The organism is Nisaea sp. (genome assembly GCF_039990255.1).
In the GTDB taxonomy this organism is placed as follows: Bacteria; Pseudomonadota; Alphaproteobacteria; order Thalassobaculales; family Thalassobaculaceae; genus Nisaea.
Map to the genome: position 1 here is coordinate 452,349 of NZ_JBDXGG010000004.1, position 57,671 is coordinate 510,019.

50 protein-coding genes and 1 tRNA gene (1 of these 51 only partly in view) are annotated in these 57,671 nt (G+C 59.2%); 15 read left to right on the plus strand and 36 right to left on the minus strand.

What is annotated here, in order from left to right; all coding sequences use genetic code 11:
* Nucleotides 1-30: 30 nt before the first annotated feature.
* The 13 genes from ABJ076_RS02875 to ABJ076_RS02935 all read right to left on the minus strand — a co-directional run bounded on the left by ABJ076_RS02875 (nt 31) and on the right by ABJ076_RS02935 (nt 14,369).
* Nucleotides 31-270: a hypothetical protein gene (locus tag ABJ076_RS02875; protein ID WP_348186523.1), complete on the minus strand. Its 240-nt coding sequence runs from the start codon at nt 268-270 to the stop codon at nt 31-33.
* A gap of 92 nt (nt 271-362) precedes the next feature.
* Nucleotides 363-1,565, minus strand: a complete 1,203-nt coding sequence (locus ABJ076_RS02880; RefSeq protein WP_348186521.1) for a phosphoglycerate kinase — start codon at nt 1,563-1,565, stop codon at nt 363-365.
* 79 nt (nt 1,566-1,644) lie between these two features.
* A complete protein-coding gene (locus tag ABJ076_RS02885; protein ID WP_348186519.1) occupies nt 1,645-2,817 on the minus strand; it encodes an ABC transporter permease in 1,173 nt (390 codons plus the stop codon).
* The gene (locus ABJ076_RS02890; RefSeq protein WP_348186517.1) at nt 2,814-3,812 is read right to left on the minus strand and encodes an ABC transporter permease; all 999 of its coding nucleotides are present in this window, start codon (nt 3,810-3,812) and stop codon (nt 2,814-2,816) included. The genes ABJ076_RS02885 and ABJ076_RS02890 overlap by 4 nt, the downstream gene beginning before the upstream one ends.
* A gap of 12 nt (nt 3,813-3,824) precedes the next feature.
* Nucleotides 3,825-5,744, minus strand: a complete 1,920-nt coding sequence (locus tag ABJ076_RS02895) for an ABC transporter substrate-binding protein (RefSeq protein ID WP_348186515.1) — start codon at nt 5,742-5,744, stop codon at nt 3,825-3,827.
* Nucleotides 5,741-7,639 carry an ABC transporter ATP-binding protein gene (locus ABJ076_RS02900; protein ID WP_348186513.1) on the minus strand — a complete coding sequence of 633 codons (1,899 nt, stop codon included), beginning with the start codon at nt 7,637-7,639 and terminating at the stop codon, nt 5,741-5,743. Before ABJ076_RS02900 ends, ABJ076_RS02895 begins: the two co-directional genes overlap by 4 nt.
* A gap of 29 nt (nt 7,640-7,668) precedes the next feature.
* Nucleotides 7,669-8,169, minus strand: coding sequence for a hypothetical protein (locus tag ABJ076_RS02905; RefSeq protein ID WP_348186511.1), 501 nt, complete (start codon nt 8,167-8,169; stop codon nt 7,669-7,671).
* A gap of 10 nt (nt 8,170-8,179) precedes the next feature.
* Nucleotides 8,180-8,950 carry a polysaccharide deacetylase family protein gene (locus tag ABJ076_RS02910; RefSeq protein WP_348186509.1) on the minus strand — a complete coding sequence of 257 codons (771 nt, stop codon included), beginning with the start codon at nt 8,948-8,950 and terminating at the stop codon, nt 8,180-8,182.
* The gene (locus ABJ076_RS02915) at nt 8,947-10,110 is read right to left on the minus strand and encodes a glycosyltransferase (protein WP_348186507.1); all 1,164 of its coding nucleotides are present in this window, start codon (nt 10,108-10,110) and stop codon (nt 8,947-8,949) included. The genes ABJ076_RS02910 and ABJ076_RS02915 overlap by 4 nt, the downstream gene beginning before the upstream one ends.
* On the minus strand, nt 10,107-10,700 hold the full coding sequence (locus ABJ076_RS02920) for a histidine phosphatase family protein (protein ID WP_348186505.1): 594 nt from the start codon (nt 10,698-10,700) through the stop codon (nt 10,107-10,109). The genes ABJ076_RS02915 and ABJ076_RS02920 overlap by 4 nt, the downstream gene beginning before the upstream one ends.
* Complete coding sequence (locus ABJ076_RS02925; protein ID WP_348186503.1) at nt 10,694-11,821, minus strand: glycosyltransferase family 4 protein; 1,128 nt, start codon at nt 11,819-11,821, stop codon at nt 10,694-10,696. The genes ABJ076_RS02920 and ABJ076_RS02925 overlap by 7 nt, the downstream gene beginning before the upstream one ends.
* Nucleotides 11,818-13,089 carry a glycosyltransferase family 4 protein gene (locus tag ABJ076_RS02930; RefSeq protein WP_348186502.1) on the minus strand — a complete coding sequence of 424 codons (1,272 nt, stop codon included), beginning with the start codon at nt 13,087-13,089 and terminating at the stop codon, nt 11,818-11,820. Before ABJ076_RS02930 ends, ABJ076_RS02925 begins: the two co-directional genes overlap by 4 nt.
* 47 nt (nt 13,090-13,136) lie before the next feature.
* Nucleotides 13,137-14,369 (minus strand): glycosyltransferase, encoded by a 1,233-nt coding sequence (locus ABJ076_RS02935; RefSeq protein WP_348186500.1) that lies wholly within the window; start codon nt 14,367-14,369, stop codon nt 13,137-13,139.
* 220 nt (nt 14,370-14,589) lie between these two features.
* Between ABJ076_RS02935 and ABJ076_RS02940 the strand changes: the two genes are divergently transcribed.
* The 4 genes from ABJ076_RS02940 to ABJ076_RS02955 all read left to right on the plus strand — a co-directional run bounded on the left by ABJ076_RS02940 (nt 14,590) and on the right by ABJ076_RS02955 (nt 19,370).
* A complete protein-coding gene (locus ABJ076_RS02940; RefSeq protein WP_348186498.1) occupies nt 14,590-17,226 on the plus strand; it encodes an ABC transporter transmembrane domain-containing protein in 2,637 nt (878 codons plus the stop codon).
* 30 nt (nt 17,227-17,256) lie between these two features.
* The gene (locus ABJ076_RS02945; protein WP_348186496.1) at nt 17,257-17,712 is read left to right on the plus strand and encodes a cyclic nucleotide-binding domain-containing protein; all 456 of its coding nucleotides are present in this window, start codon (nt 17,257-17,259) and stop codon (nt 17,710-17,712) included.
* Between the two features lie 9 nt (nt 17,713-17,721).
* A complete protein-coding gene (locus ABJ076_RS02950) occupies nt 17,722-18,210 on the plus strand; it encodes a class I SAM-dependent methyltransferase (RefSeq protein ID WP_348186494.1) in 489 nt (162 codons plus the stop codon).
* 83 nt (nt 18,211-18,293) lie between these two features.
* Nucleotides 18,294-19,370 carry a metal-dependent hydrolase gene (locus tag ABJ076_RS02955; protein WP_348186492.1) on the plus strand — a complete coding sequence of 359 codons (1,077 nt, stop codon included), beginning with the start codon at nt 18,294-18,296 and terminating at the stop codon, nt 19,368-19,370.
* 128 nt (nt 19,371-19,498) lie between these two features.
* Here ABJ076_RS02955 and xth read toward each other — a convergent pair whose 3' ends face one another.
* Both xth and ABJ076_RS02965 read right to left on the minus strand, forming a co-directional pair.
* Nucleotides 19,499-20,287, minus strand: a complete 789-nt coding sequence (xth, locus tag ABJ076_RS02960) for an exodeoxyribonuclease III (RefSeq protein ID WP_348186490.1) — start codon at nt 20,285-20,287, stop codon at nt 19,499-19,501.
* 31 nt (nt 20,288-20,318) lie between these two features.
* Nucleotides 20,319-21,107, minus strand: a complete 789-nt coding sequence (locus ABJ076_RS02965; protein WP_348186488.1) for a gamma-glutamyl-gamma-aminobutyrate hydrolase family protein — start codon at nt 21,105-21,107, stop codon at nt 20,319-20,321.
* A gap of 110 nt (nt 21,108-21,217) precedes the next feature.
* Between ABJ076_RS02965 and ABJ076_RS02970 the strand changes: the two genes are divergently transcribed.
* Nucleotides 21,218-21,976, plus strand: coding sequence for a sterol desaturase family protein (locus ABJ076_RS02970; protein ID WP_348186486.1), 759 nt, complete (start codon nt 21,218-21,220; stop codon nt 21,974-21,976).
* Nucleotides 21,977-21,987: 11 nt separating this feature from the next.
* Here the strand turns inward: ABJ076_RS02970 and ABJ076_RS02975 are convergent, their stop codons facing one another.
* The 5 genes from ABJ076_RS02975 to ABJ076_RS02995 all read right to left on the minus strand — a co-directional run bounded on the left by ABJ076_RS02975 (nt 21,988) and on the right by ABJ076_RS02995 (nt 28,399).
* Nucleotides 21,988-22,611: an outer membrane lipoprotein carrier protein LolA gene (locus tag ABJ076_RS02975; protein ID WP_348186484.1), complete on the minus strand. Its 624-nt coding sequence runs from the start codon at nt 22,609-22,611 to the stop codon at nt 21,988-21,990.
* A 216-nt stretch (nt 22,612-22,827) separates the two neighbouring features.
* Nucleotides 22,828-25,278: a DNA translocase FtsK 4TM domain-containing protein gene (locus ABJ076_RS02980; RefSeq protein ID WP_348186482.1), complete on the minus strand. Its 2,451-nt coding sequence runs from the start codon at nt 25,276-25,278 to the stop codon at nt 22,828-22,830.
* A 32-nt stretch (nt 25,279-25,310) separates the two neighbouring features.
* Nucleotides 25,311-26,501, minus strand: a complete 1,191-nt coding sequence (locus ABJ076_RS02985) for an aminotransferase class I/II-fold pyridoxal phosphate-dependent enzyme (RefSeq protein ID WP_348186480.1) — start codon at nt 26,499-26,501, stop codon at nt 25,311-25,313.
* A gap of 218 nt (nt 26,502-26,719) precedes the next feature.
* Entirely contained in the window at nt 26,720-28,048 is a 1,329-nt protein-coding gene (locus ABJ076_RS02990) for an ammonium transporter (protein ID WP_348186478.1), read from the minus strand.
* Nucleotides 28,049-28,060: 12 nt separating this feature from the next.
* Entirely contained in the window at nt 28,061-28,399 is a 339-nt protein-coding gene (locus tag ABJ076_RS02995) for a P-II family nitrogen regulator (protein ID WP_028466168.1), read from the minus strand.
* A gap of 354 nt (nt 28,400-28,753) precedes the next feature.
* Here ABJ076_RS02995 and ABJ076_RS03000 point away from each other — a divergent pair, with 354 nt between their 5' ends.
* Nucleotides 28,754-29,980 (plus strand): UbiH/UbiF/VisC/COQ6 family ubiquinone biosynthesis hydroxylase, encoded by a 1,227-nt coding sequence (locus ABJ076_RS03000; RefSeq protein WP_348186476.1) that lies wholly within the window; start codon nt 28,754-28,756, stop codon nt 29,978-29,980.
* 28 nt (nt 29,981-30,008) lie between these two features.
* Here the strand turns inward: ABJ076_RS03000 and ABJ076_RS03005 are convergent, their stop codons facing one another.
* The 6 genes from ABJ076_RS03005 to ABJ076_RS03030 all read right to left on the minus strand — a co-directional run bounded on the left by ABJ076_RS03005 (nt 30,009) and on the right by ABJ076_RS03030 (nt 33,719).
* Nucleotides 30,009-30,761: an endonuclease/exonuclease/phosphatase family protein gene (locus ABJ076_RS03005; protein WP_348186474.1), complete on the minus strand. Its 753-nt coding sequence runs from the start codon at nt 30,759-30,761 to the stop codon at nt 30,009-30,011.
* Between the two features lie 98 nt (nt 30,762-30,859).
* Complete coding sequence (locus ABJ076_RS03010) at nt 30,860-31,234, minus strand: DUF971 domain-containing protein (protein WP_348186472.1); 375 nt, start codon at nt 31,232-31,234, stop codon at nt 30,860-30,862.
* Nucleotides 31,231-31,503 (minus strand): Trm112 family protein, encoded by a 273-nt coding sequence (locus tag ABJ076_RS03015; protein WP_348186470.1) that lies wholly within the window; start codon nt 31,501-31,503, stop codon nt 31,231-31,233. The genes ABJ076_RS03010 and ABJ076_RS03015 overlap by 4 nt, the downstream gene beginning before the upstream one ends.
* Nucleotides 31,490-32,146, minus strand: coding sequence for an LON peptidase substrate-binding domain-containing protein (locus tag ABJ076_RS03020; RefSeq protein WP_348186468.1), 657 nt, complete (start codon nt 32,144-32,146; stop codon nt 31,490-31,492). The genes ABJ076_RS03015 and ABJ076_RS03020 overlap by 14 nt, the downstream gene beginning before the upstream one ends.
* Nucleotides 32,147-32,184: 38 nt before the next feature.
* Complete coding sequence (gene trxA / locus ABJ076_RS03025) at nt 32,185-33,090, minus strand: thioredoxin (RefSeq protein WP_348186466.1); 906 nt, start codon at nt 33,088-33,090, stop codon at nt 32,185-32,187.
* Nucleotides 33,091-33,179: 89 nt separating this feature from the next.
* Nucleotides 33,180-33,719 carry a prolyl-tRNA synthetase associated domain-containing protein gene (locus tag ABJ076_RS03030; protein WP_348186464.1) on the minus strand — a complete coding sequence of 180 codons (540 nt, stop codon included), beginning with the start codon at nt 33,717-33,719 and terminating at the stop codon, nt 33,180-33,182.
* A 212-nt stretch (nt 33,720-33,931) separates the two neighbouring features.
* Between ABJ076_RS03030 and ABJ076_RS03035 the strand changes: the two genes are divergently transcribed.
* Nucleotides 33,932-34,006: transfer RNA gene (locus ABJ076_RS03035), tRNA-Gly, on the plus strand.
* Nucleotides 34,007-34,048: 42 nt separating this feature from the next.
* Here the strand turns inward: ABJ076_RS03035 and ABJ076_RS03040 are convergent.
* Complete coding sequence (locus ABJ076_RS03040; protein ID WP_348199144.1) at nt 34,049-34,897, minus strand: DMT family transporter; 849 nt, start codon at nt 34,895-34,897, stop codon at nt 34,049-34,051.
* A 243-nt stretch (nt 34,898-35,140) separates the two neighbouring features.
* Between ABJ076_RS03040 and ABJ076_RS03045 the strand changes: the two genes are divergently transcribed.
* On the plus strand, nt 35,141-35,377 hold the full coding sequence (locus ABJ076_RS03045; protein WP_348186460.1) for a DUF465 domain-containing protein: 237 nt from the start codon (nt 35,141-35,143) through the stop codon (nt 35,375-35,377).
* Between the two features lie 5 nt (nt 35,378-35,382).
* Here ABJ076_RS03045 and ABJ076_RS03050 read toward each other — a convergent pair whose 3' ends face one another.
* On the minus strand, nt 35,383-38,637 hold the full coding sequence (locus ABJ076_RS03050) for a response regulator (RefSeq protein ID WP_348186458.1): 3,255 nt from the start codon (nt 38,635-38,637) through the stop codon (nt 35,383-35,385).
* Nucleotides 38,638-38,972: 335 nt separating this feature from the next.
* On the opposite strand from ABJ076_RS03050, the gene ABJ076_RS03055 reads away from it, so the two are divergent.
* Together ABJ076_RS03055 and ABJ076_RS03060 are read left to right on the plus strand one after the other, a co-directional pair.
* Nucleotides 38,973-43,832 (plus strand): NAD-glutamate dehydrogenase, encoded by a 4,860-nt coding sequence (locus tag ABJ076_RS03055; protein WP_348186456.1) that lies wholly within the window; start codon nt 38,973-38,975, stop codon nt 43,830-43,832.
* 19 nt (nt 43,833-43,851) lie between these two features.
* Nucleotides 43,852-45,150, plus strand: coding sequence for an MFS transporter (locus ABJ076_RS03060; protein ID WP_348186454.1), 1,299 nt, complete (start codon nt 43,852-43,854; stop codon nt 45,148-45,150).
* Here the strand turns inward: ABJ076_RS03060 and ABJ076_RS03065 are convergent.
* Both ABJ076_RS03065 and ABJ076_RS03070 read right to left on the minus strand, forming a co-directional pair.
* Nucleotides 45,116-46,204: a site-specific DNA-methyltransferase gene (locus tag ABJ076_RS03065; protein WP_348186452.1), complete on the minus strand. Its 1,089-nt coding sequence runs from the start codon at nt 46,202-46,204 to the stop codon at nt 45,116-45,118. The two genes, ABJ076_RS03060 and ABJ076_RS03065, sit on opposite strands and share 35 nt — an antisense overlap.
* A gap of 146 nt (nt 46,205-46,350) precedes the next feature.
* Entirely contained in the window at nt 46,351-46,980 is a 630-nt protein-coding gene (locus ABJ076_RS03070; RefSeq protein WP_348186982.1) for a ribonuclease HII, read from the minus strand.
* Between the two features lie 297 nt (nt 46,981-47,277).
* Here ABJ076_RS03070 and ABJ076_RS03075 point away from each other — a divergent pair, with 297 nt between their 5' ends.
* Complete coding sequence (locus ABJ076_RS03075) at nt 47,278-47,877, plus strand: LysE family translocator (protein WP_348186450.1); 600 nt, start codon at nt 47,278-47,280, stop codon at nt 47,875-47,877.
* Nucleotide 47,878: 1 nt separating this feature from the next.
* Here the strand turns inward: ABJ076_RS03075 and ABJ076_RS03080 are convergent, their stop codons facing one another.
* Genes ABJ076_RS03080 through ABJ076_RS03090 form a run of 3 tightly spaced genes read right to left on the minus strand, consistent with a single transcriptional unit; the run spans nt 47,879 to nt 50,369 of the window.
* A complete protein-coding gene (locus ABJ076_RS03080) occupies nt 47,879-49,024 on the minus strand; it encodes a PA0069 family radical SAM protein (RefSeq protein WP_348186448.1) in 1,146 nt (381 codons plus the stop codon).
* Nucleotides 49,025-49,065: 41 nt separating this feature from the next.
* Complete coding sequence (locus tag ABJ076_RS03085; RefSeq protein ID WP_348186446.1) at nt 49,066-49,275, minus strand: DUF4169 family protein; 210 nt, start codon at nt 49,273-49,275, stop codon at nt 49,066-49,068.
* A gap of 32 nt (nt 49,276-49,307) precedes the next feature.
* Nucleotides 49,308-50,369 (minus strand): aminoglycoside phosphotransferase family protein, encoded by a 1,062-nt coding sequence (locus tag ABJ076_RS03090; RefSeq protein WP_348186444.1) that lies wholly within the window; start codon nt 50,367-50,369, stop codon nt 49,308-49,310.
* Between the two features lie 111 nt (nt 50,370-50,480).
* Between ABJ076_RS03090 and ABJ076_RS03095 the strand changes: the two genes are divergently transcribed.
* Both ABJ076_RS03095 and ABJ076_RS03100 read left to right on the plus strand, forming a co-directional pair.
* A complete protein-coding gene (locus tag ABJ076_RS03095) occupies nt 50,481-51,275 on the plus strand; it encodes a TIGR04283 family arsenosugar biosynthesis glycosyltransferase (protein WP_348186442.1) in 795 nt (264 codons plus the stop codon).
* 3 nt (nt 51,276-51,278) lie between these two features.
* Nucleotides 51,279-51,908: a TIGR04282 family arsenosugar biosynthesis glycosyltransferase gene (locus ABJ076_RS03100; protein WP_348186440.1), complete on the plus strand. Its 630-nt coding sequence runs from the start codon at nt 51,279-51,281 to the stop codon at nt 51,906-51,908.
* Here ABJ076_RS03100 and moaB read toward each other — a convergent pair.
* The 3 genes from moaB to ABJ076_RS03115 all read right to left on the minus strand — a co-directional run bounded on the left by moaB (nt 51,862) and on the right by ABJ076_RS03115 (nt 55,354).
* On the minus strand, nt 51,862-52,413 hold the full coding sequence (gene moaB / locus ABJ076_RS03105) for a molybdenum cofactor biosynthesis protein B (RefSeq protein WP_348186438.1): 552 nt from the start codon (nt 52,411-52,413) through the stop codon (nt 51,862-51,864). The genes ABJ076_RS03100 and moaB overlap by 47 nt on opposite strands.
* On the minus strand, nt 52,400-54,271 hold the full coding sequence (locus ABJ076_RS03110; protein WP_348186436.1) for a lytic transglycosylase domain-containing protein: 1,872 nt from the start codon (nt 54,269-54,271) through the stop codon (nt 52,400-52,402). The genes moaB and ABJ076_RS03110 overlap by 14 nt, the downstream gene beginning before the upstream one ends.
* A 228-nt stretch (nt 54,272-54,499) precedes the next feature.
* On the minus strand, nt 54,500-55,354 hold the full coding sequence (locus ABJ076_RS03115) for a uracil-DNA glycosylase (protein WP_348186434.1): 855 nt from the start codon (nt 55,352-55,354) through the stop codon (nt 54,500-54,502).
* 110 nt (nt 55,355-55,464) lie between these two features.
* Between ABJ076_RS03115 and ABJ076_RS03120 the strand changes: the two genes are divergently transcribed.
* Together ABJ076_RS03120 and ABJ076_RS03125 are read left to right on the plus strand one after the other, a co-directional pair.
* A complete protein-coding gene (locus tag ABJ076_RS03120; RefSeq protein ID WP_348186432.1) occupies nt 55,465-57,099 on the plus strand; it encodes an electron transfer flavoprotein-ubiquinone oxidoreductase in 1,635 nt (544 codons plus the stop codon).
* 54 nt (nt 57,100-57,153) lie between these two features.
* Nucleotides 57,154-57,671 carry the 5' end (the start) of a tetratricopeptide repeat protein gene (locus tag ABJ076_RS03125; RefSeq protein ID WP_348186430.1) on the plus strand. It continues 1,219 nt past the right edge of the window, so only the first 518 of its 1,737 coding nucleotides appear in the window; the start codon lies at nt 57,154-57,156; its stop codon lies beyond the right edge, outside the window.

Below are 57,671 nucleotides of genomic sequence, written 5' to 3' on the forward strand. Positions count from 1 at the left end.
GCCGCGCACAAACTTTGGGAAGCAGTGACTTCAGACGAAGATGTCTATCTCATCACCGCGTTGGCGTTGACTCTCCCTGCGGGCAGCGTTTCGGATCGCGGTTGCGCGCTCGTTATCACCCTGGATATCACTGCCTTCGTCTGTACTGGAGATCGCCGCCGCCGTTAGAGGGCGGTTATTCCGGTCGCGCTCCTGTTCCACCGGTCGGGGGGCAACCAGTGTCGGAAGCGTCGCATTCAGCGGGACTGATACCGGAACTGCGGGAATCATTTTCCTTCTCCAACACCATCTAATATGGGTGACGGAAGGTTGAGAGTCAATATGACCCGAGGAAACCCGGCGATTCGCGGAGTCTGAAGCCGTTAGCGATCTGCTATCAGAGCGGCCACACCGGGAAGGGTTTTACCTTCCATCCACTCAAGAAATGCGCCACCCGCCGTAGAGACGTAGCTGAAGCGTTCCGCCACCCCAGCATGTACGAGAGCTGCCACCGTATCGCCGCCACCGGCCACGCTGAGGAGCGCCCCCTGGTCGGTCAGCTCGGCCGCAGTCCGAGCGAGAGACACGGTTCCGGCGTCGAACGGCGTGATCTCGAAAGCGCCGAGCGGGCCGTTCCAGACCAGCGTCTCGCTCTCCCGCAGAACATCCGCGAACCGGGCCACGCTGTCGGGGCCGGCATCGAGAATCATCTTGTCCGCCGGAACGTCAGAAGCCGAAACCACTTCGGACGGCGCGTTCGCTGCGAATTCACCCGCGACCACACAGTCGGTCTGCAAACAGATCGTGCAACCTTCCTGTTCCGCCTTCGCAATGATCTCGCGCGCCGTGTCCGCCAGATCCCGTTCGGCGAGCGACTTGCCGACCTCGTGGCCCTGGGCATACAGGAACGTGTTCGCCATGCCACCGCCGATGATCAGGAAATCAACCTTCGGCAGCAGATTGCCGAGCAATTCCAGTTTGGTCGAAACCTTGGCCCCACCCACGACGGCGACGACCGGACGCTTTGGCGCTTCCAGCGCCTGACCGAGCGCTTCCAACTCCGCCTGCATCAACAGACCTGCATAGGCCGGCAGATGCCGGGCAAGGCCTTCCGTCGATGCATGGGCACGGTGCGCCGTGGCGAAGGCGTCGTTCACATAAACGTCGCCGAGCTTTGCCAGCGCCGCAGTGAAATCTTCCGCGTTCTTTTCCTCACCCGCATGAAAACGGAGATTCTCCAGCAGGAGCACGTCGCCATCCTTCATGGCATCGACAGCAACCGCTGCCTTTTCTCCGATGCACTCTTCCGCAAAGGTAACCGGGTCACCGCCAAGTGCCCCGGACAGGGTAGCCACGATCGGCGCCAGCGACATTTCCGCAACCCTTGCTCCCTTCGGGCGCCCGAAATGGGAGAGCACCACGACTTTCGCACCTTTTCCCCGAAGTGCTCGGATTGTCGGCACAGCCCGGTCGATCCGCGTTGCGTCCGTCACCGCACCGTCTTTCATCGGCACATTCAAGTCAACGCGGAGCAAAACGGTCTGGCCACGAGCGTCAAGGTCTTCGAGTGTGCGATAAGCTGGCATTGTCAGGTCTCCGCGCCGATTTCCGGCGCTTTCAATCACAGTCGGATCGCAGTTTCAAGTGCGGTCACGTGTGGCGTGCCTACTTATAGGGATCAGCTGCGTCACGCAGGCCATCGCCAAAGAAGTTAAAAGCCAGAACAACGAGGATCACCGGAATCACCGGAGTCATAATCCACGGATAGAGTTCCACCGCATTAATGTTCTGCGCTTCCGTCAGCAGTACCCCCCATGAGGTGATCGGCGGACGCAATCCGAGACCGAGGAAACTCAAAGCCGTCTCACCCAGGATCATCGATGGGATAGAGAGCGTGGCCGATGCGATCAGGTGGCTCATGAAGCTCGGCAGCAGGTGCCGTCCGATAATCCGGCGCGGCTTCGCACCCATAAGCTGGGCGGCAACCGCAAAGTCCTCCTCACGCAAGGCCAGCAACTTGGAGCGGACCGCACGAGCGAGGCCAGTCCAGTCCAGCAACCCAAGAATGATGGTGATCCCGAAATAGATCAGGATCGGGCTCCAGGTTACCGGCAAGGCGGCAGAGAGCGCCATCCAGAGCGGCAGTTCCGGAAAAGACCGGATCACCTCAATCACCCGCTGGGTCAGGCTATCGATCCAGCCGCCGTAATAACCGGCCATGCCACCGATCACGATCCCAAGCACGAAACTGACCGCAATGCCGATCAGGCCAACGGTGAGCGAAATCCGGGTGCCATAAATGATCCGCGAGAACATGTCACGGCCAAGCCGGTCCGTACCGAGCAGGAAGAAGGTCCCGCCCTCGGCCGGACAGATCAGGTGGAAATCCATCTCCACCATACCCCAAAATCGGTATTGATCGCCGCTGCAGAAGAAACGCAGCTCCTGCACCTTCTCCGGGTTGTCTGTGTATTCGCGCTTCAGGTTGCGCATGTTCAGCGTGTAATCGAGCCCGTAGACGAACGGCCCAACAAAACTACCTTCATGGAACAAATGCACCGGCTGCGGCGGGGCATAGATATGATCCGTGTGCCGGGTGGCCAAACCGTAAGGCGCGATCATCTCGCTGATGATGGTCGAAAGATACAGAAAGACAAGAAACAGCCCCGAGATGACCGCGACGCGGTGGCGCTTCAGCTTCCACCACATCATCTGCCACTGAGACGCCATGTAATAGCGTTCCTGCTCGGGCGTCAGCACCGTGTCCGCATTCGGATTAAACGGCTCCCGGTTCACGTAATGATCGGTACGCGGCCCTTCGCCAGAGGTGATACTCATCGGTTCGTCCCTCCGCCGAGCCTGATGCGCGGATCAAGTACCGCCAGCAACAGATCGGAGATGAACATGCCGATCACGGTCAGCATCGCCAGGAACATCAGGAAGGAGCCGGCGAGGTACATATCCTGGCTCTGCAACGCGCCAATCAGCATCGGGCCTGTCGTCGGCAGGGACAGAACCATGGCAACCACGGCGGAGCCGGAAATCACCTGGGGCAGCATGTTGCCGATATCGGCGATGAAGGGGTTCAGCGACATCCGCAGCGGGTATTTCATCAGTGCCTTGAATGGATGCAGGCCCTTGGCCCGGGCCGTCACGACATATTGCTTCTGCAGCTCGTCCAACAGATTTGCGCGCAGCCGCCGGATCATCGCTGCGGTTCCGGATGTGCCGATAACCACCACTGGAACCCAGAGATGCTCCAGCACTGACATCACCTTCTCGCCGTTCCAAGGCTGATCGAGATATTTCGGGTCCATCAGACCACCGATGGACGTCCCGAACCAGATGTTGGCGAGATAGAGAAGGATCAGCGCCAGCAGGAAGTTCGGCGTGGCAAGTCCGATGAAGCCAAGGAACGTCAGGCCGTAATCGCCAAGGCTGTACTGGTGGGTCGCCGAATAGATGCCGATCGGAAACGCCACCACCCAGATGAAGATAATGGTGGCAAAATTCAGAACGAAGGTCAGGAACACCCGGTCACCGACCACATCAGCGACAGGCAGCTGGTATTCAAAGGAATAGCCGTAATCGCCCTGCAAGAGGCCAGTCGCCCAATGGAAATACTGCTCGTACATTGGCCGGTCGAGGCCGTATTGCGCGCGCAGAGCCTCGATCTTGGACTGGTCAACATTCTCACCCTGGCTCTGCATCTCGTTGATCATCGTCGTGAGATAATCGCCGGGCGGCAGCTGGATGATGATGAAGGTTATGATGCTGATTGCGATCAGCGTCGGGATCATGATCAGAATGCGGCGGGCTAGGTAGGTCAGCACTGGCTCTCTCCCCTAATCCGCATTTGCATTAGCGGTCGACGCCTTGTCGAACCAGAACGTATCCGGCAGATAGACCCCGAAATGGGCTCCCGGATCCCAGTTGTAGACAGCCTCCTCCGGCACATTGTGTAGCGCATTCGCGACCACAACCGGCTGCAACACGCCGGATATCAGCCCGATGGTGAAGACCTGATCGGCGTTGATCTGAAGGATCTCGTCCCAGGCCCTCTTCTTCACAGCCCGTGTCGCGGCGTTACGCCAGGTCACGTAGAGTTCCTGAAGCCGTTTTGCCGGCCCCATATCCGTCGCTTCTCCGGACATACCGCCGGTCTCGATGAACTGGCCCCATTTCGGCCATTGCAGCTGCTGTTGCGTATACGGAACAAAATCTTGCGGGCTGTTCAGCTCTGTTGCCAGGCCGTTTTCCGCACCGAACCAGACGGACATCAAGGTCTCGCCTGAGAAGATCCGGTTACGGAAGACATTCCGCTGTGAGGGCCGGGTAAAGAGTTTGATGCCCGCAGCCTCCCAGGAATCGTGAATCAGGGACAGGACGTCTGTCTGTTCCGTGCTTTCCCCGGCAGTCTCGACAATCAATTCCATTGGCCGCCCGTCCGGCAGCAGACGCAGACCGTCCTCGCCACGCTTGAGGCCGATCTCGTCAAGCAGATCGTTCGCCTGCTTCAGATCGAACGTCGCCCAGCGGGTCTGATAATCCTTCTGGTAAAGCGGCGAGGCTGGCAGAACCGTGTTGTTGCCCTCATAGGCCAGACCGTAATAGATCACCTGATTGATCTCGTATCGGTTGACGGCAAGCGAGAGGGCGCGACGGAATCGAACGTCCCGGAACAGGTCCCGCCAGGCCAGATCGACGGCGTTGAGGTTCGGGAACAATGCCATATGCGAGCCCTTGGCCGTACGCCAGAGCCGTGTGTCGAAGGGAAAACGGTCCTCTGCCTCTTTCAGGAAAGTGTAATCATCGAAGGAGAGATACCGGGCCTGCAGATCCGTGTCGCCTGCACCCACCTTAGCCGGAATCAGTCCCGGACTGGCAATATCGAAGATTACTTCGTCGATGTAAGGGAGCTGGCGGCCTTTCGGGTCGACCCGGTGGAAGTAGGGATTGCGCTCGAACCGGAACCGGGTCGAGGTCGCATTACCCGTCACCATCCAGGGCTGCAACACCGGCAGATCCGGATTATCCATCCGGTATAGATTATCCATTTTGTTGTGCATCGCCGCCCAGTTCCGCTGCTTCGACTCTTTGACCCGCTGGGCGAGTTTGGTCGGGTCGGCATAAACAGCATGCATCGGCTTCAGATAGTGCGCCGGGCGATAAATATAGAGCGGGCTTGCCTTAGCCAGCGCAGGCAGGAAGTCCGGATTTGGTTTAGACCAGGAATAGCGCACCGTGCGCGCGTCGATCATCTTAAACAGCGGCGCCTCGCCATCCACCATCATGACGCTCGGCGGACCCGCAGGCGACAGATCCGGGTTGTTTGCGACATCTTCCCAGAAATAGCGGAAGTCCTCTGCCGTGAAAGGATGCCCGTCGGACCAGCGATGATTCTTGCGCAGGGTAAAGGTGAAAACTCGCTCATCCTGGACGCTGAAATCCTCGAGGATATCGGCGAAAAGCTCATAATCGCCGGGCCTGTAACAGATGAGACGGCCATAGCCATAAACCGTCATCTGCCGCGTGTCCTTGCTCCGTGACATCAGCATGCGGAGCGTGCCGCCATACTGGCCGAGTTCAGCGCCACGGGAATCAAAATCGACTGTCATAGGCAGATCTGGTAGCCGATCGGCCATTGGTGGCAATTTCCCGGCGGCCACACGCTCTTCAAGAGACGGCACTTCCCCAGCGAACCCCGACACCATTGTCATCAGGAACGCGGTCAGAAAGACCGGAAGCACAAACCAGTTTCTCACGATGCCAGCCTCAGGGTCAGGGCCGATTCGTCAGCCCGCACAAAATGCCCGTCGCCAAGATCGATCAGACGCGGATTGGTTTCCTCGCTGACCGTAAACGGCGCCGGCCATTCGGACGGGATCGAGCAGCGGCTATCCATTACGGACTCGAAATCAAGTGGATTATCGAGGCTCGGATCCGGAACCGCCCGGAGCAGCGCTTTGGTATAGGGATGCACCGGATTCCGGAACAGCTCCTCGCGCGGAGCCAATTCTACGAGCCTGCCAGCACACATCACCGCGATCCGGTCGGCGATATAATCCACCACCGCCAGATTGTGCGAGATGAACAGATAGGTCAGGTTCAGCTTTTCCTGCAGATCCTTCAGAAGGTTTAGAACCTGTGCCTGGATCGAGACATCCAGCGCCGAGACCGGCTCGTCGCAGATTAGCATGCGCGGTTTCAGGGCAAGCGCCCGGGCTATGCCAATGCGCTGACGCTGACCGCCGGAGAAGCTGTGCGGATACCGGTTAAGATGCCGGGCATCGAGGCCGACCAGTTTCATCAGCTCCGATACCATCTCACGGCGATAGGCATCGTCTCCGATACCGTGAATGACCAGCGGCTCGCTGACGATATCGAACACCGTCATGCGCGGGTTGAGAGAGCTGAACGGATCCTGGAAGACGAATTGCAGCTTTTGCCGGAAATCGGTCAGCTGGTTTCCGTCGAGGCCAAGCACGTCAATCTCGCCATCCTGGTCCGCATAGGTGACGGCACCCTGATCCGGCGTCAATGCCCGCATGATGGTCTTGCTGAGGGTTGTCTTACCGCATCCGGACTCTCCGACGAGGCCAAGACACTCTCCCGGCAACACCTCGAAGCTCACATCGTCCAGCGCATAGACCTTCGATTCATCGCTTGAGATCCAGGAACCTTGCCGGATGGTGAAGCATTTCGACAGGCTATCTACCCTGAGGATCGGCTTTTTACTGTCAACCGGAGCCTTGGCGGACTCTGTCGGCGCCAACAGATGACCGGTTTCACTCTTGATCTCGCGGATCGGCACCAGTCGCTCACCCGGCTCCATGTTGAAGCGAGGCACTGCCGCCATCAGGGCTTTAAGATAAGGATGCTGCGGGTCATTGAACAATTGCGCGCGGGTACCGCTTTCCATTACCCGGCCGCGATACATCACCACAACGTCGTCGGCCATATTGGCGACAACACCGAGGTCGTGCGTAATCATCAGCACGGCCATGCCGAGTTCGGCCTGCAGATCCTTCATAAGTTTCAGGATCTGTGCCTGGATGGTCACGTCGAGCGCAGTCGTCGGCTCATCCGCGATCAACAGAGACGGACGGCAAATCAACGCCATCGAAATCATCGCCCGTTGCCGCAGACCGCCGGAAAGCTCAAACGGATAGGTACGGAGCGCCCGAGCCGGATCGGGGAAACCGACCATCCGGAGCATGTCCTCTGTCAGCTCCTGCGCCTCGCGGCCGGAAACGTTCCGGTGCAGCTCCAGTGCCTCGCGGATCTGGTTCCCCACCGTGTGCAACGGCGAGAGCGATGTCATCGGTTCCTGAAAGATCAGCGAGATCTGACCACCACGGATTTGCCGCATCGCCTTACCGTCGCGATGGAGCCGCGCGATATCGGTAATGGTGCCTTTTTTCCGGTCGTCGGCGAACAGGATAGAGCCGCTGCGGATCTGGGCTACAGGCGGCAACAGACCCATGATTGCCTGGCTGACTACGCTTTTACCGGAGCCGGATTCGCCGACCAGGGCCACTGTCGTACCCGCCCGCACCTGAAAGGAGACCTTGTTTACAGCGAGCAGTTCTCCGCCCGGCAGGTCAAATCCGACCTGCAAATCCCTGACCCGCAGTAGCGGTGTCAGTTGGTCGTTCATGCCATCAATCCCCCTGATCCGCCGGCATCCTAATGATCCGTCGCGGCCAGCCCCGTGTTTATCCCTGCAGCTACCAGATTATCTGTTGTCGTCTGGGTAAGACCAAGACCGTTTTTTCCGGCAGCGGAAGCGGCATGCTCCAGCACGGCTTCGAAACCGTCAAGTGTCGATTCAATGGCAATTTTCGCGCCGTTCCGGTCTTTCAGGACAAGGTGCATCCAGCCTTTATCCTTCTCCTTCTGGGTCGAATAGTAACGCAGATCCATCACCGCCAGATCCGGCCATCTGATATCCTTGCCAAGGGGGCCGAGCGCTCGGATTCCGTCCTCATCGACCTCAAATTTGGTTTGTCCCCGGAGCCAGGTTTTGACGACAAAACCGGCAAAAAGCAGCGCAAAGAGGACGAAAACGATCTGGAAAGCCCCGATCATCGGAGCAAAAGCGACCGGGAATGCGGTTATTAGAAACCCGAGGCCACCGCGTACATAGTCCCCCGTAATCGCACCTTGCTGGTATCCGTGCAGGCTCATTCCAGATCCTCTACAGGCAAAAACAGTCACGTGGCGCGATCAGGTCAACGGCCGCATGGGACTTCAATCCCAGCACCAGACTCTCAAGCGCGCGCCAATCCTCATCCACCATTACCAGATGATGCGTCAAAAGTCCGCTCGGCTCCTCCGCATCTGCCCGGCCAAAACGGCGCGCTTCAAGATGAAAGGCCAAAGCCGTCGCCACGCCCTCTCTCCCGACAAATTCACGGGTACCACGCCAGTCGATGACATCGATGTGTGTGTTGACACAGCGCAGGCCCGGCGCCGCATCGAGCCCATGGCGCGGGCCGAAAGTCGAGAGCCCCCTGAAGCCACAGTCGGCAAGACACTCCAACACGTCCGGTGCAATTCGGTTCCAAGGCGGAACAAAACAGGGGAGCAGCTGGAACGGAAATGCTTCCCGAAGCCGCGTTAACCCGTCCCTGGCATCGCGACACTTGTCAGTCAGCAGCCTGGAAGCCGGGAATTCACATTTTTTTTCATCGGCCTCCGCATGATTGCGATGGGCGAAGCCATGCACGAGAAGCTCAGCGCCCGTTCCCGCCAGCCGGGATGTCAGTGCATCTGTATCCGAACCTTCCGGCACAACAGCAAGACCTGGCGCCCATCCGGTTGCATATGCCATGGCCAGCAACGGCTCCAGTGCCGGAGTCGGTCTTTGCAGATCATCGTCCCGCCACCAGATCCTGGCGATCTTTCCGTCAGACGCCCAACGATCAAGCTCGCGCAGAAGCGCCTCTGTTCCAGGCAAACCGGTCATACCGGCTCCAGCAATTCATTAAGGATGCGTGCTGTACCGGCAGCACCGTCAAGATCAATGCCAGAAATACCCGCCTCACGGCCAGCCACCGCCTGCTGCATCGCACGCGCGAGAGCGCCATGACTCAAGGCACTCTCCGATACCACGGCAAGCCGACCGCGCCGGGCCAACAAATCCGCACGCACCCTCTGCTCGGTCTCAACACCCCCCTCATAGGGAATCACCACCGAGGCTGTGCCAGCTGTGAGCACTTCGGCAAGTGTGTTGTAGCCTGCTTGAGAGATCGAAAGGAACGATCTCGAAATGATTGAGGCCAGATCGGGCCGGCTGCGCTCGACGATCACCCCCGGTCCTGAATGGCTTTCGATCTCGCGCACTGCGTCGTCCGGCATGTGTGGGCCAGTGACAAAACGCCATGTCCGGTCGGCATAAGGCAGCTCGGGTCGGAGCCGCGCCACCGCACGCATGATATCCCCGCCAACGGCGCCGCCGCCGGCCGAAACCACCACCTCTCCCGTACCATCCCCGGCACCGTTGCCGGTCGTGTCTATCGGGTTCAGCACATAACCGGTGTAGCGAACCGGGGGCGTCAGTTCGTCATACATCGGGAAGGTGTCGGCGAGGCTGATGACCGCTTCGTCGCCATGTATCAGGACCATGTCGTAATAACGATCCACCGTCTCGACGATCTCCCGGTTACGATCCGGACGCGGCTTGGTCACCAGGATATCGCGCATGGAGGAGACGATCTTCGGCTGCCACGGCGCCGCCTTGGCCAGATCCAGTAGCGGCAACAGCTCGAAACGCATCTGCCGGCGCCCGAAAGGAAAGAGTTCCGTGAAAAGGATATCGGGGCGGATCTCCTCGAACAGATCGAGCAGCGTGGCGCGCCGCGCGGCGCGCCAGTCGTCATCAATTTCCCGGCCGCTTTCGTCCGCCAACACCTTGAAAAGACTGTCAACGGCACGGACGGGCGGCAATTGATGCAAGAGCGCTCCGCCAATATCCAGATGCGGAACCGGCATGCCACCGGACACGAAGTGCACCTCGAATCCATCCGCAACCGCTGCCTGCGCAACGGCGGCTGCACGGCGCAGATGACCAATCCCCAGCAGGTTCTGCACATAAAGAAAGAGCGTCTTGGGGCGGGTATCGGTCATGAAAGCAGACTCATATTCATTGCATCGGGACGGATGGTACCGTCCGGGTCGAGACGGACCATATGCATAGCAGCCCAGTCAAGCCGGACTGGCGGCTTGCCTATCATGTCCCACCCCCAGGCGAGCGCCAGAGCGGCGCGGATCACACCCTTATGGGTGACAGCAAGACAGCATTCCGACACTGGTTGCCGCGCCAACAGCTTTTCAAAAAGTGTCCCGAGCCGAGACTGTACGTCGCGCGGAGACTCCCCTCCCGGCGGCCGGAAATCCAGACCACGATCCTCGTTCACTTTCATTTCGGCACCGGATTGAGATCTGAGATCGACGAGCCGCTGACCTTCCCAATCGCCCCAGTCCATTTCGATCAGCAGCGGCTCGATTTCGAGGGTCGCGCATCCCGCCAGTGACGCGGTCTGCCGCGCGCGGCCAAGCGGCGAAACCAAGGCTGGCGCCGACCGAAACGCATCCGGGAGCCGGTATCGGGCTGCCTGTGCCCGGCCGGTTTCCGAAAGCGGAATATCGGTTCGCCCCTGCACCCGGCGTTCCGCATTCCATTCGGTCGGCCCGTGCCGCAAGAAGCCGATCAACATGACAGAGCCTGCAGCGCCATGTTCAATTGCCCCGCGACGCTTTCGAGGCTGTGGCTGTGGTTCGCCTGCTTCCGGCCCGCTGCACCGAGCCTGCGCGCCAGATCCATGTCGAGAAGCAGCCGATCAAGATTCCTGGCAAAGGCCACGGCATCTCCTTCCGGAGACAGCAGACCAGTTGCCCCATCGCTCACGATGTCCGGCACCCCGCCGACATCGCCGGCGATCACCGGAAGGCCGCTGGCCTGCGCTTCCAGCAAGGCCATGCCATAAGCCTCGTTGATAGAAGGCCAGGCAAGGATGTCTGCCGCTTGATAAAGAAACCGCAGCCGTGCCGCATCCACCGCCCCAAGCAGATGGACACGCCTCCGATGCGGGGCAAAACTGGCTTCGACTTCGGGCCGTCCGGCGCCATCGCCAGCAATGACCAGCGCCCAGCGCCGGTCCACGGGAAGCCGGGATAGGGCGTCAGCCAAGGCCCGATAGGAATTGATTTTCGCGCCCGGCCGCATCATGCCGACGGCGAGCAACAGCGGCTCATCTGAGGCAATCCCGAGCTCGGCCCGCAAGTCTGAGCCAGCAGATGGATTAATCGAATAGGGCAACCCGTCGAGGAACGGCTTGACGTTGATATATCGCCCACCCGGCCCTAGGCATGGTGCCACGCATGGCTTGTCACGGCTGTTAAAACCGATGACAAGCGCCGCCTGACCAAGCGCATCCAGAGTCCGGCGATGAGAGTCCGCCCAGGGGCCATCCGCCCTTTTCGGCGCATTTGAGGCTTCGGCCACCACATAAGGAATCCCAAGCCGCCGGGCAACCGCCGGGCCGATCAGATCAGGCGCCTTGTAATAGAGATGATATGAGAACCAGAGATCAGGCTTCGCTATTATTCCGGATTCACAACGTTGAACAAACCTGTCCGCGAAGCGGGCGCCCAGGCGCGCCAGACGAGCCTGAAGGGCCAGATCGCCCTGCCCATCCCTGCTGCGCAGCCGGGAGGCAAGGAAAACGTCATGACCGCCCGCTCTTAATGCCGCCATCAGCAGGCGCGCCATCCGCCGGTCGCCGGAAGGAGTTGGCGCATCGGGCGATTTCAGAGGCGCGTAGAAGGCAATCCTCACGCCGCTTCATCCGCTCCAGCAGCCGCACTTTCGTCCACGGGGTCAAGTCCGAGAAGAGCCGCGAGCGTTCCGATTGCCGCCTGATGATCGAACCGGGTGCGAACTTTGGTTTCGCCAGCCGCCCCATATTGCATCCTGAGGGCCGGGTTCCGAATCAGGTTTTCGACTGCCGCAGTGAGCGCGGCAACATCGTCAGGCGGGACAAGAACGCCGGTCACCCCATCCTCAATGAGTTCCGGGATGGCCGAAACATCAGTGGCAAGGCAGCAAAGAGCCTGACTCTGCGCCTCCATCAAGACGTTCGGCAGACCGTCCCGGTCGCCATCCTCGGCAATCCGGCTCGACAGGATGAAAAGATCGGAGGCTCGGTAGGCTTCAAGAACCTCGCTCTGCGCCGCAGCCCCGCGCCAGGTGACGCGATCCTTGAGCCCAATCCCCTCAGCCTGGCTCTTCAGTGCCGCGAGCTCCTTGCCGCCACCAATATGCGTCCAGTGCCAGGATAACCCATCCGGAAGCCGGGCGAGGGCATCAAGCAGCTGGTCGAACCCCTTCTTCGGAACCGCGCGGCCGACCGAAAGCAGGCGCACCGGCTCACCAGCGCCATCGCGCTCCATCCCTTTCTCGCCTCCAGGCGCGAAGCTGGAGAGATCAAGGCCGTGATAGACCAGTCTGGTCTTACCCGGCGCGAGGGAATCCAGATGCTCAAAGCCATAGCGGGTGCAGGTCACGGCCCAGGCCGCATCGGCGAGCTTTTCGCGCTTCTCCCATTCCGGCGAAAGCCAGATATCCTTGGCGTGCGCCGAGGCAGACCAGCTTCGCCCGCTCATCAGCGCCGCATAGCGGGCGACCGAGGATGGTGTATGCAGAAAATGCGCATAGATATGACGGAACCGCGGATCAAGCTCGGTCGCCAGCACCAAGGCCTGACCGAAGCGCCGGACACGGTTCGGGGTAAAATCCCGCTTCAGATCTTTCAACCAGAGACGGATGACTGCACCATAGCCAGGCATTCGACGCGCTTTCCACCAGGCTTTCAGAACCCTCAGTGGATGCTGATAGAGATATTCCGGCAGGTAGTTCACTGCGCTGGTGATCTTACAATGTACGGGATGCGTGGCCTTGTCCGTTGGATGGCGCAGGGAGACGATTGTGTAATCGAGCCCAAGGCGCTGCAGTTCGAGAATTTCCTGCGCGATAAAGGTTTCCGAAAGGCGTGGATACCCTTTCAGAACGATAGCCGTCGGAACGCTCGTCGCTGATCTTGTCATGATTTTCTGAACCAATTTGACGCCTGCCCGTGAACCCTGACGCTGGCTCAGGCTTCCCGTCGGAGTACCGATACCTTGGCGTCGGTGCCGTGCTCGTAGAGCCACTGCTGCGCCAGCCGATTGACTTCCTCAAGTCCGTCCAGCAAACCGGATTCCATACTCTCCGACGGTTTCGGCTGATTGGGAAGCCGCCGCAATGCCTCAGACATGACGTGCGGATCATGCACGCCGTCATCGACAAGCATAGCCGTAATCCCCAGCTCCTCGGCCCGTGCAGCCCGGATGTACTGCTCAAGCCGCGGCTCTGTCCGGGGCACGATAAGCGCACGCTTATCGAAGGACAGGATCTCACAAAAGGTATTGTAGCCGCCCATGGCAACAATTCCCACTGCGCGCGCCATCAGACTCTCAATACGCGAATCAAACGTAATGACATCCACCTGATCGATTTCGGCCGCCCTCTCCATGAACTCGTTCTGCAGCTCGGCAGGCATAAACGGCCCGAGCACGAGAAGAGCGCGATACGGAAGATCCATATCCGCTTCGTAAGCCTTCAAGACCCAGTCCATCAAACCGTCTCCATCGCCACCGCCGCCGGCTGTGACAAGGATGAACGGGTCTTCAAGATCCGTCGTCATGATCGGGTGGACATGACTAGGCACCTTGCGCTTCAGGTACCCGGTATAAGAGGTTTTGGCCTGAACAGATTCCGGCATCGGCATCCCGGAATAGGGATCACAGACAGACTGCAGGCCGTAGACCCAGATATCGTCGTAGACGTCTCGCAGGGCTTCAACCGCATTCTTCCGCTCCCACTCGGGCAGCAGCTTTTCCGGCTCATCCATCACGTCACGCAGGCCGAGAACCAGCGGAGTTCCGCGAGCTTTAAGCATCTCCAGCGTTGGCCGAACCTCACCGCGCAGCCCCCAAGGCTCCTTATCGACAATGAAAAGGTCCGGATCGAACGCATCCGCTGTGTGCTGGATGATCGAAGACCGCAGATTGAGGGTGTCCTCAATATCGAGATGCAGGTTCAGCGAGGTATAGTCACCATTGCGCAGCTTGATCACGCCCGGAATGCGGACAAAATCAACGCGCGTGCGGAAATCGAAGCTGCCAATGATTGGCGAGCCGGACAGAATCAGTACGGACAGATCGGATTGCTGCTCCACTAAGGAGTGCGCGATCGCCCGGCATCGCCGAAGGTGACCCAGCCCCATCGTATCGTGGCTGTACATCAGCACACGCTTCGGGCCGCGCTTGTTGCTCGCGTACGTCAAACGCCCATCCACTCACACATCGGCCCTGAAAGCTGAAGGCCCCGCTGAATCGCAGGTTCGATCCCCACGCATATCCCCATTTGTTCACTATGCCACAGTGTGAACTGTGGCAAAACCAGTTTGGCCCTTCACAGATTTACCTTATGACACTCTTCAGTTACTGTTTTGCGCGCAAACGGTTTTTGCTGACGGCGCCAACCGGCATAGGCTAGTGGATCGCATGGAACCTTCGATTTTCCGGTTCATTTTCCGGCACAGCAAGAAAGAACAGATCTTCCTTCTTGTGCTGACCGGGCTCTCTTTCCCATTTCTTTATTATTCCCTCGAGCTACCGAAAACCATCATCAATCAGGCTATCGGCGGAACAGAATTTCCCCGCGACCTGTTTGGTTACCAGTTTGATCAAATCCACTACCTCTTGCTACTGAGCGTGTTCTTCCTCGTCCTCGTCTGCATCAATGGCGCGTTCAAATACTATATCAACGTCTTTCGCGGCCAGCTCGGCGAACGCATGTTGCGCCGGCTCCGTTATGATCTTTATGCACGCGTCCTGCGGTTCCCTCTGCCACATTTCAAACGGGTCAGCCAGGGCGAGGTGATCCCGATGATCACCTCCGAGGTCGAACCGCTGGGCGGGTTCATCGGCGATTCCGTGTCATTGCCGGCTTTTCAAGGCGGCACGCTGCTGACCATCCTGATCTTCATGTTCGTGCAGGATCCTATCCTTGGAGCGGCGGCCATAGCGCTCTATCCGATCCAAGGCTACATCATTCCGAAACTGCAACGTCGTGTGAACGCGCTCGGCAAGGAGCGGGTGAAGGCGGTCCGCAAACTTTCCGACAAGATCGGCGAGAGCATTTCCGGGGTTCAGGAGATCCACGCCAACAACACGGCACGCTTCGCGCTGGCCAAATTCACGGCCCAGCTGGGCGAGATCTACACGATCCGCTATGAAATTTATCGGCGGAAGTTCTTCATCAAGTTTCTGAACAACTTCATAGCCCAACTCACTCCGTTCTTTTTCTATTCGATCGGCGGCGTTTTGGTAATCAAGGGAGACCTCACTTTCGGAGCGCTGGTTGCCATACTGGCCGCCTACAAGGACCTTTCCGCGCCCTGGAAGGAGCTGCTCGGTTATTACCAGCGCAAGGAAGATGCCCGGATCAAATACGATCAGGTGATCGAGCAGTTCGACACGGCTGGCAGCCTGACCGAAGCCCAGCAACTGAATGAGCCGGAGGAGCCAGTTTCCTTTGCCGGACTGGTGGCTGTCCGAAATCTTGGCCTCACGGACGATGACGGCGAGGTCTTGCTGGAAAACGTCGCCTTCGAGATCAAACAAGGTGAAAAAGTCGCGATCGCGGGGCCAGGCGGCGGCGGCAAGGATCTGCTCGCCATGGTCGCCGCACGATTGCTGCCAGCGACATCCGGCAGCATCACCATGAGCGGGGTCGACATCGCAGGACTGCCAGAAGCAATCACGGGGCGAAGAATCGGTTACGTCGGACCGGGCGCCTTCGTGTTTTCCAGTACAATACGGGAAAATCTGCTGATGGGCGCCCGTCACTTCCCGCATGGCGGTCCAGACCCTGATTGCTTACCGGACTCCCCCGAACAGCGCAGGGCCGCCGAGGCATCGGGAAATTCGCTCGACCCGATTTCAGCCAACTGGGTCGATTACCAGGCAGTTGGCATCGATGAGGAGCACCTCAATGAACGCCTTGCCGACCTGCTGCGCGTAGTCGGCCTTGAAGACGAGGTCTATTCCTTTGGGCTGCGCGGCTCCCTCGACGCGGCGAGCCGGGACGAAACAGGACGCCGGATCCTGGGAGCACGATCAAAACTCCGTTCACGCCTTAAGGAGCTGGGGCTCGACCACCTGATCGAGCCGTTCAATGCCGAGAAATTCAATACCAATGCAAGCGTGGCCGAGAACCTGCTGTTCGGCACTCCCGTTGGCGAGCATTTCAAACCCGAATATCTCGCGAGCGAGCCTTATGTTCGCGCGATTCTTGACAAGGTCGGCCTCACAGACGATTTCGTCCGGATCGGTCGCGATGTGGCCGCGACAATGGTCGAGCTTTTCAAGGACTTGCCACCCGACCATGAATTTTTCGCGCAATATGCTTTCATCTCGGCTGATGACCTGCCGGAGTTTCAGACCCTTTTGCAACGGGCCGACAGGCTCGGTCTGGAGGGCATGGAGCTGGACGATCGGAGCAGGTTCCTCGACCTCCCGTTCAAGCTGATCCCGGCCCGGCATCGCCTCGGCATGATCGAGGAAGATCTGCAGACCCGGATACTTGAAGCCCGAAAAGCCTTTCGCGAAGGTCTGCCGGAAGAGCAGCGTTCGGCTCTCGAGTTCTTCTCGGTCGATCAGTTCAACCTCGCGGCGTCGGTGCAGGACAATATCCTGTTCGGCAAGATCGCTTACGGACAGGCCGATGCGGGCAACCGGGTCGGTTCAGTGCTCGCGGAAGTCATCGAGTCTGAAGGTCTGCGCGATACGGTGATCGAAATCGGACTGGGGGCGGAGGCAGGGATTGCCGGCTCTCGTCTGACCGCTGCACAGCGACAAAAAATTGCGATTGGCCGCGTGCTGCTCCGCCGGCCGGATATCCTCATTCTTAACGAGGCGGTTTCAGCCCTCGATTCCGGGGTTCAAGGACCAACAGTGGCGCGTATCCTGAAAGAAGCCGCCGACCGGACGGTGATTTTCGTTGCGCACCGCGCCCGCTTGGCGCAACCGTTCGACCGTGTTCTGGTAATGCGAGGCAGCCGGGTGATCGAGGACGGCTCGTTTGATACTCTCAACAAGGAAGGGACCGTGTTCCGGGGACTGCTGGATGAAGAATAACCCCGAACTGGTGACGCAAAGGGTCTACCCATGAGTCTGAACCAAGAAGTAGAGCTTCTTAAAAACATTCCGCTCTTTGCCAAGATCGAGCCGTCGAAGTTGAAACTTCTCGCCTTCACGTCGGAACGGCTGAGTTATACGGACGGACAGGTTCTCTTCAGTCAGGGAGATACAGGCGACGCCGCCTATATCATAATCGGCGGCACCGCTTCGGTGCTCATCGGCACGGGGAACGGCATGGTCGAAGTTGCTCAGCTCAGCAAGGGTGACGTGGTCGGCGAGATCGCCATTCTCTGTGACGTGCCTCGGACCGCGACCGTGCAGGCCAAAGAGTCCCTGACCACTCTTAAAATCAACAAGGAAGCCTTCTTCCGCCTTGTCACCGACTTCCCGCAGATCGCGGTTGAAATCATGCGCGAGCTGGCGGCCCGACTGGAGCAGACAAACATCCAGCTCCGCGCCGCCCTTTCCGATAACGGAAACTAGCAGCAGCCCGTGAGCCGTCTCGACAGTGCCATCCGGCGCCTTCAAGCGCAGCAGCTCTGCCTGGAATGGGCTGCTTCAGCTGTTGCAAATCGTTCCGGCAACGCAATAGAACTCGGACTCGGTAATGGGCGGACCTTCGACCATCTACGCTCTCTGATGCCGGAGCGGCCGTTCTATGTGTTCGACCGCCAGATCGCAGCCCATCCTGACTGCATTCCGGCAGATGGCCGCATTTTCCTTGGCGACTTTCGCGAAACGCTGGTCGCGGCAAAGCAGGCTCTCGGGCAGACTGTGCTACTGGCCCATCTCGATATTGGCACCGGCGACAAGGCGGCGAGCATCGCACTGGCCGCGGAAATTGCGCCTCTGGTTGACGGCTTGCTCGCCGACGACGCCGTGGTAGTCAGCGACCAGCCGGTGATCCTTCCGCGCTGGACGAGCGCACCATTACCGGAAGGAATTAGGCCCGGCCGCATCCATCTCTACCAGATCGGTTAGCCCGCCGGGTTGAACAACACGGCCACAAGATGCATTTCAGACCCAGGGATCACCATTAAGGCAGGGCCTTTCCTTTGGACTCATTGACCCAGATTGTACTCGGCGCGGCAGTATCTGTCGCCGTTTCCGGCCGCCGCATTGGCCCCCGCAAAGCTGCACTGCTCGGCGCCGGTTTGGGCACTCTGCCTGATCTTGATGTGCTGGTCCGGCACGGCGATGCAGTCAGCGACTTCATCCTGCATCGAGGCTGGAGCCATTCCCTGCTGGTCCATGCCGTTGTCACGCCGCTGATTGCAGAAGCAGCAATGCGGGCCTTCAGCGGCCTGAGGGAGCATCGCGTAACGGCCTATCTGACTGTTTTCCTCTGTCTCGCCACCCACGCGCTGCTCGATGCAATGACTGTCTATGGCACCCGGCTGCTCTGGCCGCTGGATGATACGCCATACGGTGTCGGCTCCATATTCATCATCGACCCGCTTTATACCCTGCCACTTGCCGTTGCCACTGTCTGGGCCTTGCTACGCCGCGACTGGTCGCCACGAGTGGGCCGCGTGACGGCTGTCGCCCTTGCGCTTTCGACTCTGTATCTCGGATGGTCCTTGGTGGCTCAGCAGATCGTTGACGGCAAGGCACGGCAAGCCCTCGCGAATGCCGGGCTAAATGCCGAGAAAATCTTGGCTACACCGATGCCCTTCAACACCCTGTTCTGGCGCACCATCGCCATCGACGGCAGCCGTTATTACAACGTCTACCAGCCACTTTTTGCCGAAACGGACGCGGCGCAGATCCATGTGCATCCGCGCCTCGCCGAAACAGGCCCCTGCCTCGATATGGTCCCGAGCGGAGCTGCTGTCGCGGCCTTCTCGAAAGGGTATTACCGCACTTTCATTGATGAGAGCGGGTTCCGAATCGCCGATCTCAGGATGGGCGTGACGCCAAGCTTCGTGTTCGATTTCCGTGTTGCATCGGCGGAGGGCGATACCTGGAAGACAATCATGCCGGAACGGGTCCGCAATGCCCGCTCGGCAGCGGGTGATATCGGCTGGCTGCTTAATGGAATATCCGGCGGCTCCATGATCCGGCCGGCGGAAGCGGCAAGTATCCTTGATCCTTCGGCGCCATTGCTTGCTGCACTACCGGAAACGCAAAGCTGCGGGTGAGCAACGCGCCCCCACCCGTGGACACCATCATTGCCGGAGAGCCGGGACCTTTCGGGTCAAGGGAGGAGGGATCCCGGATCGGATCCGGGATGACGAAGAAGCCGCGGGGTGACGCTAGGCGTCGATCGTCAATCCAGATCGACGATCACCGGCGCATGGTCCGACGGCTTTTCAACACCACGCATGGATTTTACCACGGCAGCCGATTTTAGACGGCTTTTCAGCGGTTCCGTCACCCAGACATGGTCGAGACGGCGGCCCTTGTCGGCCAGCTCCCAGTTCTTGGAGCGGTAACTCCACCAGGAATAGAGCTTTTCCGTTTCCGGAACGAAATGGCGAACTGCGTCGACCCAGCCAAGCCCGGACTGCAGCTTGTCCAATTCCTCGACTTCGATAGGGGTGTGGCTGACCACTTTCAGAAGCTGCTTGTGGGACCAGACATCATGTTCCAGCGGCGCGATATTGAGATCGCCGACCAGCACCATCGGATCGCTGCTCTTGCGCTCAGCCCCGAACCAGTTCTGCATTTCCGACAGAAAATCGAGCTTGTGGGCGAACTTGTCGTTCACCGCCGGGTCCGGCTCGTCACCGCCCGCCGGCACATAGAAGTTATGCACTTCGGGTCCGCCGTCGAGTTTCACCGCGAGATGGCGGCAGTCACTCTTGCCGCACCAGTCCCGCTGGCCCTCATCCGTAAAGGGCACGCGAGAGATCACGGCGACGCCGTTATAGCTCTTCATGCCGCGGATAGCCTGATGGACATACCCTGCGTCTTTCAAAACCTCGGCAGGGAAGGTCTTGTCCTCGGTCTTGGTCTCCTGCAGGCAGAGCACGTCTGGTGCCTGTTCTTGCAGGAAACGCAGCACCGTCGGCAGGCGCAGGCGCACGGAATTGATGTTCCAGGTGGCAATCCGCATCACTCTGTCTTTCGGTCGAGGGAAATAAAATCTATTCGGCGGCGGTCGCGAGGCCGAGACGGGCATTCAGATGAGCCCGGCAAGCATCGCCGAAGGCTTCGAAGATCTTTTTGTTCAGTCCCTCAATCGGGACTGGCCATTCCGGGTGCCACTGCACAGCCATCACAAAGGCCGTGGCGCCCGGGACGCTGATCGCCTCGACGATTCCGTCTGGCGCCACTGCTTCCACAACCACACCTTTGCCTGGCTGATCGATGCCCTGTGCATGCAAGGAGTTCACAAGCGCGGTGTCAGAACCGGCGATGCGGGCAAGCTGGCCGCCTTCTGTCATGCGAATCTCATGAGCCGGACGGTATTTGCGAGTGTACTCGACATCCCGGCGCATGCGGTGGTCGAACTTGTCCTCAAGATCAAAGATGCGCTGATGCAGAGTGCCACCGAGGGCGACGTTCAGCTCCTGAATACCCCGGCAGATTCCGAGAACCGGAACACCCGCCTCAATCGCCTTACGGATCAGCGGCAAGGTAACGCCGTCTCGGCGCGGATCGTGCTGCGTGCCTTCGACACTGTCGGGGCCGCTGAAGTTATGCGGCTCGATATTGGAAGGACTGCCTGTCAGCAACAAACCGTCGATATGAGCCACCAAACTGTCGAGATCGAGCTGCCCAGCCTCAAGCGCCGGGATGATCAGCGGCAGACCGCCTACCGGCGCCGGCACACAGGTCACGTATTTCTCGGAAACCTTCTGTGTCGAATAATCCTCGCCTTGCAGATGACAGGCGGTGACACCGATCAGGGGCAGGTTCGGCACGGTCAGCATGGAAACTCCTGAGGCTACTGATTCTGGTAACGCCCCGTTCTCCGGGGTGTGAGGGCGCGCAACTGGCGGCGCAGGAATACAGATGCCATATTCGCTCCATGGACCTCAGCGTGCAACAGCTACTGCAGCACAAGGGCATATTGATCCTTGCATGGATTGCCCTGCTCTTCGCCGCCGAACGATGGCTCCCCGCGGCACCACGCCAGGGCGGCTGGATCCGTGTGATCCGCAATGCCGTGCTCTGGATAATGAACAGCGCACTCTCGCCATTAATCGTGATCCCGGTTTCGCTTTGGGCAGCTAACCACGCGCTCGGATGGCGCCCGGACTGGCTCGGAGGCGGTTTGGGCCTGATCGTGGATGTCCTGCTGCTCGATATGCTGATCTACTGGTGGCATCGCTTGAACCACGAGATTCCGTTCCTCTGGCGGTTCCACGAGGTGCACCATCTGGACGAATTCCTCGACGTCAGCTCCGCCGTGCGCTTTCACTTCGGCGAAGTGCTGATGAGTGCCGGGGCAAGGGCCGCGATCATCATATTGCTTGGCATTCCCTTTACCTCAGTCATCGTCTTCGAGACCCTGGTGATCCTGTCGGCTTTGTTCCACCACTCGAACCTGAGGCTTGGCGAAAAGCTGGAAACCGCACTGGCCCGCGTGATCGTCACTCCGTCGATCCACTGGGTGCATCACCACGCGATTCGGGCGGACACGGATTCGAATTATGCGACGATCTTCAGCTGGTGGGATCTTGTGTTTCGCTCACGAAGCGCGACCAAGCGGACAATGGAGATGAAGATCGGGGTCGAAAACCGGTCCGATGAGAAGATCATTCCACTGATCGTAATGCCCTTTCGGAACAATCGCTGAAGCGACCTTGCCTATTTATCGACAAAAGTATCGGCTTCAAAATCACGCGGCTTGAACAGATCATCCTGCAAGTTCATCCCGCGCCGGGTCTCCAGCAGAGCCACCTTCACCTCGACGCCCTGGGCATCGGTGATGGTCCATTGCCGCAGGGCAAGCGGCGCGTCGGAGAACACCATCTGCACCATGCCCGCCTCGGGATCGTCCCGCATCCTCATCAGGAGGCGGATGACACCGGGATTGCGGGCGACGTCCAGCACCTCGAGATCGGTTTTGAAGTCCACCGGATCCGAGACCAGTACCGAAAGCGGCGTACTGCCGAGCGGAACATGGGTTGTCTGTTCGAGCTCATTGTCCTGAAACACCAGCCAGGTGCCGTCCGAGACCAGGAGAATGGGCGACGGTGCGTCATATTCGAAACGCATCAAGCCGGGTCGCTTCAGAGACAGAATGCCCTGCGCCGTCGCGCCCGTGCTGGCGACCTGCAGGAAACGCGCCTGCAGGGTGGTGATGCCGTTGAAATAGGCTTCGATCTGCTTCAGCGCCTGCTTGTCGTCCGCGCTGAGTGGTGCCGCTCTCGCGTCGAACGAGAAGGCCAAAAACAGGACGGCGGCAAAGGTGGCGATCAGCTTTTTCATGAATCTTGAAATGGCAGGCGTTCGCCCGGGTTGCAAGCGGCAATTCCGAGGCAGAGTGCACGATCCGGTCAAACCGCACCGTCAGCTCTCTCAAACGTCATCCCGGCCGGAGAGCCGGGACCTTTGCGATCATAAGGCTGAATGTTGTCTGCAAAAGATCCCGGATCGGTGTCCAGGAAGACGAAATTGTTTGTGGGCGGAGTGTGGGTGGCCCCCCTACTCGTCCTCGTTCGGATTGCGCACCAGCACCTCGCGTTTGCCGACATGGTTCGCCTGGCTGACCACGCCTTCGCTTTCCATCCGCTCGATCAGGGTGGCGGCACGGTTATAACCGATCTTCAGATGACGCTGGATAAAGCTGGTGGAGGCCCGGCGTTCGCGGGCGACGATAGCGATGGCCTGGTCGTAGAGCGCATCGCCGCTGTCCGTGTTGCCGCCGGACAGGCCCGAAAGATCGCCGAAGCCGCCGTCTCCGCCGCCCTCGCCATCATCCTCGGTGACATTGTCGTTATACTCCGGCTCGCCCTGGGCGCGGAGGTGGCGAACCACGTCCTCAACCTCCTCATCACTGACAAACGGGCCATGCACACGGGTCACCCGGCCGCCACCGGCCATGTAGAGCATGTCACCCTGGCCGAGGAGCTGCTCCGCGCCCTGCTCGCCCAGAATGGTCCGGCTGTCGATCTTAGAGGTGACCTGGAAGCTGATCCGGGTCGGGAAGTTGGCCTTGATGGTACCGGTGATGACGTCGACCGACGGACGCTGGGTCGCCATGATGACGTGGATACCGGCGGCACGGGCCATCTGGGCGAGGCGCTGCACGGCGCCTTCGATATCCTTGCCGGCGACCAGCATCAGGTCCGCGACCTCGTCGATCACCACAACGATATAGGGCAGCGCCGTCAGATCGAGGGGTTCTTCCTCGAACACCGGCTTGCCCGTTTCACTATCGAAACCAGTTTGCACCCGGCGCTTCAGCACCTCGCCCTTCTTGCGGGCTTCGGCGAGGCGCGCGTTATAGCCGTCGATATTCCGGACGCCGAGCTTGGACATCGCGCGATACCGGCTTTCCATCTCCCGCACGGTCCATTTCAGTGCCACCACCGCCTTATTCGGATCGGTGACGACCGGCGAGAGCAGGTGCGGAATACCGTCATAAATGGACAGTTCCAGCATCTTCGGATCGATCATGATCATCCGGCAGCGTTCCGGCGAATGCCGGTAGAGCAGCGACAGGATCATCGTGTTCACCGCGACCGATTTACCGGAACCGGTGGTACCGGCGATCAGCAGATGGGGCATGCGGGCGAGATCAACGACCACCGGTGTGCCGCCGATATCCTTGCCGAGCGCGATGCCGAGCTTGGCTCCGGAGCGCTCATAGGGATCGGATTCGAAAATTTCACGGAGATAGACGGTGTCCCGGCGCGCGTTCGGCAACTCGATGCCGATCACGTTGCGGCCCGGTACCACGGCAACGCGGACGGAGACCGCGCTCATGGAGCGGGCGATATCATCCGAAAGGCCAATCACTCGGGATGACTTGGTGCCCGGCGCAGGCTCAAGCTCATAGAGTGTCACCACCGGGCCATGACGGATTTTACCGATCTCCCCCTTCACGCCAAAATCGGCAAGGACTGATTCGAGCATCCGGGCGTTTTCCTGCAGCGCCTGAGGCGGCGGGCCTGCCATGCCTTCGGCTGCTTCGGTCAGCAGCTCTATTGCCGGCAGCTCGTAATCCCCCGCATTACCGAGATCAAAGCTGGTCTGCTCCACCTTCGCAGGTTTTGCCGGTTTTGCCTTGCGAGGCGCCGGGGCTGCATCGGGTTCGGCCTTCAGGACCGGGGCTGACGATTCAACTTCCGGCACGCGCTTCGGTTTAGCCGACAGGCGCGGCCCCTCATCCAGCGCCTTGCCGGATAAGGAAGGCTCCTTGCGGCCCACAGAATCAAACCCTTTGCGGGCAAGGCTCGCCGTGGCTTCAAGACCTGAGCCCAGCGCGCGGCCACCGAGAACGCCACCTTTTGCCCCGAGCGCCGCCGCAGTGCCTACTCCACGGCCCGCGCCGCGCGCCAGAGACAGCCATTCACTCCAGGAGGCGCCGAAGGTCCAGAGCAGCAAGGAGACCGCGCCCAGACCGGAGACAAAGCCGATCCAGGCAGCATCCATTGCGGCCAAAAGGCCGAGTGCGGAAATCTTCGTTAGCGCCAACGTGCCGATCGCGCCGCCGAGACCGGCCCGGAGCGGCCAGCTTTCCGGAACCGGCAGTACGGCAAGCGCCAGGCAGCCCGCAATCAACGCCACCGGCAGCAACGCAATACGCAGGGCTACCCGCTGAAGTCCCCGATGGGTCAGCAGGCGCCAGCCCCAGATCGCGAAGAGCAACACAGGTACGGCACTCACAAGACCGATTGTCTGCACCATAATATCGGCGACCAGCGCACCGGCCGGGCCAAGCAGGTTAGCGGCACTGCCGGAGCCGGCAGCATTCAGAGATGGATCTCCCGGCACATAGCTCAGCAGCAGCGCCGCCCCGAGACCGGCGGCCAGAATCAGAGCAAGGCCGGCGAACTCGGCAGCACGGCGGCGCAGGTACAGACGGGCGCTCTCGGGCAAAAATCCCCCGCCCGCGGACCCGTTACCGGCAGTTTTCGTCGATGCGCTCATGCTCTTGCTTCTCCCCCGTATCACCGGCCGCCTCAGAAATAAGGCGCAATCCGGCGCAGGCCTTCCTCGGTTGTCGCCGCATCGTAGACAAGGGCGATGCGGACATAGGGATCACCCGGATTAACGCCCTCTGCATCTTCACGCGCCATCAATCCGACCGGCACGATCTTGACCGCCTGCTCGCGCCAGATCTGTTTCGTCAGCGCTTCGGCATCTTCGGCTGGCATGCAGACAAAGAACCCGGCCTCCGCTTCGTGATAGCCCTTCTTATTGCCCAGCACCTGCGTGGCGATGCGCCAATTCTCCGCGTAATGCGCTCGGTTGGCCTCGACATGGGCTTCGTCTTTCCAAAGCGCCGTCGCGGCATGCAGGATCGGCAGCGGCGTCGAGGCACTGCCGAACATGATGTACTCGCCATACCGTCCGATCAGCTCCGGATCGCCCGCCATGAAGCCCGAGCGCAGCCCGGGACCGCTGGATCGTTTCGATAACGAATGCAAAACCACAATGTTGTGCAGGCTGTCACCGAGCGCGGCCGCTGCTTGCAGACCACCGACCGGCGGATCGCCGCGATAGATCTCTGCGTAACATTCGTCCACCGCCAGCATGAAGTCGTACTCACGCGCCAGTTCGATCGCCCGTTTCAGATAATCGAGCGACGCTGCACGACCCTGCGGGTTCGTCGGCGTACAGAGGAAGCAAAGCGCGGTCCGCTCCAGGATCTCCGGCGCCACCTCATCGAGCTTCGGCAGAAAGCCGTTTTCCGGCGTTGCGTTCATGTAGACCGGTTCGGCCCGGCCGACCATGGCCGCGCCGCGATAGGAGTGATAGAGCGGGTTCGGCATCAGGATAACCGGCTGCTGCCCGTTCTTCCGCTCGGGTACAGCGAGAAAACCAAGCTGGTACAACGCTTCGCGGGTCCCGGAGATAGACGTCACATGACGCTCCGGATCGAGCATTCCGCGCGGCAGATCATAGCGCTTGTCGAGCCAGCCCGTCACCGCCCCCCTGAACGCCGGATCGCCCTTCGGCGACGGATATTTGTTCCAGAGATGACCGCTGGCCGCGATGGTTTCATTGACTAAAGCAGGCGGCTGGATCTGCGGCTCACCCACGGAAAGCATAATCGGGCGCTTGCCGGCAGCCGGCTCAATGCCCTCCAGCATCTTGTTCAGACGCGAGAAGGTATAGTCGCTAAGCGGTTGAAGCGCCGGGTTTATCATCGATTTTGCCCTGCTCGTCCGGAATTCCGGCGCGAACTATCAGTGGTTAAATTCGATTCTATAATAGAACCCGCATAGTTATGGGGCAACTTTAATGCAAAATCTCATAATTCGGGAGGTTCGCGCACGATGTTCTCAAAATCATATAAAATATTGCTTTAAATAAGGAAAAGGCCCGGATGTTGCCATCCGGGCCCCTTCAAAAAATGTTATTCGGATTAGACCCGGCCGGAGCCGCCACCGAATTCCGGATAGGCCTCAAGACCACACTCGGCACGGTCCAGACCAAGGAATTCTTCTTCCTCGCTGGCCCGCAGACCAATGGTCAGCTTCAGAACGCTCCAGACAATAGCGCTGGTGATCACGACGAAAGCGCCAATGGCGACAATGCCGATGATCTGCGTGGTGAAGCTGGCGCCATCATTGGAAAGGACAACCGCGATGGTTCCCCAGATACCGCAGACCAAGTGAACCGGGATTGCACCGACCACATCGTCGATCTTCAGCTTGTCGAGAAGCGGAACAGCAACAACGATGAGGATACCGCCAATGGCACCGATCATCACCGCAGTACCGATGCTCGGAGCAAGCGGCTCGGCGGTGATGGAAACCAGACCACCAAGAGCACCGTTGAGCGCCATGGTCAGGTCAAGCTTCTTGTAGATGATCTGGTTCAGGATCACCGCAGCGACAACACCGGCCGCAGCGGCCATGTTGGTGTTGACGTAGATGGTTGCGATGTCACGAACGTCAGCGGCAGAGCCCATGGCAAGCTGGGAGCCGCCATTGAAGCCGAACCAGCCGAGCCACAGGATGAACGTGCCCAGTGTCGCCAGCGGCAGGTTCGAACCCGGCATCGGGTGGACGGAACCGTCGCTACCGAACTTACCGGTACGAGCGCCGATGATGATGGCACCGGCAAGAGCCGCCCAGCCACCAACAGAGTGCACGATTGTGGAGCCGGCAAAGTCGGAGAAGCCCATTTCACTGAGCCAGCCGCCGCCCCAGGTCCAGGAACCCTGGATCGGATAGATGATCCCGGTCAGCAGAACCGTGAAGATCAGGAACGGGAACACTTTCACGCGCTCGGCAACCGTACCGGACACGATGGAAGCGGTCGCCGCCACGAACACCATCTGGAAGAACCAGTCGGAGGCCGCAGCATACCCGGAGCCGTCGCCAGTGAAGCCGTCGGCGGTGATGACATCGTCAGCACCGGACCAGATCGCGAAGGATCCCATGAAGCCCGAGACATCCATGTACATCAGGTTGTAACCGACGAGCCAGTAGAGCAGGCCGGCGACAGAATAGAGGGTGATGTTCTTGGCGCACTGCATGGTCGTGTTCTTGGTGCGGACGAGGCCCGCTTCGAGCATGCAGAAACCGGCCGCCATCCACATCACGAGGAACCCGTGCATCAAGAAAGACAGCGTGTTGAAGATGAAGGCCGTCTCTGGATCAACGGCCGCTGAAGCGGTGTTCGTCAGCGTGATCGTAACCAACGCAGTGACGGCCGTCAGAACGGAAAAGCCGAAAAATTTTCTCATCTGGTGAGCTCCTTAAAGCGCGTCGTTGCCGGTCTCGCCGGTGCGGATCCGGACGGCTTGGGAGACATCCAGCACGAACACCTTACCGTCGCCGATGCGCCCGGTATTCGCAGCTTTCTGGATGGCTTCCACCACCTGTTCCGCCAAGTCGTCCGGCACCGCCACTTCGACTTTGACCTTTGGAAGGAAATTTACGGCGTACTCCGCGCCGCGATAGATTTCGGTTTGTCCCTTCTGCCGTCCGAAGCCCTTGACTTCGCTAACCGTCAGCCCCTGGATCCCCAGAGCGGTCAGTGATTCGCGGACTTCGTCAAGCTTGAAGGGCTTTACGATTGCCATGATCAGTTTCATGCCGCCCAACCTTTTCCTGTTGTGCTTTTCCGGCGCCCTAAAATCAGGGCAACCAGAAAACCTGCTCAGCGCAGATCGGCGAATTCATTACAAAATGCGGGCCAACACAGATTTATTTAGGATTTTCCCGTTAAATCATAATGTTACACATTGAACTCAAGAGTCAGCGCTGCGATTGAGGCTGAATGATGTGCACGTTTTTTAAGCAATGACGAAGTCGTGATGTTATTTTGAGCATTGAAAAATGAGCATTTTCACTTGTAGCGTGAACCCTTGTTCCTAGCGCTGGGCGTTGTATCTTGCCCTTCAGGAACGGGCGCCGGGACCAAGCGCCAAGGTAAGGATCCAAAGGGCGTGAAAAACAATCTCTGCGATGCGCTGATCATCGGCGGCGGCCTGTCCGGCATCTCTGCAGCATTGGCATTGGATGCCAGCGGGCTGACGGTCACCGTGATCGACCGCGTAGCCGTGGAAACACACACTGCAGCCGGGCATGACGGTCGAACCACCGCGATTTCCCAGAGTAGTAAGCGGATGCTGGTTCGGCTTGGCGTCTGGGATGCCCTTCCCGAAGCCCCCAGCGCGATTGAGGATATCCGCGTCCAGGAAGGTGGATCGCCGCTCTTCCTGCAGTTCGATCATGAAGATGCCGGTCCGGAGCCCATGGGCTTCATCCTCGATAACGGCTCTCTGAAAGCCGGTCTCTATCGGGCGGCTGCCACCCGCCCCAATATCACAATCGTCTCTCCGGCATCGGTTGAGCACCTGCAGCGGAATGGTGAGTCTGCAACAGCCATTCTTGCGGACGGGCGCCGCATCACCGCAGGGCTCGCTGTTGCGGCCGACGGGCGCACATCCCCGACCCGTCGCGCGGCAGGACTACGCACGACCGAACTTTCCTACGGCCAGACAGCGATAACCTGCACGGTGAGGCACAAGCAGCCTCACGAGCACGTGGCATTCGAGCATTTCCGCCCCGCCGGACCTTTCGCAATGCTGCCGTTGAACGACGCGGCGGACGGAAGCCATCAGTCCTGCCTGGTCTGGAGCGAGCGCACCACCGCAGCGAACGCCCTCATGAAGCTCAATGACGGTGAGTTCGATCAGGAAATGCTGACAGCATTCGGCGAAACCCTCGGGCATTTGCACGTAACAGGCCGACGCTGGGCCTACCCGCTCGGCCTCATCCATGCCGAACGGTATATTGACCAGCGTCTGGTACTGGTTGGCGATGCCGCGCACGGCATTCATCCGATTGCCGGCCAAGGCTTCAATCTCGGGCTGCGCGATATCGCAGCACTTGCAGACACAGTCACGGATGCGCGCCGGATCGGGTTGGATTTTGGCTCGGCATCTGTTCTGGAGAAATATCAGCGCTGGCGGCGCTTCGACGTGATGACAATGATCGCCGCGACGGACGGGCTGAACCGACTGTTCTCGAACGACTCGGCAGGCATCCGGCTACTGCGCGATGCGGGGCTCGGGCTGGTGCAGCGCATCGGCCCGCTCAAGCGAGCCTTTATGCGCGGTGCCATGGGAACTGCCGGTAACCTGCCCCGCCTGATGCAGAATCCGAACTAGAACCGGAAGCTGTGCCCCGGCTACCGGTCTATCCGATTTCAAGCAACAGAGGGCAGTGGTCGGACACTTGAGGATCTTCGACGACCGTAAAGGACGACACAGCCACATGAGCATTGGTCAGCATGTAGTCTGCGTAGCGGACCGGCTTATTGTAGAATGACGTGCGTGTGCTTTTAAAACCGCATTTCGTCACGAGATCCGTCAATCCGATCGCGCTCAGGACATCAAAAGTCTCACTCTCCGGCCTGACATTGAAATCGCCGCAAACCACCAACCGGTCGCCACTCTCAGCGGTCTGCTCGACAAGCGCTCTCAGTTTGCGGGCCTGTGCCAGCCGGGCAGGTGTATCATATTTGCCACCAAGATCCCTCAACCCGTGCATATGGGCGATCGTGACCGGACCTAAGGATGGCATATCATACAGTCGGACAGCATGCGCGGTGCGGGAGCGCGGATGATCGCCGAAGCCATCCGGCGAGAACACACCATGCACAAAATCCTGGGCCTGACCGATCACCGGGATCGTCTGCCTGACGAATGTGGCGAGCCCCCATTGCGAGGCGAAAGCCTGATCGCCGTCCCATAGAGCCCCTTGGGCTGCCGGTGCGAAATAGGCTGAATGGTTAGGCAGGGCATCGCGCATGTCGGAGTAAAAGTTTGCCCGCTGCGGTAATTCTGCCTCGTCATCCCGATAAAGCAGCCACGGTTTTGGCGCCGCAGGAGTATGCACCACCTCCTGCAGGCAAAGAACATCCGGATCCAGATCTTGAATGTAGGCCACCAAGCGATCGTGAAGTCGGCCGCCCCACCCATTCAGACACAGGATCCGCATCTCAAAGCCACGTTGTTTTATCGTAGGTACTCAGAATGCATTTAGAATCAAGGCTCCCGGCTGAGACCAGCCGCTTCGAGCTCGCTGAGATAGCGTTGCCAGATCTGCTCTTTCTCGGCGCCGAGTTTGTGCAGATAACGCCATGTATAGATCCCGGTATCGTGCAGATCGTCGAACTTGATCTTCACCGCGTAATTGCCGACAGCCTCCATACCCATGATGTTCACATGGGCGCGCCCGGCCACCAGTTTCTTCTGGGACGGCACATGGCCCTGAACTTCCGCAGACGGGCTCTCGACCCGCAACAATTCGGCCGGAATGGAAAAGCTTTCGCCAGTATCGAAATCTATCTCCAGGGCCTTATCAGCCGACTGAACGCGAATTTCCGTCGGCCAGATATCGCTCGCGAAGGACTCACTCATGACTTTTCGCTCCGGCCGGCGGCCAGAGCAGCCTTGCCCTCGGCAACAGGGTCGTCGTCGCCTTTCAGACTCCGCGCCTCGTCGGGCAACATAATCGGCACTCCGTCACGGATCGGAAAAGCCAGCCCAGCCTGTTCGCTCACCAGCTCTGAGCGTCCACGATCGTAAACCAAAGGCGCCTTCGTTAGCGGACAGACCAAAATTTCCAGCAGTTTCGGATCGACTTCCCGCTCCGCGCTGCCTGCGACCGGTTTCTCAGTGCCGTGCATGGCGATCATCCTTGAGATCATCGTGAAGCGACATCTCTAGCAGGGTAAGCATCGTCTCGCCACGCTCCTGCAATGTTGGCGCCTCAAGCAGGGCCTGCTTCTCGAGAGAACCGAACGGACAAACCATCGCCAGCGTGGTCAGTAGCTGCCGGTCTTCCGCATTTTCAATGGAGTCCCAATCGGCCCGCATGCCATGCAGCGCAAAATAGTCCTTCAAGCCGCGCATCAGACGATCCCGGTCCAGAGACAGATCGTCCCGGGCATCAAAATCATCGGCAAAACTGCACCAATCCGCGACCACCCGCCGATAACCGGAGCGGCATTCCAATTCCTGCTCCACATGGAAACGGGCCAAGCCGGTCAAGGTGATCATGCAACGGCCATCCTCGGTTTCCGAGAACGACGTGATACGGCCCACACAACCGGTCCGATGGAGGCTGGCATCGCTTTCCTGCTCCTGCGGCTGGATCATCCCGATCAGCCGGTCGGTGCAGAGTGCATCCTGGGTCATCGCCAGATAGCGCGGCTCGAAAATATTGAGCGGAAGCTTGCCGCCGGGCAGCAACAGGACCCCGGGCAACGGGAAGACCGGAATACAGGCAGGCATGTCCTCTAGGCCGAGCGCGAAGGGATTGCGTGTCATGGATACCGGTGCCTCCTTTCAGATAGATCTCAGTGAACTCAGGAAAACAAAACCGCTGAAAGGCGGCGACGACCCTGAACGGTTACCGGGTCCGTATGACCAAATGCCTCAAAGAACTTTACCAGTTGCATACGGGCTTTCTGCTCTTCCCATTCGCGATCCCGGCGGATGCTTTCGATCAGAGCCTCAACCGCGCCTTCGCGGTTGTTCGACGCAAAGCGCGCCATCGCCAGCTCATAGCGAGCCTGGTGATTGTCCGGATCGGCTTCGATGGCGGCAATCAAAGCCGCCTCCTCGCCTGCATCCTGGCTTTCGGTCGCAAGTTCGAGCGAGGCGATCGCGGCATGCACTTCCGGCGCTTTTTTGATCTCGTCAGGCAAGTCTGTGATCATCTGCTGCGCCTGTTCAACCTGGCCAACGGAGACCAGAGCCCGGATCAGGCCTGCAATGCCGCGCAGATTTTCCGGATCATGCTCAACAACCTGGCTGTAAATCCCGCCGGCGCCCTGTGCGTCGCCCGCTTCCAGCATTTGGTCCGCAGCATCCAGCGCTTCATTGAGCGGAGAGTCACCGGCCGCGCCACCAGTCAGCCGCTTGACGAATTCACGGATCTGGCTTTCCGGCAAGGCGCCCTGAAATCCGTCTACCGGTTGCCCCTTATGGAAAGCGAACACAGCCGGAATCGACTGGACCCGCATCTGCTGGGCGATGGCCTGATTCTCGTCGATATTGACCTTAACCATGCGCACGGCGCCAGCAGCGTCACGCACCACCTTTTCAAGCATCGGACCGAGCTGCTTGCAGGGGCCGCACCAGGGCGCCCAGAAATCGACTATGACCGGAACGTCCCGGGACGCTTCGACGACATCGGCCATGAAGGATTTCGTATCGGAGTCCTTGATCAGATCGGCGGAATCAGGAGCTGCGTTAATAAGGGTTTCCATACCTGTCGTCCGTTCTTTCATATCCGGTAAAGATTGGCCGCAGTCGTCGCTTGGCAAGCCCCCGACCGCTCATGGCAGCCGGGCCTCGCTCAAGCCAGGGCCGCGAAATCGAGAATTTCCGGCTCGTACCCAAGATTCTTGAGGAATGCCAAAAGCGAGTCGGGTGAGACCGCGATTGTCATTTCATTGGAGAGCGGGTGGTAGTTGAGCAGATCAAACGTCAGCAATTCTTTGTCGAGCACCACCGTCACGGCGCGATCGACATCGTTGAACAATGCGTAGGGCGAGACGGCCCCGGGAATAACCCCTAGATGTGTCATCAACCGGTCGGGGCTGCCGAAAGACAGTCTGGCCCCGCCAAAAGCGGCTCCGAGCTGCTTCAAGTCGATCGGCCGGTCCTCAAGCGTCACGACAAGCCACATCTTGCCTTTACGGTCGCGCAGGAACAAATTTTTGCAATGACCACCGGGAAGCTCGCCCCGCAGCGCCTTGCTGTCTTCGACGGTGAACAATGGCGGATGGCGATGCAAGTCATAGCAGAGCTCCAACTCGTCGAGATGGCCGAGCAGATCATTCGGTGTCTTTGGGCCGGACTGCCCGTTGTCGGAGATTGATTCACTCTCGGACATAACGCTCCGCTTCCTCTTGTTGCGCGATCCGCACCACGCGATAGAAAATTCCACGTTCTGGGATAGCCGGAAAGTAGGTCTTTTCCAAGGCTTTCCTAGTGTTTTGATGGTTTGCCCGAACACACTGAAAAAAAATAATTTCGAGGCTTGCAATGCGAAGAACAGTTTGTATTATCGCGGCCTCTCGACGGCATCAGTGAATGCCGGTGGACGCGGGCGTAGCTCAGGGGTAGAGCATAACCTTGCCAAGGTTAGGGTCGTGAGTTCGAATCTCATCGCCCGCTCCAATTCCTCCTCAAGAAGGTGGATCGAGAAACAAAAGGCGGCGCTCAGCCGCCTTTTTTGCGCGCGCACCGCTTGGCCAGAAGCGCTTCACGGTGACTGATATATGCGGTTGAGCCGAAAATTACCGCACCGCCGAGCCATACCCAGACGGTCGGCTCCTCCGCGAATAGCAGATACCCCAATATCGCAATGAGCGGCAGCTTGATGAATTCGAGCGGCTGCAACTGTGTGATCTCGGCCAGGCCGCAGGCTCGGGTCCAGCAGACATGACCCGCAGTCCCTGCGCCGGCGAGACAGAACAGCCACACCCAGGTCATAGGGTCAGGCCAAGTCCATACAAACAGCGCTGGGACGAGTGAGAGCGGGCTCTGCAGCAATACCATCCAGAGAACAATCGCTTCCGGCCGTTCCGTTGCCGTCAACTTCTTCACGACCAACGCCGTGATCGCGATCCCGAATGCATTACCAAGAGCAAGCAGGGCACCGAGCGACATCGCCTCCATACCGGGCCGCAGCACCAGCAGCATGCCTACAAAACCGGCAGCAAGAGCCGCCACGCGGCGGGCGCGGATCACCTCGCCAAGCACCAGGACGGCGCCGATTGTTGCGAAAAGCGGCGCGGTAAATCCAAGCGCCGTCGCCTCGGCGAGCGGAATCATGGTGATCGCGGCAAACCCCGCGGCCATGGCCACCAAGTTGATCACCGCGCGCAAACTGTAGAGGCCGTATTTGTCCGTTCTCAACGCGGAAATACCATACCCCATGATCCAGGGAGCCATCAGCACAACGGCGAGAAAATTGCGAAAAAACACGACCTCTAGGACATGCAGATTCTCCGATGCGAGCCGGATGAAAACTCCCATCGAGGTGAAGAAAATCATCGCTGCGCTCATCAGCAACGTCGCCCGGACCGGTGCCGGCAATCTTATGAAGGCGGCAAAAATGGACATATCGAAGAAGCCTAAGGGCGAATGCGGGGCCAAAGACTATCGCGCCCTGAACCTCTTGACCAGCAAGCATGATTTTATCGATCAGAGCCTGATTTCATGATCTGGATCAAAGATCCGGACAAGATCCTGTGTTGCTTTGGGATCAGGCGATCACGCGATCATTAACGACTGCCAGGAGGCTAAAGAATGTCCCACGTCCCCCACGAGCTCGCGGATGAATTTCCGAATGCTGTTGAGAAAATTCATGAGCTGAAACTCAGCAACGCCCATTTTGCCAAGATCGCGGACGCTTATCATGAGGTGAACAGGGAGATTCACCGGATCGAAGCGGAAATCGAAACCACGTCCGATGCCTATGCAGAGGAACTGAAAAAAAAGCGGCTTGCTATAAAGGATGAGGTCGCAACTTTTCTCAACGCTTGAATCTGCTAACTCTCGGCGAGATCGGCCTCAAGCAGGTTCAACGACCGGAGATGGTTGCGGATCTCGCCTAGAGCGGCCTCGATTTCAGAATCATATCTTTCCTGCGCAGAGTTAATTGAAAGCTCTGAAGCGCCACCGTCACGCAAACACTGCTCAAGATCGGCAGCGGCGGCACTAAGAGATAAGAGGCCAAGATTTCCTGAAACACCCTTAACCTGGTGCGCCAATCTCCCCGCAGCACCGCTATCGCCCGCTTCAAGGTGGATTTTCAATTCGCCTGACGATCCCACATTTTGCCGACAGAACTCATTGAACAATTTTGCCGCAATATCCACCGCACCAAGCAACTGCACCATTTTTTCGAAAGGCTCATATCCGGACGTGGTCTGTTCTGTCTGTGCCTGATCGGTGTCCGATGGCGCGATGCCGGTTTGCTCAACCCTGGCTGCAGACAAAGCCTCATAGAGTTTTTCTTCCGAGATCGGCTTGGCGACATGGCCATTCATGCCTGCAGCCAGACACCGCTCGACCTCCGATGTCATCGCATGTGCCGTCGCGGCGACGATAAGTAAGTTCTTGAACCGGCTATCGCTTCTTATCCGCCTGGTTGCCTCAATCCCATCCAGGACGGGCATCTGGATATCCATCAACACGGCATCGAAGCGGCCGGGATCCGACCCTGTCACCGCTTCCACTGCTGCTTCGCCGTTCCCGACAATCTCGACTTCGGCCCCCACACCACGCAATATAGCCTCGACAACCTGTTGGTTGATCTGATTGTCCTCAGCAACGAGGACGTGCATGCCCTGCAAGTGCTCGGCTCCAGCATCGGCAAGATTACGATCCACGTCCGATGGTTCCTGATTTTTCCAGAATGCATTCAGAAGCTGCAGCATACGATGCTGTGAGAGGGGTTTCGTGAGCACCGCGCTGACTCCCGCCTCCCGCGCTTCGTCGCCGAGCGCGTTCGTGCTCATTCCAGTGACCAGCACTATCTTGGGCGGGGCACCTTCATCAATTGCTGCCAGTATATTCCTTGTGGCCTGGAGGCCATCCCCGTTGGGCATCAACCAGTCCATGAAGATGACATTGAACGGCGCGCCCGCATCGCGCGCCCTGGAAACTGCTTTGACTGCCTCCGCAGCAGAGCCGGCTTCAACGATCTCCAATTCCAGAGGCTGGAGCATACCGGACATAACCAGGCGGGCCGTCGGGTTGTCATCAACGAGAAGAACCCGCCAAGCTTCAAAGCGCTTGGCGCCCAGCCCATCCGCTCGCTGCGAAAGAAACGAGACATCGAACGGCAAGACCACATGGAATATACTGCCTTCACCCAGCGTGCTTTCAGCCCAGATCCGGCCTCCCATCCGCGTCGCCAGATCCAGGCAAATCGAAAGCCCGAGACCGGTTCCACCGAACTCGCGGGTTGTCGAGACATCGGCCTGAGCGAACGGCTTGAAGATCTTGCCCTGCTGCTCGACAGTCATGCCGATGCCGGAATCCTCGATCTTGAAATGCAGCTCAACGCGGCCTTCGCTTATCTCATGCGGATAAACAGAAAGTCTGACCAGCCCCGCATCCGTGAATTTGATGGCATTGCTGCACAGGTTTGTCAGGATCTGGCCGACTCGCAGCGGATCGCCAAACAGATCGACAGGCATATCCGGGTCAATCTTGATCTCGAAGACGAGGCCTTTCTCGTCTGCCCTATCTCTTGCAAGACCAAAGACTTGCTCGATAATCTCTTTCAAATCGAAGTCAGTCGCCTCGATCTCAAGTTGGCCAGCCTCTATTTTCGAGAAATCGAGCACGTCGTTGATAATCCCCATCAGATTATGTGAGGACGAGACGATCTTTCCGACGAAGTCTGACTGGTTTTCGTCGAGCCGGGTCCGCTGCAGCAAGCGGCTAAGGCCGATGATGCCGTTGAGCGGCGTGCGGATTTCATGACTCATATTGGCCAGAAACCCGGATTTTGCGTGATTCGCGGCTTCGGCTTCTTCTTGACGCTGTTTCAGCTCAGTAATATCGACCCTGAAGGATAGAAACCCGCCATCCGGCGTTCGGGCATCCTGGATCCGAACCCAGCGCCCGTCCGGCAAGGCCTGCTCAAATGCTGGCCCCGGCTCGATGAACTGCCGCATCCGCATTGCCACCCATTCTTCCTCGCGCCCGACAGCTTCGCGTATCTCTCCAGCATTCGCGGCTACACGAATGATATCCTCAAACTGGGCACCAGGGAGCATGATCAGTCCGGCACTGGGATAAAGTTCCTTGAACCGTTCATTGCAAGTCACCATCCGCATATCGCGGTCATAAAGCACGAAAGCGCCGTTCATAGCATCGAGCGCGATACGCAGCTGCCGTTCGGCTTCGGTCGCCTTCTCCTTAGCCTCGACTAGACTCTTTTCCTGCGCCGCAAGAATTTCCAGGTCACGGCGACGGCGCTCCTGAAAAAGACCGACCCCGAAAAGCGGAATCGCAATCGCCATACCGATGAGACCAACGGGAATCCAAACGTTCCAGTAGATCGATTCTGGAACAAACCAGCCGCCCTTTGGGCGACCCGCCAAGTACCAGCTACCAACCGGTAAATTTACTTTTTGCAAGACCGGCATATCTTCAAAGGTTGATTCGCTGCCCAAAAACACGTCACCGCTCAGACCGGAGCCATCACGGCCACGGATCGCAAATTCAAAGTCGAGAACGTCAGCGTCAACCCCGGCGGCTGTGAAAAGTTTGTCTGCGTCGATAACGGCGGAGACCAAACCCCAGAAAAACTCGTTGCCGTCCTTATCTTTGACGAAGACCGGGTATCGCCCGATAAACCCGGTTTCTCCCTGAACGAGAGTCAGCGGCCCGGCGAGTACCAAATCCCCATTATCTCGAGCCGTGAGCGCTGCAGCCCGCTGTTTCTCGTTCTTGCGATAATCGAGCCCGATCGCAGCTTCGTTGCCTTCGAGCGGATAAATATATCGGAGCACAAGATCAGGTGCCGCCCCGATATTGCGAAGCTGCAGCCGGTTTGTGAACAAGCGCTCGGCAATATTGTTGAACCGCTGCTGGGACAGGTCGGGATCCGTCGAGATAACGGCGGCAAGACCGCCTACAAGTCTCAGATTCGCACCTATCTCGCCTTCAAGGCGCGTGCGGAGCAGGTTGAGTTCGTCGGAAACATGACTCCGTGTTTCGGCAAAATATTTATCCCGAGCCTCCTCCATAAGAAGAAACCCAACCCCAATCGCGGCTAAAATAGCCATGACGGCCGGAGCCATTGAAATAAATCGACCTCGCATACGCCCTTCCTGACCCAAGGCCCGCTCTGTCCAGCACTGCCTCCCATTCAATCATGGGTAAGGGTCGTTACAATTCCCTTAAGATACTAAGATCAAGTGTCGACCGAACCACATCTTCGCCACGCGGCACTTGCCCAACGATATAGTCAGGCGCCAATCCTTCTTAGGCCAAGGTGCGTCTAACGCTCCAGGCTCCGTTATTTGCCGGAATTTCAATAATTTGACGCTTCAGCGCCCCATTCAATTGGGTTAGCCTGTTGTCGGACTGGCTCAAGCGTACGGTGGCGGGAGGAAATCGCATGCGCGATAAGTTGCACACCTTGAAGCAAGAACTCGTCGACAGCGTTATCGCACTCGCAGAAGAGCGGATCGCCAAAGACAAGCAGGCGGAAGCCAAAAACTTCGTCAAGCAGTTCTACTCAAATGTCGCGCCTCAGGACATTTTGTCCGAGGAACCAGAAGACCTGTTTGGCAGCGCATTATCAATCTGGTCCTTCGGCAAGACCCGGCCGCCTGGCGCTGCCAAGATCCGGGCTTACAATCCCCGCTTTGAGTCCACCGGCTGGCAGTCGCCACACACTGTCATCGAAATCGTCAATGACGACATGCCGTTCCTCGTAGACTCTGTCACAACTGCTCTGACGACCCTGGACCTCACAGTCCACTTGGTCATCCACCCGATTCTCAAGCTGAACCGATCAACAAGCGGCAAGGCCGAGGCGCTCCTGGATCAGGACGAGCCTGGCGACAGCATGATCCGTGAGTCCTTCATGCAGCTACGCATCTCCGAGCAGAGCTCTGCTGAAGTCCTGTCCAAAATCGAGGATGAACTGCACTCAGTACTCGATGATGTGAGGGCTTCCGTCGAGGACTGGCGGACGATGCGGGAGAGGGTGCTCGACGTCGTCACAGAGGTCGGCGTGCGCGAGACCCCGCACAACCGGGAGGAAGTCAGCGAAGTTATCGATTTCCTCCGTTGGATTGAAGACAATCACTTCACCTTCCTAGGGTATCGTGAGCTGGACTATTCCGGCAGTGGCAAGAATGCGCATATGGAAGTCGTCGACGGTTCGGGCCTTGGCATCCTGCGCAAGCCGGAGACCAGCGTCTTTGGTGGATTGCGGGAACTCGGCAAGCTTCCGGAGGATATACGAAGTTTTCTGATCAGCCCCGATCTGCTGCTGATTATGAAAGCTAACCGCAAAGCCCGTGTCCATCGTCCTGTCCATATGGACACGATCATCGTCAAGAAGATCAACAAGGCGGGCAAAGTCACCGGCGAGCATCGGTTTGTCGGGCTCTTCACATCCGTCGCCTACAATCAGAGCCCCGGCGAAATTCCGATGCTGCGGCAAAAGGTGCAGCGGATCGTTGCCCGCGGCGGTTTCGCGCAGGAGAGTCATGACGGCAAGGCTCTGATCAACATCCTTGAGACCTATCCGCGCGACGAGCTTTTTCAGGCCAGCGAAGATGCTTTGCTCGCCACATCAATTGGGGTTCTGCACCTGCAGGAACGGCAGAAAACAGCACTGTTCGTGCGTTCTGACCCGTTCGAACGATTTGTTTCCGTAATAATATTTGTCCCGCGCGATCACTACACGACCCAGATCAGGGAGCGGTTTGCAGACATTCTGGCGCATGCATTCAAAGGCCATGTCGCGGCATTCTACACACAGATGTCCGATTCCGTACTGGCGCGCCTTCATTTCATTGTCGCAACAGAACGGGGTGCTGTTCCCGATGTCGACATTGAGGAACTCGAGCATCGCCTCGCGGATGCGGCCCGGTCCTGGTCCGACAAGCTTCATCAGACCCTGATCGAAGCCAGGGGCGAGGAGCAGGGAAACGCACTGCACCGCCGGTACCGGGACGCCTTCCCCTCATCTTACCGGGAAGCATACTCCGCGCAGGGCGCGATTTATGACATTGAGCGCATCGAGGAAATAATGGCGGACGGTAGTCTCGCCATGAACCTCTTCCGCCCCATTGGATCGGAAGAGACACAGCTCTACCTGAAATTCTTCCACATCGACACGCCGGTACCGCTTTCCGACGTCATGCCGATGATTGAGAATATGGGCGTGCGCGTCCTCAGTGAGCGGCCCTATGAGGTGGTCTCCAAAGACCTCTCCAGCACAATCTGGATCCATGATTTCGAAATGCAGCTCCGCAGCGGGCAAAGCGTCGATATCGAGGCCATGCGCCAACCGTTCCACGACGCTTTCGAAGCAGTCTGGAACGGCAGGATGGAGAATGACGGGTTCAACATCCTGATCCTGCAGGCTGGCCTGACATGGCGCGAAGTCGCCATGTTGCGGGCGTACGCGAAATACCTGCGACAGGCGGCTTTCACCTTTTCCCAGGACTATATGGAAGAAACCCTGGCGGAGAACGCATCCATTGCGAAACTGCTGGCCCGCCTGTTCGAGGTCCGGTTCAATCCGGAGGTAGAGGCGACGCAACGCGCCAAAGCCGCAACACAGATCACAGCCGAGATCGAGGCGGCGCTCGACAATGTCGCCAATCTCGATCAGGACCGGATCATCCGCCGCTATCTCAACCTGATCCAATCAACGATGCGTACCAACTATTACCAGCCCGACGCAGACGGAAACCCAAAGCCCTACATCTCGTTCAAACTGGACAGCCAGTCCGTCGAGGATCTGCCGCTTCCGCGTCCTCTGGTTGAGATCTGGGTGTTCTCACCCCGCACCGAGGCCGTGCATCTGCGCGGCGGCCGCGTAGCCCGCGGGGGTATTCGCTGGTCGGACCGGAGGGAGGATTTCCGGACCGAGATTCTCGGCCTGATGAAGGCCCAGCAGGTAAAGAATGCTGTCATCGTTCCCGTTGGCTCAAAGGGCGGGTTCGTGGTCAAGCGCCCACCGGCGGACGGCACCCGCGAGGCGATGCAGACCGAGGCGATCGAGTGCTACAAGACAATGATGCGCGGCATGCTGGATATCACAGACAACATCTCCGGCACCGATATCATTCCTCCGGAACATGTCGTCCGGCATGACGAAAACGACCCCTATCTGGTGGTCGCCGCCGACAAGGGAACGGCCACTTTCTCCGACATCGCCAACGGTGTTTCGCAGGAATACGGCTTCTGGCTCGACGACGCTTTCGCATCGGGTGGTTCCGCCGGATACGATCACAAGAAAATGGCCATCACCGCGCGCGGTGCATGGGAATCCGTGAAGCGTCATTTCCGGGAAATCGGCGTAGATATTCAGACCACGGATTTTTCCGTGATCGGTGTCGGCGACATGAGTGGCGACGTCTTCGGCAACGGCATGCTGCTGTCGAAGCACATCAAGCTGATCGGTGCCTTCAACCACATGCATATCTTCTTCGATCCAGCCCCGGATGCATCGAAAACCTGGGCCGAACGGCAACGGCTATTCGATTTGCCGCGCAGCAGCTGGACGGATTACGACACCAAGCTGATTTCCAAAGGCGGTGGCATTTTTCCTCGATCGCTGAAATCGATCGAGACCACACCGGAAATGAAGTCCATGCTCGGAATCAAGGCTGACAAGGTGACGCCGAACGACCTGATCCGAGCGATGCTGATGGCCCAGACCGACCTGCTCTGGTTCGGCGGGATTGGCACCTACATCAAGGAAAGCGGAGAGAGCAGCGCAGACGCCGGTGACCGGGCAAACGACGCACTGCGCATCAATGCCAAGGAAATCGGAGCGAAAGTCGTCGGCGAAGGCGCCAATCTGGGCGTGACGCAACGTGCCCGCATCGAATACGCACTCGCCGGTGGGCGGATCAACACAGATGCAATCGACAATTCAGCCGGCGTCGACTGCTCGGATCATGAAGTCAATATCAAGATCCTGCTCGGCGGAGTGGTCACCGATGGCGACATGACCCGCAAACAAAGGGACAAGCTGCTTGAGGAAATGACTGACGAGGTTGCGACCCTGGTCCTGAAAGACAATTACGACCAGAGCCAGGCCCTGACCATGGCGGTCACCGAAGGCACCGCCCTCCTCGATGCAGAAACCCGGCTGATCCGTGAGCTGGAGCGCAGCCACCTGAAGCTGAACCGGGCGGTCGAATTCCTACCCGACGACGAAACGCTGTCGGAACGCATGGCGGACGGACAGGGCCTGACCCGGCCGGAACTCGCGGTACTGCTCGCCTATGCGAAGATGGAGCTCTATGACGAGATCCTGCCATCCGATCTACCCGACGATCCAATGCTGGCAGAAGATCTGATCCGATATTTCCCGACTCGCCTGCATGGCAAGATGAACGACTCGATCCGGAGCCATCGGCTGAAACGCGAGATCATCGCGACCTATGTCGCCAACAGCATGATCAATCGCGTCGGCGCCACTTTCGTCAACGCTGTGCGCGAGCAGACCGGCGATGCCTCTCCTGATATTGCCCGGGCCTATATCGTCGCCCGGGACGTGTTCGGCATCCGCCGCCTCTGGTCAGCGGTCGAGGATCTCGACAACAAAGTTCCAGCAATGGTGCAAACCGAAATGCTCCAGGATATTAAGCGCCTGGTAGAGCGGGCTGCGGTCTGGTTTCTGCGAAACGAGCGCCGGCCGCTCGATCTGCAGGCCTTGACCGGAACCTATCTTGACGGTGTTACAGAATTGACGGCGGAACTGGACAAGGTTTTGACAGACTTCCACCGCAAAGCCGTTCAGAAGAAAGCGGCGAAGCACGAGGCCGCCGGCGTGCCGAAGGAACTGGCACGCGGCGTCGCCAGTGCCGATATCCTGATTTCGGGCTGCGACATTGTCCGACTGTCCGGCCAGACCGGGGAAAGCGTGTTGCAGGTGGCAGAAGTCTATTTCGCAGTCGGGCATGAATTCTCACTCGACTGGCTGCGAGAGCGTGCCGATCACGTGGTTGCAGAGTCCCACTGGCAAAAGATGGCCGTCGCCGCCATCGTAGAGGATTTCTACAGTCACCAGTTCCAGCTAGCCGAGAACGTTCTGGCCGAACGCAGTAACGGAAAGAGCAAGAAGGCGACGGCCGGGGCCCTCATCGAGAAATGGGAAGGGACGCGTAGTGACGCCTCGGCCCGGATGGACAGGCTGCTGGCCGACTTGCGGGCCGCAGACGGTGTCGACCTTTCCATGCTTGCCGTGGCGAACGGCCAGTTCCGTTCGTTGCTTGCTCACTAAACGCGGCGGGTCAGACTCCGTGGATACCGGTCAACCCGTCCCCTCACGGAATCCGGGGCGGCGGGCAGCACTCTCCTGGTGTCTGTTCGATTGGGCGAATTCGCCTCTGCCAACGGTGATCATCACTTTCGTCTTTTCCGCCTATTTCGCGCGCGGCGTGGTCGGAAACGAGGTCGAGGGCACCGTACTGTGGAGCCAGGCCCTTACCATCGCGGGTCTGACCGTCGCCGTGCTGGCCCCGATACTGGGCGCTATCGCAGACCAGACAGGGCCGAAGAAACCTTGGCTGGCCGGATTTTCGGCAGTCGGCATCCTGGCCGCCGGGGCGCTCTGGTTCGTGCATCCAGATCCGGCGGACACATTGCTCGCCCTGATTGCCGTCGGGCTGGTGCTGATCGGCACCGAATTCGCCAATATTTTCTATAACGCCATGCTCGCCCGCGTCGCATCACCGGAGCGGCTCGGCAGGGTTGGCGGATGGGGCTGGGCGCTCGGTTATCTCGGCGCGATTATCTGTCTGCTGATCGCCCTTCTGGTCTTCGTTCAGGCCGAGACACCGCCCTTCGGCCTGGACAAGGCGGAGGCGGAGCACATTCGGGCAACCGCGTTGCTGGCCGCCGCCTGGTTCGTGATCTTCTCCATTCCGCTGCTGAAATACGTGCCGGACGATGAGCGGCAAGCTTTATCAGTTCCTGCCGCCGCGCGTGCCGGGCTGAAGAGCCTCTGGCAGACCATGCGGTCACTTCGAGAAGATCGTGATCTCTGGGTCTTCCTGATTGCACGCATGCTCTATGCGGATGGTCTTGCCACCCTGTTCCAGTTTGGCGGTCTTTATGCCGCCGGTACATTTGGGATGAGCTTCGCCGAAATCATCCAGTTCGGCATTGCGCTCAACGTCACCGCCGGGATCGGTGCTTTCTGTTTTGCCTGGGTCGATGACAGGATCGGCGCCAAGCCGACCATTGCGATCTCACTGGTCGGTCTGATCTGCTTCGGTTTCGCGGTGTTACTGGTCGAGGACGTCGCGTGGTTCTGGGTCTTTGCCCTCGCCCTCGGCATCTTCGTCGGCCCATCCCAATCGGCGAGCCGGACCCTGCTGACACGCATGGCGCCGGCTGAAAAACGCACGCAACTGTTCGGTCTCTATGCTTTGTCTGGAAAGGCCACGAGCTTCCTTGGACCAGCCCTGCTCGGATGGGCCACGCTCATCTTCGACAGTCAGCGTGCGGGCATGGCGACGATCCTCGGATTCTGGATCGTCGGCCTTGCCCTGCTCGCGTTGGTCAGGCCCGCATCTCGGCCCGCACCTGCTGCCTGAAAACGTCGATCGACACGGGATTGCCGCCTCGCTCGACATGCCAGAACGTCCAGCCGTTGCAGGCCGGGGCCCCCTGGACTGCCGCGCCGACGGAATGGATCGAGCCCTTGGCGCTATCCGATACCAGCGAGCCATCCGGCCGCACCTTGGCGAACCAGCGACGGCGCTGGTCGAACAACACCTCACCCGGATTGAGCATCCCGCGTTCGACGATATTGCCGAACGGTACACGCGGTTCTGTGCGCTTGGTCTCAACCGCCAGAAGACTGTCATCCTCGATCCGCTTAACCGCGGCAATCCGGTCCATGGCGATCTCGGCGTAGGTCTGCTCACGCTCAAGCCCGATGAAATGACGGCCGAGCTTCTTCGCAACAGCACCGGTCGTGCCTGAACCGAAGAAGGGGTCGAGCACCACGTCGCCCGGCTTGGAGGTCGACAGCAGCACACGCGAAAGCAGGCTTTCCGGCTTCTGCGTCGGGTGTGCCTTGCGACCATCCACCTTGATGCGCTCGGACCCGGTGCAGAGCGGCAGGTGCCAATCACTGCGCATCTGCTGGTCCTCGTTGAAGGCTTTCATGGCATCGTAGTTAAACGTGTAGCGTTTGCTGTCCTCGCTCTTCGAACACCAGAGCAGGGTTTCATGCGCGTTGGTGAAACGGCGTCCGCGGAAGTTCGGCATCGGATTGGTCTTGCGCCAGATCACATCGTTCAGAATCCAGAAACCGAGATCCTGCAACACCGATCCGACCCGGTAGATATTGTGATAGCTTCCGATAACCCAGAGCCCGCCATCATCCTTCAGGACGCGCCGCACAGCCGCGAGCCAGTCGCGGGAGAACTTGTCATAGGTCTGGAAGGTGTCGAACTTGTCCCAGTCATTGTCGACCGCATCGACAATTGAGTTGTTGGGTCTGAGAAGCTCGCCCTGAAGCTGGAGATTGTAGGGTGGATCTGCGAACACCAGATCCACCGATTTCTCCGGCAGTTTATTGATCAATTCAATGCAGTCGCCGACCAGAATCTGGTCGAGCGGCAACGTGTTTTGCGCCGTCATCTCTTCAGTCCGTGCCAAGGAAAGATGGCCGGAGTCTCCGGTATCCGGCGAATCGCGTCAAGCCGTCGATTTATTTTTACTAAATAGAGTCAAATACTTACAAGGTGAACACAAGATATGGTGTGAAGTTGAGCGCGCACCTCAGGTCACTGTGTGCTGCCATCGCCGAAAAGTGCTTCGCGGACCGGCCGGAAAGACCGTCGGTGATGATCCGTGACACCAAATGCGGCGATGCCCGCCAGATGTTCGGCCGTGCCGTATCCGGCATTGCGCTCCCAGCCATATCCCGGATGGGCCTCCGCCAACACACCCATGGCATTGTCCCGGTGCACCTTCGCGATGATCGAGGCCGCCGCGATGCTGAGCGATTTCAGATCGCCTTTCACCACCGCGCGGGCCGGAACGGGGACAGGAGGCAATCGGTTACCGTCGATCAGATATAGATCCGGAGTTTTATCGAGACGTTGGGACAGGGCCGCCGCCGCACGTCCCATGGCAACGTATGTTGCCTGCAGAATATTGATGCGGTCGATCTCCTCGACCTCCGCGACACCAATGCCATAGGGGACAAAATCTACAAGTGCGCTGGCAATCAGCTCCCGCTTGGCAGCGTTAAGCTTTTTGGAGTCCGTAACATCCCTTAGAAGCGGGTCGTTATGCAGGGCGAAAGGGATGTGCACCGCCGCGGCCATAACCGGCCCTGCGAGTGGCCCGCGCCCGACCTCGTCGATGCCGACAATCACCGCGCCCTGATCGGCTCCGGCATCCACTTCCAAGCTGAAATCAGACAATTAACTCATTCCTGAGATACAAAATCGGGATAGGACCCTACCTGAAAATCCTTTTGACACCAATTCACTACGTGGTCATTCCGGACATGGAAGCACCGGGTCTGCCACATTTTCGGACCGGGCCCTACGAAATAGTCCTCCCTGGCGCTACACCTAGATACTGCCACGAAGTAAACCACGAAATATTGTATCCATGACATGGTTCTGCTTGCGGTGTCATGGTCGGATCGCGACCTTTTCAGTCGAAAGCCCTCAGACGGGCGCCGCTGCAAGGTTACGCCGATGTTCGACGAATGGATCGCCGGGTTTGTTATTTTCGCCCTCACCCTCAGCCTGACACCGGGGCCGAACAACACGCTCTTCACGACGTCCGGAGTCAATTTCGGGATCGCACGAACCGTCCCGCACATTCTTGGCGTGGCTTTTGGTTTTCCCACCATGCTTGCTGCCGTGGCCCTTGGACTCTGGTCACTGCTGAATACGGTTCCGGGACTGCTGGAAGTCTTGCGCTACGTTTCCATCGCCATCCTCATCTATCTCGCCTGGAAGATCGCCGGCGGTGCCGCCGGGAAAATCGGCCGTCCGGAGCGGCCCATGCGGTTCTATGAGGCCGCCGCCTTCCAGTGGGTGAATCCCAAGGCCTGGCTAATCTCGGCCAGTGCCATGACAACCTTCAGCGGTGTGGCCGCAAACGGCTCTCCGGACATCACCTCCCGGCTGCCTCTGATGTGCGCGTTGTTCTTTGCCATCGTGATCCTCTCCGGCTTCACCTGGGCCGGGATCGGCGCCGGCCTTTCGCGCTGGCTACAGGACGGCATCCGGCTCAGGATCGCGAATATCCTGCTCGCATTGATGTTGCTCTCCTCCCTGTTTCTGGCATGACCTAGAGCAGACTGAGCTGGTCTCCGGCACGCGGCGGAACGACGAACCGGTCACAGCGCAATTTCGGGAAAGAGCCTGTGAGGCACACCCGCTTCTTCGCAATCTCGAAGCGGCGGTGAATCAGGGCCGCATAGGGGCCACTGCCGCGCATCCGCTCGCCCCATTCAGCCCGGTAAAGATCCCCGCCTCTCGTCTGACGGATCAGGGAATAAACCCTGTCCGCCCGGTCCGGAAAGTGCTCCTCCAGCCATTCCCGGAACAGGTCCTTGATCTCGTGCGGCAACCGCAGAAGGATGTGGCCAACGCTGCGTGCACCGGCTTCCGCCGATGCCTCCACCAACGCCTCTATTTCTCCGTCATTAATCGCTGGAATAATCGGCGCCGCCAGAACGTGAACCGGAATGCCTTCCGATTTGAGTGCATGCACCGCGTCCAGCCGCCGTCCGGGGGTTGCCGCTCGCGGCTCCATGATGCGTGCAAGATGCCGGTCCAGTGTGGTGATACTTATCGCCACCGAGACCAGCCCGCGCGCCGCCATTGGCGCCAGAATGTCGATATCGCGGGTGATCAGCGCCGACTTGGTGACAATCGAGAGCGGATGGCCGAAATCTGACAGGACCTTTAGCACCTGCCGGGTAATCCTGTGTTCCTTCTCGATCGGCTGATAGGGGTCCGTATTGGTCCCGAGCGCCATCACATCCGGCCTGTAACCGGGCTTTCTCAGCGCATCGTCGAGCAGAGCCGCCGCGTCCGGTTTCGCAAGCAGTCTGGTCTCGAAATCGAGTCCCGGCGAATAGCCGAGATATGCATGAGTTGGCCGGGCAAAGCAGTAGATACAACCATGCTCGCAACCACGATAAGGATTGATCGAGCGGTCGAACGGGATATCGGGGGATTTGTTCCGGGCGATGATCGTGCGGGAGGCATCAATACCCACTTCGGTTCTAGGTCTGGCGTCCAGATCAGCGAACTCTGTAGACGCGCCATTGAACGGATTATCACCGGGCCAGCCGCCAATAACCCGCTGGCGTTGCTCCTGTTCGAACCGGCCACTGACATTGGTGATCGCCCCGCGGCCCTTGCGCGGGGAACGCTGAATAATATCCGGGTCCGGGGCATCCGGTGACTGAAAATCAGGGTCGACCATGGCCGGATGATAAATTCAGTAATAGAACAAAACAAGAACAATTAAATTTCAGACGGTGGTTCATCAGATTCAATGCGATGCCGCTCAAGCCTTTCAGAAGCCTGATCGCGACGCGCTGAAGCTGCCTCGTCCCGGGCCTGTTGTTCTTTTGTACGGCCGAATTTCAACCTGTTGTCAGCGGCTTTCTCTTCGGCGGAATCACGGGTCTTCCGCTTGCGGGCCTGCCGCAGATTGACGATTTTGCCACTCATTCGACCCTCCTTGCCGCGCGCCCTTCGGCAGCCTAGTCCAGCACCAGTTTATACGGCCCCCGCCATTCCCGGCGCACCCGTTCCATAGTTTCCGGCCGGGCCATCCGGCGCAAGCGTTCGAGAACGCCCGACAGCATCCGGTCGCGCTGACTCTGATCGGTGCGCTGCGACACCTGGCCCTCATTCTCGGCATACCAGCGGCAGCCCCAACTCGTGGTACGCAGCCAGGTCAGACGGCGGAACGGCAGGAACCAAGGCTCGAGTACGCGGGCCAGCGACGGCGGCACTGCCGTCCGGTAGGTATCGTAGAAACCCGCAACATCCTCATTGCTGAGCTCTCCGCTCACTTCCGGGTCCCAGCTCACAGAGGTGTATAGGGTGGCGTGGGCGAGATCGATGGCAGGCGACCCGTACTGGGTCTTCTCCATATCGACAAAAATCGCACGGCCATCCTTCTGAACGACATAGTTGCCAGGGTGGGTATCGGTCAGAACGAGTGCCGGCGGCAATGGGGCCCTGCCATGCTCGGCGGCAAAGTCTCGGGCCCATTTGCGTTCTTCATCTAGAATGGCGCGTGCCTGCCGGTCCTGCACCAGAGCTGGGATGAATTTTGCCTGATCCTCGATCAGGCCGACGAGCGCTTCCACTGGTCGCGGAGTCCAGGCAAGAGGAGCCGCATCGTCGGGCGCCGGCAACCGGTGCACGCTGGCCAATGTCTCGGCAAGCTGTGTCAGATCCTTTGAAAGATCTACGGCCCTCCCCTCGACCGCATCAACGATCAGCGCGCCGTTTGGCAGTCGCGGACTCGGATCGAGATGGCCGTGAAGAACCGGCGTGTGACGGCTCGGACCTGCGCGCCGGAAGCATTCCGCCTGCAAGAACAGGGCATCTTCCGGAGTCACATCACGCCGAACCAATCGCGGAACACGGGCCAGCAGGCGTTTGCCTTTAAAAGGCCGCTCACCGAGAAGAACGTGATCGTGGGTCAGCCCTCGTGCCGGCAGCCTGATCAGATCTTCGAGAGCAAGCGTGGGGAAGGTCTTGAGCTTCATCAGCTCAGCGTGGAGATTGCGCAGGTCGAGGTCGGTCGTCATTGGCCGCGAATGCTCTGAAATGTTCTAATTGGGATTCCCTGCCACACTGGCGGAATCACGTGCCCCTCTGTTAACACACCAGATAGCGCTGCGGAAAAATAAGGACCAGCCTTGGGATCATCGGATACATCGAAGAATGAAGATCTCTGGCGAGTGCCACTGCCCGGTGCCCTCGGTCCGCTGGACGCGCATGGCCGCCGTATCGGCGCACCGGCGCCTAACCTTTCGATTAGTGTCATCATCCCCTGTCTCAACGCTGAGAAGAGCCTGAAGCGTACTCTGGACGCGCTGGCAAGCGCCGAGCGTTCCGGCTTCACGCCAGAAATCGTCATTGCCGATGGCGGCTCCACCGACGCGACACAGGAGATTGCCGAGGCGGCAAGGGCCAGGGTGGTGGATTGTGCCCGCGGCCGCGGCATCCAGCTCGCAACCGGAGCCAAAGCGGCAAAAGGTGACTGGCTCCTCTTCCTGCATGGTGACACCGCCCTTGATCGGGGTTGGGCATCGAGTGTCATGGTCTTCACCAGCAATGACAGAAACCGCGAGCGGGGAGCAGTCTTCACTTTCGCTCTGGATGACGACAGCCCGGCAGCCAGGCGGCTGGAACGCATGGTCCGCTGGCGCAATCGCTGGCTCGGGCTGCCCTATGGCGACCAGGGCCTGCTGATTCACAGACGCTTCTATCGCCGGCTTGGCGGCTACAAGGAAATCCCGCTGATGGAGGATGTGGAGTTCATCCGCCGCATCGGCATGAGTCGTCTTGCCCTGCTCGATACCCGGGCCGTCACCTCCGCCGACCGCTATATTCGCGCCGGCTACATCCGGCGTGCAATGCGCAACCTCTTCTGCCTGACACTTTTTTTCCTCCGGGTGCCGCCCCGTCTGATCGCCCGGATCTACGGCTGACCAATGATGCGCCAGACTCTCATCATCTTCGCGAAAACGCCGCGCCAGGGGCTGGTGAAGAGCCGTCTGGCCCGCGACATCGGCGCCGGTGCAGCAACCCGGTGGTACCGACAGAACCTTGCCGCGATCCTGCGACGGCTCGGTCTGAAAAAACGGTGGGAGTGCCATATAATCGCGGCCCCGCACCACGCCTCCGCCTGGCCCTGGCCGACTCCCTGGCGGTTCAGCCATCAGGCGCGCGGCGATCTAGGGCAACGGATGCTCACGGCCTTGCGGAGCGTCTCCAAGGGTCCTGTAGTGCTTATCGGCAGCGATATCCCGGGCATCGAGCCGCGCCACATCGCGGCTGCTTTCAGGATGCTTGGGCGGAACGATGCCGTTTTCGGGCCTTCGAGCGATGGCGGCTACTGGCTGGTCGGCTTCTCGCCGCGCTACAGGGGCAATCCGTTCACGGATGTACGCTGGTCCACAAAGTGGGCACTTGAGGATACGGTCGCCGGGCTTCAATCAGGCACGAAAGTCGGTTTTGTATCGGAAATGCAGGATGTGGACGAAGGTTCGGATCTGGCCGCAACAGTGAGCTGCGTCAGGCCGAGCGCCCAAACAGCTCGTGCTCGCGCAAGCGGGGCATGATCTCGACGAAATTACATGGTCTGAACCGGATATCCAGCTGATTGACCAGAATTTCGTCCCAGGCATCCTTGCAAGCGCCGGTGGAGCCCGGCAAGGCGAAGAGGTAGGTGCCACGGGTAACGCCCGCGATAGCCCTCGACTGGATGGTCGAGGTGCCGATCTTCTGGAAGCTGAGCCAGCGGAACAGCTCGCCAAATCCTTCGATTTCCTTCTCGAAGACGGAGCGAAAGGCTTCCGGTGTCACGTCCCGGCCAGTCAAACCGGTGCCGCCAGTCGAAATCACCACATCGATGCCGTCATCTTCGATCCAGGAGATCAATTGTCCGGAAATCGCCGGAACGTCGTCCGTCACGATCTTCCGGTCCGCCAGGATGTGACCGGCGTCTGTCAGCCGTTGCACCAACGTGTCGCCGGAACGGTCATCGCCCAAGTTTCTAGTGTCTGAAACCGTCAGAACTGCAATGTGAACGGGAACGAACGGACGAGACTCATCAATTCCGGGCATGTTTCGGACCGCCAGGCTGCTGCGAAATGTCTATCGACTCATAACGCGGCCAGGATCCGGCGGCAATGTGATCCAACGACGGCGCCGGCTGGCCTAGACGCAACCTATACATCCACAGATTGGTCAGGACCCGCTCGATGAATTCACGGGTCTCGTGCCGCGGAATGGACTCGATGAACAGCAGCGGGTCTTCTTGGAAATCGATCTTCCGCGTCCATTTCCGGAGTGTGCCCGGGCCTGCGTTATAAGCCGCCAGCAACTGGAACAATCCCTCATTGACGCTGTCCTGCTTCAGCAGGTGGCCAACATATTCCTGTCCGAGCTTCAGATTAAGGGATGGGTCCAGCAATGCCTTGCGGCCGTCCCGACTGCGGAAACTACGGTCCTTGGCAACGAATGCCGCCGTGCGCGGCATGATCTGCATGACGCCGATTGCCCCGCGCCCGCTGCGTGCCGTCGCGTTGAATTTCGACTCCTGACGCGCGATGGCGTAAATCAGCGCCTTGTCGATGCCGGCGATGGAATCGAGCTGCCAATCAGGCAAAGGATAGAAGGCCGCATAATAAGGCCGGTCGCCTCGCGCTTTAAGGATTCCAGCGATTCGCATGGCAAGGCCCGGCATGCCGTTACCCGCCGCGATCGTCATGATCGCACCATGCATGTAATCGGGCAGCACCGGATAGAGCCGCCGCAACTCCTTTTCCGCAAGATCGGTCCGACCGACTTGCAGAAGGGCAAAGGTGCGCTGACCGCCCTGAGAGTTCAGCAATGCGTCCTGGGTATCCTCGTCCAGCTCGGGCAGAGTCCAGTCGAGCGGCATATCGATGCCGAGAGCCCGGCGCGCCAGCAGGCCGTAGAAGGTCGCAGAGTGGGTTGCCGCTTGTGCCAGCCAAAGTGTCGCCTGCCGTGGGCGCCGTTCAGCAAGATGCGCACGGGATGCCCAATAGGCGCCAGCGGCCTTCACCCAACGGGATACATCGGGTGCGCGGGAAAGGGATTCGAAATGATTGGACGCCTGGTCATGCCGCCCCTGGCGCCAAAGCGCGAGACCGGCGGTCCAATGCGCGGTCGGGATCAGGCCTTCTGAAAGCTCGATGCTTTCGACAGCGTAACGAGTGGCTTTATCGTCAACATTAAAGACGAAATAGCCATGCGCTATCTCTGCCAGCGCGTGGGCGCGATCCATGCCGCCAATGGAGCGCCCGGCCTTGGAATTGAGATATTTAAGACCACCCGTTGGGTATCCGTTACGAACGAAGCGCCGGACCTCCCTGATCACCCGGCGGCCCTTGCGGGAAACTTTCGGTCCGTTGCGGGACAAGTGCTGCTGCGGCTCGACCGCGCCATTCACCTGCGATGCGCCACTGCCGTTCAGATAACCCTTCTGCGGGCGAGCAGGCGCTTTCCAGCTCTTAGGTTTCCGGCGCAAGGCCAGCCGATAGATCTTGCGGGCACCCGGATGGTCCGCGTAATGCGCCATCCAGTTTTTCAGTTCCTTGTAGGTGGACCGATAAGCCGTCGGGTGCATATAGCGCTGATACAGCACGTGGCCCATCAGGACACGACTCTCGAGCGCCGCAATCAGCTTGTCAGCGCCGCCCCAGTTTCCCGCTTCCTGAAGGGTGAATATCGACTGATACCGTTCGGCATCCAACGTGCTGACAATGTCGTAATGGACACGCGGCACCGCCGGATCCATATCAACAGCACCAAGCGCGGACCCGCGCGGCGGCATTGCATCGCCGCGAGCGGCGGCGGCAGGTCCTGAATATGTCGCGATCGCCGCAGCAATGTAGACAATCGCGCCCGCGATCACCGGCATGAGATGCCGATTGAAGCGGCGAGGATTCGATTTCACATCTTCGCTCATGACCACGCTAAGTAGGGCATGCGAAGGCCAATCTCAAGCAGTGATTTTGCTTAACGTGCGCGCATCAATTACCACAACTACTTAAATATGAACTTTGATGTAATGAATGAATACACGGTAATACCTTACATAATATCAGATGGTTACAAGGTAAATATAACATCTGATGAACAGATAGAATTTTCTTATCAAATTGATTAAATTAATTCGTCTAATTTATTGAATAATTTGCTTTATTGTCAACAAATCACGCCAAGCCAGCGCTTTTTGCCCACCTGACCGAAGCAGAAAGGCAGGGTGAAATAACGGCACTGCCGGAACAGGCTGCTCAAGGTCCGGATCCAAGAATTCGAAACGCCGACCACGCAGGCGCATAATGCCCTGGCGTTGATCCAACAGAGTTTTTGCAGCCGTCCCTCCCACGGGGACGACAATACGCGGACGCACAAGCGCTATATGCCGCCGGATGAAAGGCAGGCAGATGGCGATTTCGGCTGCCGTCGGCTCACGGTTCCCCGGCGGGCGCCAGGGCAGAATATTGGTGATGTAGGCATTTTCAGCCCGGTCCAGACCGATTGACCGCATCATCCGATCAAGCAACCGGCCGCTGGCGCCGACAAAGGGGCGGCCTTGCCGGTCTTCGTCTGCGCCCGGTGCCTCCCCGATGAACATGACGTCAGGCGTCTCGACACCTTCGCCGAACACAAGGTTGGTGGCCGTCACCTTGAGCGGGAACCCGTCAAGGCTTTCCAGCGCCGCCCGCAGTTCTTCGAGGGATTGGGCCGCACCAGCAAGCGTGGCCGCTGCCTTGTCCGTCGCCGGATCGGCACCTGACGCCGGAACCCGAGGCTGGGCCTGTGCGGAAGCGACCGATACCGGCGCCGGGGCTTGAGCAGCAGTCCGGATCGCCGCAGGTGCATTTTCCGCCCGGGGCACCGGAGCCGCCGCTGCCTCGGACGCCGCAAACCAGTTGGTTTCGGCATCGCTGATCGCCTCGTCAGCACCCATCTCGACATACCATTCGAGTAGCGCCTCAGGCGGCATTGCGTTCTGTTCCGGCGATAAGCCCACGTGATCCCTTCCTTCAATCTTGCCGTACAGCCTCTCGCGTCGCTTGTCGCGACAAAACAGCTGTGCCAAGTAAGACAGTAACCTGTGTAAGAAACGATTAGGAGAGGTTCATGGAACGCGAGTCGATGGAATACGACGTCGTGATCGTCGGAGCCGGCCCCTCCGGCCTGTCGGCCGCCATTCGGCTGCGCCAGCTCAGTGCTGAGCACGGTCAGGACCTGAGCGTCTGTGTGCTGGAAAAAGGCTCGGAAGTTGGTGCCCACATCCTGTCTGGAGCGGTGATGGAGCCGAGGGCAATGGCTGAGCTGTTCCCTGACTGGAAAGAACGCGGCGCGCCCTTGCACACGCCGGTGACCCAGGACCGGTTCATGTTCCTTACCCGCAAGTCCGGCATCCAGACGCCCTGCCCGCCGCAGATGAACAATCACGGCAATTACATTGTTAGTCTCGGCAATGTCTGCCGCTGGCTGGCAGAGCAGGCCGAGGCGCTGGGTGTCGAGATCTATCCGGGCTTTGCCGCCGCCGAAGTGCTCTATGACGAGAACGGCGCGGTGCGCGGTGTTGCCACCGGCGACATGGGCATCGGCAAGGACGGTGAGCAGACCGCGAACTACACTCAAGGCATCGAGTTGCATGCGAAGCAGACACTGTTCGCCGAGGGTGTGCGCGGATCACTGACCAAAACTTTGTTCGAGCGCTTCGATCTACGTGAAGGCGTTGACCCGCAAACCTACGGCATCGGCATCAAGGAGCTTTGGGAAGTCGATCCGGCAGTGCATCAGCAGGGTCTGGTCGTGCATACCGTCGGCTGGCCAATGGAAGGCAAGACCTATGGCGGCTCCTTCCTTTATCACCTGGAAGATAATCAGGTCGCGGTCGGCTATGTGATCGGTCTCGATTACGAGAACCCGCATATGAGCCCGTTCGAGGAATTCCAGCGCTACAAAACCCATCCGAAGATCCGCCCCTTCTTCGAAGGCGGCAGGCGGATATCCTACGGCGCGCGGGCAATCAACGAAGGCGGCTTCCAGTCTATTCCGAAGATCACCTTCCCCGGGGGCGCCATTCTCGGCTGCTCCGCCGGTTTCCTGAACGTGCCGAAGATCAAAGGCTCGCATACGGCGATGAAGTCCGGCATGACGGCAGCTGAAGCCCTGTTCGAGACCATGAAGGATGGTGCCGGCGCCGGTCTGGAAATCTCCGATTACCGCACCCGGATGGAGCAAAGCTGGGTCTGGGACGAGCTGAAGGCAGTCCGCAACATCCGCCCGGGCTTCAAGGCCGGTTTCCTGATGGGTATGGCAAATGCCGGGGTCGAGACTCTGTTCAAAGGCAAGAGCCCGTGGACGCTGCACCATCACCATGACCACGAAAGCCTGCGTCCGGCGGCACAGTGCGAGAAGATCGCCTATCCGAAGCCTGACGGAAAGGTGAGTTTCGACCGGCTCTCCTCCGTGTTCCTATCGAACACGAACCATGAGGAAAACCAGCCGGCGCACCTTACCCTGAAAGACCCGAGCGTCCCGGTCGAGTACAACCTGGCACTCTACGACGCTCCGGAGCAGCGCTATTGCCCGGCAGGCGTGTACGAGATCATGCGGGACGACGACGGCTCGAACCCGAGGCTGCAGATCAACGCGCAGAACTGCGTGCACTGCAAGACCTGCGATATCAAGGACCCCACCCAGAACATAAACTGGGTGGTGCCGGAAGGCGGCGGCGGGCCGAACTATCCGAATATGTAGCCGGCTTAAGACACGAACGCGGAACGGCGACACGCCGGAGACGGAGGCAACCGAATGACTGTATCAGGATCGCGTAAAGGAACCGCAACACTTGCGGTCCTGGCGGCTCTGTCTCTTTCCGCCTGTGCCGGAATGGGGTCGGGTACGCCGGATGCGTTTCCTGATGTCCCCATCCGCAACACCGTCTCGGGCGACTACCTGAACGCTCTGCATGCCTACCGGACCAGCGACCTCAGTGCCGCCGCTCAGAATTTCGCAGCGGTACTTGAGGCCGATCCTGGCAATCCCGGACTGATGCAACGGGCGTTCCTCTCAAAGGTCGTGGACGGCAAGACAGCCGAATCCCTCGATTTGGCCGAGGCTCTGGTCAAGCGCCAGGGTGGCAATGCCTTCGGGCGGCTCGCCCTCGCGCTCACGGCTCTGAAACAGAACGACTACGACGGCGCGCGCCGACATCTCGATGCGCTTGCGGAGTCCCGGCTGACCCAGATTATGCGCCCCCTGTTACTCGCCTGGGTCGAAGCCGGAACCGGTAATGGGCAGGCTGCCTATGCCGATCTCGACCAGATACG

Bases quoted from the DNA above. Each gene is read 5' to 3' on its own strand.
- ABJ076_RS02875 (WP_348186523.1), bottom strand. From the start codon at position 270: ATGATTCCCGCAGTTCCGGTATCAGTCCCGCTGAATGCGACGCTTCCG.
- ABJ076_RS02880 (WP_348186521.1), bottom strand. From the start codon at position 1,565: ATGCCAGCTTATCGCACACTCGAAGACCTTGACGCTCGTGGCCAGACC.
- ABJ076_RS02885 (WP_348186519.1), bottom strand. From the start codon at position 2,817: ATGAGTATCACCTCTGGCGAAGGGCCGCGTACCGATCATTACGTGAAC.
- ABJ076_RS02900 (WP_348186513.1), bottom strand. From the start codon at position 7,639: ATGAACGACCAACTGACACCGCTACTGCGGGTCAGGGATTTGCAGGTC.
- ABJ076_RS02905 (WP_348186511.1), bottom strand. From the start codon at position 8,169: ATGAGCCTGCACGGATACCAGCAAGGTGCGATTACGGGGGACTATGTA.
- ABJ076_RS02910 (WP_348186509.1), bottom strand. From the start codon at position 8,950: ATGACCGGTTTGCCTGGAACAGAGGCGCTTCTGCGCGAGCTTGATCGT.
- ABJ076_RS02915 (WP_348186507.1), bottom strand. From the start codon at position 10,110: ATGACCGATACCCGCCCCAAGACGCTCTTTCTTTATGTGCAGAACCTG.
- ABJ076_RS02920 (WP_348186505.1), bottom strand. From the start codon at position 10,700: ATGTTGATCGGCTTCTTGCGGCACGGGCCGACCGAATGGAATGCGGAA.
- ABJ076_RS02930 (WP_348186502.1), bottom strand. From the start codon at position 13,089: ATGACAAGATCAGCGACGAGCGTTCCGACGGCTATCGTTCTGAAAGGG.
- ABJ076_RS02940 (WP_348186498.1), top strand. From the start codon at position 14,590: ATGGAACCTTCGATTTTCCGGTTCATTTTCCGGCACAGCAAGAAAGAA.
- ABJ076_RS02945 (WP_348186496.1), top strand. From the start codon at position 17,257: ATGAGTCTGAACCAAGAAGTAGAGCTTCTTAAAAACATTCCGCTCTTT.
- xth (WP_348186490.1), bottom strand. From the start codon at position 20,287: ATGCGGATTGCCACCTGGAACATCAATTCCGTGCGCCTGCGCCTGCCG.
- ABJ076_RS02965 (WP_348186488.1), bottom strand. From the start codon at position 21,107: ATGCTGACCGTGCCGAACCTGCCCCTGATCGGTGTCACCGCCTGTCAT.
- ABJ076_RS02975 (WP_348186484.1), bottom strand. From the start codon at position 22,611: ATGAAAAAGCTGATCGCCACCTTTGCCGCCGTCCTGTTTTTGGCCTTC.
- ABJ076_RS02980 (WP_348186482.1), bottom strand. From the start codon at position 25,278: ATGAGCGCATCGACGAAAACTGCCGGTAACGGGTCCGCGGGCGGGGGA.
- ABJ076_RS02985 (WP_348186480.1), bottom strand. From the start codon at position 26,501: ATGATAAACCCGGCGCTTCAACCGCTTAGCGACTATACCTTCTCGCGT.
- ABJ076_RS02990 (WP_348186478.1), bottom strand. From the start codon at position 28,048: ATGAGAAAATTTTTCGGCTTTTCCGTTCTGACGGCCGTCACTGCGTTG.
- ABJ076_RS02995 (WP_028466168.1), bottom strand. From the start codon at position 28,399: ATGAAACTGATCATGGCAATCGTAAAGCCCTTCAAGCTTGACGAAGTC.
- ABJ076_RS03010 (WP_348186472.1), bottom strand. From the start codon at position 31,234: ATGAGTGAGTCCTTCGCGAGCGATATCTGGCCGACGGAAATTCGCGTT.
- ABJ076_RS03015 (WP_348186470.1), bottom strand. From the start codon at position 31,503: ATGCACGGCACTGAGAAACCGGTCGCAGGCAGCGCGGAGCGGGAAGTC.
- ABJ076_RS03020 (WP_348186468.1), bottom strand. From the start codon at position 32,146: ATGACACGCAATCCCTTCGCGCTCGGCCTAGAGGACATGCCTGCCTGT.
- trxA (WP_348186466.1), bottom strand. From the start codon at position 33,090: ATGGAAACCCTTATTAACGCAGCTCCTGATTCCGCCGATCTGATCAAG.
- ABJ076_RS03030 (WP_348186464.1), bottom strand. From the start codon at position 33,719: ATGTCCGAGAGTGAATCAATCTCCGACAACGGGCAGTCCGGCCCAAAG.
- ABJ076_RS03040 (WP_348199144.1), bottom strand. From the start codon at position 34,897: ATGAGCGCAGCGATGATTTTCTTCACCTCGATGGGAGTTTTCATCCGG.
- ABJ076_RS03045 (WP_348186460.1), top strand. From the start codon at position 35,141: ATGTCCCACGTCCCCCACGAGCTCGCGGATGAATTTCCGAATGCTGTT.
- ABJ076_RS03050 (WP_348186458.1), bottom strand. From the start codon at position 38,637: ATGGCTATTTTAGCCGCGATTGGGGTTGGGTTTCTTCTTATGGAGGAG.
- ABJ076_RS03055 (WP_348186456.1), top strand. From the start codon at position 38,973: ATGCGCGATAAGTTGCACACCTTGAAGCAAGAACTCGTCGACAGCGTT.
- ABJ076_RS03065 (WP_348186452.1), bottom strand. From the start codon at position 46,204: ATGACGGCGCAAAACACGTTGCCGCTCGACCAGATTCTGGTCGGCGAC.
- ABJ076_RS03075 (WP_348186450.1), top strand. From the start codon at position 47,278: ATGTTCGACGAATGGATCGCCGGGTTTGTTATTTTCGCCCTCACCCTC.
- ABJ076_RS03080 (WP_348186448.1), bottom strand. From the start codon at position 49,024: ATGGTCGACCCTGATTTTCAGTCACCGGATGCCCCGGACCCGGATATT.
- ABJ076_RS03085 (WP_348186446.1), bottom strand. From the start codon at position 49,275: ATGAGTGGCAAAATCGTCAATCTGCGGCAGGCCCGCAAGCGGAAGACC.
- ABJ076_RS03090 (WP_348186444.1), bottom strand. From the start codon at position 50,369: ATGACGACCGACCTCGACCTGCGCAATCTCCACGCTGAGCTGATGAAG.
- ABJ076_RS03100 (WP_348186440.1), top strand. From the start codon at position 51,279: ATGATGCGCCAGACTCTCATCATCTTCGCGAAAACGCCGCGCCAGGGG.
- moaB (WP_348186438.1), bottom strand. From the start codon at position 52,413: ATGCCCGGAATTGATGAGTCTCGTCCGTTCGTTCCCGTTCACATTGCA.
- ABJ076_RS03120 (WP_348186432.1), top strand. From the start codon at position 55,465: ATGGAACGCGAGTCGATGGAATACGACGTCGTGATCGTCGGAGCCGGC.